The organism is Nocardia sp. XZ_19_369 (assembly GCF_015355715.1).
Lineage (GTDB): Bacteria > Actinomycetota > Actinomycetes > Mycobacteriales > Mycobacteriaceae > Nocardia.
On sequence record NZ_JACVED010000010.1, the window covers coordinates 343,819 to 401,489 of the forward strand.

Here is a 57,671-nt window from a genome sequence, read left to right on the forward strand (position 1 = left end):
TTCGACTTGCAGGAGCCGCGACGTTGCGTTCCAATTTCAGTGCACGTCTGTACACTCAACTAGTGTGACTGATGACCGGGGTCTGGTGTCAACCGGCAAAACATGTGACGCGAACAACATCTGGAGATAAGACGAATGGTGAACGGATGTATGCTCACCGTGATGACTGAGCAGGCAGAAACCCGAGGCGAGCGCAAGGAGCGCACGCGACAGGCCCTACTGGACGGCACCCTCGCACTGGCTGCCGACCGTGGCTTCGCGGCGCTGAGCCTGCGTGAGATCGCCCGCTCGGCAGGCATCGTGCCGACCGCTTTCTACCGGCACTTCGCGTCGCTGGACGACCTCGGCGCGCAGCTGGTGGACGACGGCATCACCGCGTTGCGCCTCGCGCTGCGCGAAGTACGGCGCAAACCGGATGCGAGCCTGTCCGACACGGTGCGGTTCGTGTTCGCTCAGGTGGAGCCGAAACGCGAACTGTTCGGCTTCCTCACCCGCGAACGCCACGGCGGTTCCGCGGCACTGCGCAAATCCATTGCGCTGGAACTGCAACTGATCGTCCGCGAACTCGTCGCGGACCTCTCCCGCATCCCGGCGCTGGATTCCTGGAGTCACGCGGATCTGGAGATCGCCGCCGACCTCCTGGTCTCGACGGTCACCGACGGCATCGTCGCCTACATCTCAGCGCTGCCGCGGGAACGGGACGCCATCATCGATCGCACCGTGCAGCAGATGCGGTTGATCTCGCTCGGGATCGGCGCGTGGTGGCCGCCGAAGGAGCGGTAGTTCCACGCACAACGCCATAGTCCGTGGCTAGCCGAAGACCATGGTCTTGGCGCGGGCGGTGTCCATGTATTCGCGGACGCGGTGGATGCGGCCTTCGTGGAGTTCGAAGATGAAGCAGTAGTCGTTTTCGTAGGCGTTGCCGTTGGCGAGGGTGGCGGTCATGGTTTCCTCCACGATGACGCGGTCGCCTTCGGCGTAGAAGCCGTGGAAGGTGAGGGTGACGTCCTTGGCGAACATCTTGGCGAAGCCGTAGGCGAGGAAGTCGGCGATGGCGTCGCGGCCGATGATGTGGCTGGGGCCTTGCATGAAGACCGCGGTGGCGTTCTGCGGGGGTGCGAGCCACTCCGCGTCCTCGGTGAAGAACGCGGATATTTGGTCGAAATCGTGTGTGGCGAAGGCTTTCCAGGCGTTGTGGACGATGGTTTTGCTGTCCTGAGTCACCTGGCCAGCGTTGCGAAGATTCTGCCGCGACGCTGGCGGAAATCAGACGAGGTCACCCGGTGTCGCCCACCGGCGACACCGGGTGATCACTCAGAGTCGAGCGGCGAGGCGGGTGCCCTGATCGATGGCGCGCTTGGCGTCCAGCTCGGCGGCCAGTTCGGCGCCGCCGATGAGGTAGAGGTTCATGCCTGCGGCGCGCAGTTCGTCCTCCAGATCACGGACCGATTCCTGGCCCGCGCAGATGATCACGTTGTCGACCGGGATCAGTTGGGGGCGTTGGCGTTTCTCGCCGAAGCTGATGTGCAGGCCGTTGTCGTCGATGCGTTCGTAGTTGACGCCGCCGATGTGGTCGACCCCTTTGGCTTTGAGCGCGGCGCGGTGCACCCAGCCGGTGGTCTTGCCGAGGTCCTTGCCGAACGGCGTCGTCTTGCGTTGCAGCAGAACGACTTCGCGGGCGGCCGGAGAAGGCTTCGGCTTGGTGAGCTGACCGCGAACCTGCTCGTCGTCGGCGGTGACGCCCCACTCTTCCTTCCACTCGTCGAGCTTGAGCGTGGGATGTCCCTCGACGGTGAGGAATTCGCTCACGTCGTAGCCGATGCCGCCGGCACCGATGACCGCGACGCGCTTGCCGACCGGACGCTCCTCGCGGACCAGTTCGGCGTAGGACAGCACCATCGGATGGTCGATGCCGGGGATGTTCGGGATGCGCGGCTTCACGCCGGTGGCGAGCACCACCTCGTCATAACGGGCCTCGATGAGTTCGGCGGCGGTTACCCGCTTGTTCAAATGCACTGTCACGCCGGTGACTTCGAGCATCCGGCGGTAATACCGGATCGACTCGTTGAACTCTTCCTTGCCCGGAATGCGGCGGGCGATGTCGAACTGGCCGCCGATCTTGTCGTCGGCCTCGAACAGATCGACGTGGTGGCCGCGTTGGGCGAGGCTCACCGCCGCGGACAGCCCGGCCGGGCCCGCACCGACCACGGCGACCCGCTTGGTGCGCCGGGTAGGCAGCAGCTTCAGCTCGGTCTCGTGCCCGGCGCGCGGGTTCAGCAGGCAGGACACCGTCTTGTGCTGGAAAGCGTGGTCCAGGCAGGCCTGGTTGCAGGCGATGCAGGTATTGATCTCGTCAACCCGGTCCTGCTTGGCCTTGTTGACCCACTCGGGATCGGTGAGGAACGGGCGCGCCAGCGAAACCAGCTGCGCGTCACCGCGAGTCAGGATCTCCTCGGCGATCTCCGGCATGTTGATCCGGTTGGACGCACACACCGGAATGTTCACCTGCTTGGTGATTTTCGCGGTGAACTCGACGAAAGCCGCACGCGGCACCGAGGTCACGATGGTCGGAACACGCGCCTCGTGCCAGCCGATGTCGGTGTTCAGGATGTCCGCGCCCGCGGCTTCGAGTTCCTTTGCCAGCGCGACGATCTCGTCGAACGTCTGCCCCTTCTCGACCAGCTCGGCCATGGAGAGCCGGAACACGATGATGAAGTTCGGCCCGACCGCGGCGCGGGTGCGGCGCACGATCTCCACCGCGAGGCGGCGCCGGTTCTCCGGCGAGCCGCCCCACTTGTCGGTGCGCTTGTTGGTGCGCGGCGCGAGGAACTGGTTGATGAAATAGCCTTCACCGCCCATGATTTCGCAGCCGTCGTACCCGGCGAACTGGGCCAGTTTCGCACAGCGCGCGAAGTCGTCGATGGTCTGCTCGACGCCCTTGGCGGAGAGCTTGCGCGGCCGGAACGGGTTGATCGGCGCCTTGATCGACGAGGCGGAGACGCTGCCGGGCAGGTAGGAGTAGCGGCCTGCGTGCAGGATCTGGATGGCGATCTTGCCGCCCTCCTTGTGCACCGCCTTGGTGATCACCCGGTGCCGGTACGCCTCGGTCTTGTTGGTCAGCTTGTTGCCGAACGGCAGCAGCCAGCCGGTGCGGTTGGGTGCGTAACCGCCGGTGATGATCAGGCCGACACCGCCGCGGGCCCGCTCGGCGAAGTAGGCCGCCAGCTTGTTGGTGTCCCAGGCGCGGTCCTCCAGGCCGGTGTGCATCGACCCCATCACCACGCGATTGCGCAGGGTGGTGAAGCCGAGGTCGAGCGGCTCGAACAAATGGGGGAAGGCACTCATGCCTGTCTCACCTTTCTCCGGTCAATCGCCGCGCGGGGCTGTCGCGGGCGGGTGCAGGGCGTGCAGAACTTCGTCGCACCATTCGATGAACCCCGACTCCACGCGGACGCCCGCGCGTAAGACGAGGTACTGGTGCAGAGCCGTACCGGAGAGCTGATCCGGTGCCGGAAAGTCGCGTTTCTCGATGAGGCGATAGACGTCGAGGCGTTGGGCGTGCTCGTCGCGGTGCCGCGCGACCTCGGTGCGCAGCGCGCCGATATCGCCGTAGGCGGCGGCGCGGATCTTGACCGCGAGCTCGTTGCGCGGGGTGCCGGTGTCGGAAGGTTCGGCGATCCAGCGGGCCAGTTCGGCGCGGCCCGCCGCACTCACCGCGTAGACCTTCTTGTCCGGTCGGCCGTCCTGGGCCACCGACTCACTGCTCAGCCAGCCGGATTCCTCCATGCGCTTGAGCACCCGATAGATCTGCTGGTGCGTCGCGCTCCAGAAGTACCCGATGGACTTGTCGAAGCGGCGCGCCAGCTCATACCCCGAGCCGGCCCGCTCGGTCAGCGATACCAGCAATGCGTGCTCGAGGGCCATGTGGTCAGAGTAACCGTGACACCCAGTACTATGCAACTGAGTGCATATCCTGGGATTCGTGTCGGGCGTTGACCCCGTTGTGCGGGTCGAATCGCATTAGGCTGCGCCGCATGGGCGAGCGAATCGTGTCGGAGCGCGCGTCGCGCATGCCGGAGCCGAGCGCCAGCGAGGTGCAGGCATGAGTGAGGTGGACGCGCGGGCGACTGTTGGGCAGGCCGCCGGGCGCGGGCAGGTGGCCGCATGGGGGCTGTGGGACTGGGGGTCGTCGGCGTTCAACGCGGTGATTCTCACGTTCGTGTTCTCCGTGTACCTGACCGACAAGGTCGGTGATGATCTTCCGGGCGGGATTTCGCCAAGTGCGTGGCTGGGGTGGGCGCTGGGACTGGCCGGGCTGGTGGTGGCGGTGACCGCGCCGGTCAGCGGGCAGCGTTTCGACGCGACCGCGAAACGTAAACGCTCCCTTGCTGTTCTGACGGCGCTCTGCATCGCGTCGATGACGCTGATGTTCTTCGTGCACGACGACCACCACTACCTGTGGCTCGGGCTGGTACTGCTCGGGCTGGGCTCCGCGTTCTTCGAACTGGCCAGCGTGCCGTACAACGCGATGCTGCGTCAGGTGTCGACGCCCGCGACGGTCGGCCGGGTGTCCGGATTCGGTTGGGCGATGGGCTATTTCGGCGGCATCTTCCTGCTGCTGATCTGCTACTTCGGTTTCATCGCCGGCGAGGGTGACACGCGCGGGCTGCTCGGTATACCGACCGATGACGGGCTCAACATCCGGCTGGTCGCCATCGTGGCGGCGGTCTGGTTCGCCGCGTTCGCGCTGCCGGTGCTGTTCACCGTGCCCGAATTGCCGCGCACCGACGCCGATCCCGGCGCGGCCAACGCGGGATTCTTCGCGTCGTACCGGATTCTGGCGCGCGACCTGCGCGAACTGTGGGTGACCGATCGGCGCACCGCCACGTTCCTGATCGCCAGCGCGATATTCCGCGACGGCCTCGTGGGTGTGTTCACCTTCGGTGCGGTGCTTGCGGTTCGGGTGTACGACATCGCGGACTCCGACGTGCTGCTGTTCGGCATCGCCGCCAATGTGGTTGCGGCGCTGGGCGCGATCGTCGCGGGCCGCTTCGACGACCGCGGCGGACCGAAGCTCGTCATCGTCGTCTCGCTGGTCTCGATGATCATCTGCGGTCTCGCCCTGCTCGTCGTCTCCGGCCCGCTGATGTTCTGGATCTTCGGCCTGCTGCTCACCGTCTTCGTCGGCCCGGCCCAGTCGGCCGCCCGGTCCTTCCTCGCCCGGCTGGCACCGCCCGGCCGCGAAGGTCAGTTCTTCGGCCTCTACACCACCACCGGCCGCGCCGTCTCCTTCTTGGCCCCCACCTTGTTCGGCCTCTTCGTCTGGCTCTTCCACTCCGACAGAGCAGGCATCATCGGCATCGTCCTCGTCCTAGCCATCGGCCTGATCGCCCTGCTCCCCGTGCGCTCCCCGGACCCAATGGAGATCGCCGCATCCCCCTCCGACAACGAACCCCGCTGACCCTGCCAGTTCGCCGGGCCGACCAGGACCTGATGGCGGTCGGTTGTCGCGCGGTTGTCGCGACCTCGTCGTGCACCACGCTGCGACACGTGGTGCCGCACTGTCACGTCGCCCCAATTCCGCCGGCACCCGAGGTAGCTCGGCTCGGACAAGGCGGCACCGCGCTGATCCAGAGCCGACAGCAAAACAATCAGCGACTGGACCAAACCGCCGACGCTGGCAACGCGAATCACTTGCAATGCCGTCCAGGACGCGTCCGCTACCGCGGTGTCCTGGTGCGCCATTGGCGAAAGTAGCCGACAGCATGCAAGCGAGAGGGTCTGCGAATTGAGAACACGGCGATTGACACGGACGAGAACGCTGCACTGGGCGCTAGCCGGTGCGCTGGCCGCTGCTGGCCTCGTCGGCACGGTGGGCACCGCGACTGCGGCACCCAGCGTCGTTTCGGTCGAGGACGTGAACGACCGGCAGCAGCACGTCATGGTCTTTTCGGCCGCGATGAACAGGCCGATCCCCGTGCAGGTCATCCGCGCCGCGGACAGGGCGACGCCACGGCCGACGATGTATTTGCTCAACGGCTCAGGGGGCGGCCCGAATCAGAGTGGGTGGGACGTCCAGACCGATGCCGTGAGTTTCTTGCGCGGCAAGGATGTCAACGTCGTGACCCCATTCGGTGGTGCCAACTCCTACTACACCGACTGGGTACGCGAGGACGCCGTCCTCGGCTACAACAAGTGGCAGACGTTTCTCAATGAGGAGCTGCCGCCGGTCATCGAAGAGTTCCTGGGGGCCAACGAAGATCGCACGCTGGTGGGAGTGTCGATGAGTGGCACCTCGGTACTGAACCTGGCGATCGCCAAGCCCGGTTTCTGGAACAGCGTGGCGTCCTACAGTGGCTGCGCACAGACCTCGGACCCCATCGGCCAGGAATTCGTCCGGCTCACAGTAGAGAACTGGGGCGGCGGGCAGAGTGTCGAAAATATGTGGGGCCCGCGCAACGGACCCCTGTGGCGGGCAAACGACCCGCTGATCAACGCGGAACGGTTGCGCGGAACCGCTGTCTATTTGAGTTCGGGCAGCGGCATTGCGGCGGCCCCACACGACACTCCATTCGATCGGCGGGTACAGGAGGGCCGGATTCCGCTGCCGGTACAGATCGCATTCGGCGGCCCGATCGAAGCGGCCATCCACTTCTGCACGGTGAATCTGGCGAACCGGCTGCGTGCGTTGAATATTCCGGTGACCTTCGACGATCGGCCGGTCGGCACGCATTCGTGGGGCTATTGGGAGGATGACCTGCGGACCTCCTGGCCGTTCCTCGCTCAATCGATCGGCAGCCGGTGAACTGGTTCGACTCCGCGACGGCCTGATCCTCCGCGTAAACATGGGCACCGCACGGACAAGGCGCCGAACGCTACTAGCCGAATGGGCCCTCGGCGCCGGTCCGTAGGACAGGTGATGGTGGTCGCCAGGAGAAGGGGTGGATCGCATAGGCTCCTGGCGTGAGCTTGCCCTCCCCTACTTCTGAGAATCGCGCGGTGGTTACCGGCGCCTCCTCCGGCATCGGCATGGCGCTGGCCGCCGAACTCGCCGCGCGCGGGTATTCGTTGATTGTGGTTGCGCGGCGCGGCGAGGTGCTGACCGAGCTGGCGCAGCGGCTGACGTTGGCGCACGGGATCACCGCCGAGGTGCGCGCGGTGGACCTCGCCGATCGGACGCAGCGCGCGGCGCTGGTCGAGGAGCTCTCGGCGCGCAATATCTCGATCCTGTGCAACAACGCGGGCATCGCGACGTTCGGGGCCGTTGCCGAGCTCGATCCGAGTTACGAGCGCGCGCAGATGGAGCTGAATGCTGTTGCGGTGCACGATCTCACGCTGGCCGTGCTGCCCGGCATGATCGAACGCGGCAGTGGCGGGATCCTGATCAGCGGGTCGGCGGCGGGGAACATGCCGATTCCCAATAACGCCACCTACGCCGCGAGCAAGGCGTTCGCCAACACGTTCTCCGAGTCGTTGCGCGGCGAACTCAAGGGTTCCGGCGTCCATGTCACGCTGCTCGCACCGGGCCCGGTACGCACCGATGCGCCCGACCCCGCCGACGCGTCGATCGTCGACCGGCTGGTGCCCGACTTCATGTGGGTGTCCTCGGAGTACACGGCGAAGGTGTCCATCGACGCGCTGGCCCGCAACAAGATGCGCGTGGTGCCCGGGCTGATCAGCAAGGGGATGAGCGTGGCGGGGCAGTACGGTCCGCGCGCAGTCACCGCGCCGATCGCGGGTGCCTTCTACAAGAAGCTCGGCGGCTAGCGAGACGCACCTCACGGCCGAGGTCAGGGATCCGTCAAGATCGGGCTCTCGGTCGTCAAGCAGCCGTAAGCTGGACGTTTGCCCCAGCGGAATCGGCGTAGTCCTGACAGCGGCCCCGCATACGGAATAGCGGGGACGCACACAGGAGACACCGTGACGCTGCTGGAAATCTTCCCGTCGCTGAAGTCGGGAATGCCCTCTCGTCTCGACTCGGCCGTATGGCCGCGCGACACGCATTACGACGACGCGGGTCGCATCACCATCGGCGGGGTGGCGCTGGCCGACATCGCCGACCAGTACGGCACTCCGACCTACGTCCTCGACGAGCGCGAGGTCAGGGAGCGCTGCCGCGCCTACCGCAAGGCCTTCCCGGAGGCCGAGATCATCTACGCGGGTAAGGCCTTGATGATCCGCGCGGTCGCCAACTGGGTTTCCCAGGAAGGGCTGTCGGTGGACGTGTGCTCGTCCGGCGAGCTGGCCATCGCCTTGGCCGCCGGGGTGGCCCCGCGCCGAATCATCATGCACGGCAACGGAAAATCGTTCGACGAACTGACCGCCGCGATCAAGGCCGGGGTCGGCCGGATCGTGGTCGACTCGCTGGCCGAGATCACGCTGCTCTCGGCGTTGGTCACCGACTCGCAGAATGTGCTGCTGCGCCTGTCCCCCGGCATCGACGTGCACGGACATCCCGCGGTGAAGACCGGCGTCACCGATCAGAAGTTCGGCTTCCCGCTCGGCGGCGACACGGCCGCGGAGGCGGTAGCGCGGATCCTTCGGCAGCCGAAACTGAACCTGGTCGGCTTCCACTGCCACCTCGGCTCGCAGATCTGCGACCCGGACTACTACGGCGAGGCCGTGCGCCGGGTGGTCGCCGAGATGGCCCGGGTCCGGCAGGACCACGGACACCTGCTGACCGAGCTCGACCTCGGCGGCGGGCACGCCGTCGCCTACCGCACCGGTGACCCCGAGATGAACCTCGGCGAACTCGCCGCGATCATCGAGGACGCGTTGGACGCGGCCTGCGCACGGCAGCACTTCCCGCGCCCGCACATCTCGCTGGAGCCCGGCCGGGCCATCGTCGCGCACGCGGGCGTGACGCTGTACCGGGTGCTCTCGGTCAAGCACATCGAGGGTGGACACACCTATGTGACCGTCGACGGCGGGATGAGCGACAACCCGCGCGTCGCGTTGTACGGCGCGCGCTACAGCGTTGTCGTCGCGAACCGGCACCCGACCTGCGCGAGCATGACCGCCACGGTGGCCGGTCGCTTCTGCGAGGCGGGCGACATCCTGGCGACCGACGTCCAGCTGCCGGTCGATCTGCGGCCCGGCGAGGTGCTCGCGGTGCCGTCCACCGGCGCGTACCACCACAGTCTGGCCTCGTCCTACAACAGCGTGGGCCGGCCGCCGATCGTCGCGGTGCGGCACGGGCAGTGCCGGGAGCTGGTGCGCCGGGAAACCATCGCCGACCTGATGTGCCGCGACGTCGGCTGCTGAATGTCCCCCGGACCGCGCGGCGTTTCGCGCGCCGCGCGTTCGGGCGCGTCAGCGATCCGTCAAGATCGGGTCGCGGGCGGTCAACGTTGCGCTAAGCGACCGCTCCCGGGCGGTTCGGCGGCGTAAGTCTTGGTAGGCCCCGCAGATGGAGAAAGCGGGGAGCGGATCAGGAGAGCACCCGTGACGCTAGTGGACTTCTTCTCGCCGATGCGGTCGGGAACTGCCGCGCACCTGGATTCCGCGGTATGGCCCAGCGATGCGAGGTATGACGCCGAGGGCCGGATTGTGGTCGGTGGGGTCGCGCTCGCCGACATCGCCGAGACGTACGGCACCGCCGCTCGGGTGCTCGACGAGCGGGAAGTGCGACAGCGCTGCCGCGCGTATCGCAATACCTTTCCCGAGGCCGAGATCGCTTACGCCGCAACAGCATTACTGCTGGGTGCGGTGGCCGACTGGGTCACCGGCGAGGGGCTATCGGTGGCCGTGTGCTCGTTCGGTGAGCTGACCGCCGCGCTCACCGCAGGAATCGATCCGAAGCGAATCATCTTGCACGCCAACGGTGTATCGCGTGAAACGCTGGAAACCGCGGTGGCGCGGCAGGTCGGCCGGATCGTGGTGAGCTCGCTCGCCGAGATCGATCTGCTCACCGCGGTTGTCGCGGCCCGCCCGCAGCGGGTGCTGTTGCGCTTAGCTCCTGGCATCGAAGGAGATGCTGTCCATGAGGCGGACCTACCGGGCTTTCCGCTCGGTGAACCCACCGCCGAGGCTATTGCGCGGGTCCTGGCTGCACCGATGCTCGATCTGATCGGCTTCCACTGCCACCTCGGGTCGCAGATCTACAACCCCGATCACTATGGCGAGGCGATTCGCCGGCTGGTCGCCGAGATGGCGGTGGTCCGGCACGACCACGACCGCATTCTCACCGATCTCGATCTCGGCGGCGGGCACGCGATCGCCTACCGCAACGGTGACGCGGAGATGAACCTCGCCGAACTGTCCGCGATCATCGAGGATGCCCTCGACGCGGCATGTGCCCGGCAGCACTTTCCGCGGCCGAAGGTCGTTCTGGAACCAGGACGCGGGATCGTGGCGCGGGCCGGGGTGACGCTGTACCGGGTGTTGTCGGTCAAGCACAGCGACGGCGGGCATGTCTCCGTCGTCATCGACAGCGAGACACGCACGCGGATAGGCACTTTCGCGGGGACAGTGGTGGCGAATCGCCAGGCGACCGGTCCGCTGGTGAGCGCGACCGTCGCAGGGCGAGCGGGCGATGTCATCCTCGCCACCGACGTGCGGCTCCCCGCCGACCTGCGGCCCGGCGAGTTGCTAGCCGTACCGTGCACCGGCGCGTATCAGCACGGTGCACCACGTACCCGCGTCATCGCGGTGCGCGAAGGTCACTACGCGCAACTCGTCCACCGCGAGCCGAGCCTGCTCGACCGCGACGCGAGCTGACCACAGCCGCACGACTTTTGATTTCCCGCACCTGGAATCGCATGCGATTTCGTGTGCGGGAAATCAAGGAGTGTGCGGCTTCAGCGCTTTCGGGTACCGAAGATGCTGCGGCTGATCTCGCGGCCCGCGGCGGTGGCCGCCGAGCGCAGGAAGCTCTTGACCGCAGGGTTTTTCATGATGCGCTCGGCGGTGGAATCCTCGTCGGTCTTCGACGCACGGCCGGGTGCCGGGGCGGATTCCGGGCTCTGGTCCGCCGCAGCGACTTTCGCGGCGAGCAGCTCGTAGGCCGATTCGCGGTCGATGGTCTGGCCGTACTTGCTGTGCAGCGAGCTGGACAGTGCGCGCGACTTGATCGCGTCGTCGCCGATGGTGTCCATGAGCGAGCGGGGCGGCTGAATCCTGGTCCACGCCACCGGGGTCGGTGCGCCCTTCTCCGAAAGCACCGTCACCACAGCCTCACCGGTCCCCAGCGAGGTGAGCGCCTTCTCCAAGTCGTAGGTGCTGGTCTTGGGGTAGGTGCGCACCGTCTTGGAGAGTGCCTTCTGATCGTCCGGGGTGAAGGCGCGCAGTGCGTGCTGGATGCGCGCACCCAGTTGGGAGAGCACCTGATTCGGGATGTCGGTGGGCAGCTGGGTGCAGAAGAACACGCCGACGCCCTTGGAGCGGATCAGCTTGACGGTCTGCTCCACCTGGTCCAGGAACGCCTTCGACGCGTCCGCGAACAACAGGTGTGCCTCGTCGAAGATGAAGACCAGCTTGGGCTTGTCCACGTCGCCCACCTCGGGCAGCGTCTGGAACAGATCCGCGAGCACCCACATCAGGAAGGTGGAGAACATCACCGGCCGCGCCGCCTGCGCGCCGAGCTCGAACAGCGTGATGACGCCGTGCCCGCCCGCGGTGCGCACCAGATCGCTCGGATCCAGTTCCGGCTCACCGAAGAACGTGTCGCCGCCGTCGGCTTCCAGATTGACCAGCGATCGCAGGATGACGCCCGCGGTGGCCGCCGAGACCCCGCCGATGCCCTTGAGGTCCTCCTTGCCCTCCGCGCTGGTGAGATGCGTGATCACCGCGCGCAGGTCCTTGAGGTCCAGCAACGCGAGGCCGTTCTTGTCCGCCCAGTGGAAGATCAAGCCGAGCGTGGATTCCTGAGTCTCGTTGAGCGCCAGCACTTTACTGAGCAGCACCGGGCCGAACGAGGTGATGGTGGCGCGAATGGGGACACCGATGCCGTTGGTGCCGAGCGAGACGAACTCGGTCGGGAAACCCGTCGGCTTCCAGTCCTCGGCGCCGGTCTCGGCCGCGCGAGCGCTCAACTTGTCGTTGGCCGCGCCCGGCTGCGACAGGCCCGACAGGTCACCCTTGATATCGGCGAGCACCACGGGGACCCCTGCTGCCGACAGCTGTTCGGCGATGCCCTGCAAGGTCTTCGTCTTACCGGTACCGGTCGCGCCTGCCACGAGGCCGTGCCGGTTCATGGTGCGCATCGGAATGCGCACCCGCGCCGCCGGATCCACCTCCCCGTCGACCACCACGGTGCCGAGCTCCAGTGCCACCCCATCGAAGGCGTACCCGGCCGCGATCTCCTGCGCGGCCGCCGACCCCTTGCTCGCTGCTGCGTCCGTCTTGCCAGCCCCTGCAGCGTCCGCCTTCTGGTCTGCTTTGCTCGCTGCTTCGGCGGCGGCAGCGGCAGTCTCGTTGGCCTTGGCCGCCGCGCTCTCCGCTTTCGCCTTCGTCTTGGCCTGCACCCCCTTCTCACCCGCCTCCTGCTCGGCAAGCTCGCGTTCGGCCGCCTCCGCAGCCGCTGCCGCCTCAGCAGCGACCCGAGCCGCCTCCTCCGCAGCCTTACGCGCCGCAGCAGCTTTCTCCTGGGGGCTGGTCATCGCACGTCCTCCGTCTGGTCTGACTCGAACTGCTTAACGCAGTGTTTGCTGTCGTACCGAAAACGCCTGTGCCGATCAGAAGAAACTGTATCCCCGAGTGAGCCACTAGTGGTCTCGCCTCCCTGCACGGCAGCCGACTTCGTCCGTTCGAGGCAGGGGCTTCTTCTACAAGGCCTGTGCACCTCCAACGCGTGACGCACCTACTTACGCGAACAGCACCAGCACAACCCCCGTTTTCGAGCGAAGCGAGACCGAGCATGTCCGTTCGCGGCCCGTCTCGCATCCGAGTGGCCGAAGCGCACGCGCCGCAGGCGCAAGTCTCGGCCGCTCGGATGCGAGACACCCGGGGGCCGCGAACACGCCGCGCCGAAGGCGCGGCCAATTAGACACAGCTAATGTTGCTGCCGTGTCAGATAAATACGTGGTGTGGATGGATTGCGAGATGACGGGCCTGCGCCTGGACAGCGACAAGCTGATCGAGGTGGCCGCACTCGTGACCGATAGCGACCTCAACATCCTCGGCGAGGGTGTGGACGTGGTGATCCACGCCGATGACGCGGCGCTGGCCGCCATGCCCGCAGTGGTCGTCGACATGCACGCGCGCTCCGGGCTGACCGAGGAGGTGCGCCGCTCCACGGTCACCATGGCTGAGGCCGAGCAGCAGGTGCTGGACTACATCCGCCAGTACGTGCCCACCCCGCGCACCGTGCCGCTGGCCGGTAACTCGATCGCGACCGACCGCGGCTTCATCGCCCGGGACATGCCCACGCTGGACGCCCACCTGCACTACCGGATGATCGACGTGAGCTCGATCAAGGAGTTGTGCCGCCGCTGGTACCCGCGCATCTACTTCGGTCAGCCGGAGAAGGGCCTGGCCCACCGCGCGCTGGCCGACATCAAGGAATCCATCCGCGAGCTGGAGTACTACCGCCGGACCGCGTTCGTCGCACCCCCCGGGCCGTCCACCACCGAGATCGCCGCGATCGCCGGCGAGATCGGCAACGCCGCGGGACCCGCCGAATCGGCCCAGGTCAACGCCTCGTCGGAAACCGATTAGGGAGACGAAGGGGTGACACGCTAATATCGACGGCGCCGGTGTTCATCCGGTGATGGTGACCGTAGTTCAGTTGGTAGAGCACCAGGTTGTGATCCTGGCTGTCGCGGGTTCGAGTCCCGTCGGTCACCCTGAGAGGCCCGGGCTGGAGAGAAATCTCCAGCCCGGGCCTTTTCTTTTGCCCGGTACCCGTCCGGCTGCCGCACACGCTCTGATGAGTTGCACACCGACTTGCCGCACCGACACGCGTGCGGATGTCACAACGTGTGCGGCTGCGGTCCGCAAACGACGAACGGGCCACCAGCTACTGCTGATGGCCCGTTGACGTTGCCGCTCAACGCGGGTCGGCGTTACCCGCCTTCCACACCGGCCACGGGATGTTCCAATCCCCCAAACCGTCCACGCCGGACAACGTTCCGCCGACGGTGTTCTTGATGATGGTGATGTCACCACGCTTCGCGTTCTGATACACCCACTGCGCGTTCGCCGGGCTCAGGTTCAGGCAACCGTGGCTGGTGTTGCTGTAACCCTGCTGCCCGACCGACCACGGCGCCGAGTGGAAGAAGATGCCGCTGTAGGAGATTCGCGTCGCGAAGTCGACCGGCGTCTTGTACCCGTCCGGTGAGTTCACCGCCACACCGTAGGTCGAGGAATCCATGATGATCTTCTCGTGCCGGTCACTGACGATGTAGATGCCGTTGTCGGTGGGCGTGCTGTTCTTACCCATCGAGGTCGGCATGGTCCGGACGACCTCGCCGTTCTTCTCGACCACCACCTGCTTGGTGTTGTCGTCCGCAGTGAAGATCACCGCATCGCCGACGGTGAAGAACGAGTGGATGTTGTCCTGGCCGTACAGCCCGTCACCGAGATCACGGCCATACACGTTCACGTCGATGGTGACCTTCGTCCCCGGCGCCCAGAAATTCTCCGGACGCCACCGGACCTCGCGATTGTTCACCCAGTAGAACGCGCCCTCCACCGGCGGCTCGGTAGTGATTTTGATCGCATCCTGGGCGGCCTTGCGGTCCGGAATCGTCTCGTCGAACTGGATCGCCACCGGCTGACCGACGCCGACCACCTCGCCCTCGCCGGGCAGCAGGTACGGCTTGGTCTGGCTGTCCGGGGAGCTGGTGGTGAAGCTCAGCATGGTGGAGCTCGCGCCGCCGAGGCCGATCGCGTCCGCCTTCAAGCGGTAGACCTTGCCGTAACCGAGCACCTCGGTGGTCTCCCAGGACCGGCCGTCGGCGGCCAGCCTGCCGTTCACCGGCTTACCCTGCGCGTTCACCAGCGTCACGTTGGTGAGCTTCCCGTCCTCGACCTGGAACGCCAGCGGCACACCCGGCGAGACCCCCATCTCGCCGTCCTTGATCGGGGACAACAGCTTCGGCTTGATCAGCTCGACCAGCGGGTTCCGGTCGATGGCGATCGACGACGAATCCGCCGAGTCCGACGAAGAGCACCCCGATAACACCAACGCGGCCACCGCGAATACGACGACAGGTGCGGTGATATGTCGTATCCACCGACGCTGACCATGACCAACGCTCATTCCAACCCCGTTTCAAGTCCCGGTGCATCAGAAGCACACCGATGGCTTCGGATCCCAACCGCCTACAGCTCAACCCGCCGTGCCTGCGGAACGGTCGAGACCACGTTCGGTCATTCTGCCAGTCCGCGACGCTCGCACCAACGCGAATCCCGCGCCGACACAGACGTGTTACACCGGATAGATCCGAACTGTCCGGTTCGGTGTTAACACCCGCGACCGAACCGTCATCACCCCCGCTCAGGAGGCGATTTCACATCTGCCGCCTCCGCCTGTTAAGGTTTGTCCCGCACCGGAACACGGAGCAAGCGCCATTAGCTCAATTGGCAGAGCAGCTGACTCTTAATCAGCGGGTTCGGGGTTCGAGTCCCTGATGGCGCACCTTTTCCCTACCTACACACAGGATTCCTGTATCCCGTGCTCTAACACACTAGAGCACGCTTCGGACATCTCTTCTACCAGCGGTTTTGCCGCATCGCCCCAGGTCGGTGCTGTTCCATCGATCGCACCCGCCACCGGACCGAATTCGGATGCGCCTCTCGGGCTCCGCGATGGCCGACTGGAGCCGATGCCATCGACTACCGCTGGCCGAGTGCCGGTCGTCTATGGGTCGGTCCTGCTCAATCCTGCCGGACGCTTCGCCGAGCGCGCGGTGCTCTCGTCACTGGGTTGGGCACCCGGTACACCGATCGACATCCGGCTCGTTTTACCGGGCGTGCTCGTCGTGGTGGAGGCAGGCGGTGGCGAGTATGCGATCGCACGTAACGGTCAACTGCCCATCCCTTCTCCTGTCCGGCGCCGGGCCGCGCTTCGCATCGGTCACCGTGTGCTGCTGGCCGCCTACCCGCACGAGAACCGGCTGATCGTCGTCGGCCAGATCGCCCTGGACACGCTGCTCACCGATGTCCGGTCCCTGATCGACGGAGGTGAGCAACAGTGACAGCACCTGTGCCTGCGGTCACCGATGCCGAACTCGATGCCGCCCGCACTCTGCTGGCCCGGATGGGCATCACCGCCGCCGATCTGCTCGATATCCGCCCCACCGCACCAACTTTCGCCGAGTACATTCCGCTGGTGCGAGCCAGGGTGGCGGCACCAGGAACGCTGAAGACCTACAACACCCATTGGAAATGTCTCGAACGGGTGTGGGGCACTCGTCGCATCGACGAACCCACCGTCGGTGAGATCACCGACATGCGCGATGCCGCACGACACAACGCCAAACGCGACCGCAACAGCCGCGACGGACGCGGAGCCGCCGAGGCGATGATCAGCGCACTGCGCTTCCTGTACCGCCACGCCGAGAACGACGGACTGATCCGGCCAGGCGACAATCCGGCACGCCGGGTTGCCAAACCTCGCCGTGTACCCTCCACCAGGCGAGGACTGCCACTGACCCAGCTCGCCGAGATCACCCAAGTCGCCGCCACCACCGGCAACGATCCGGAACTGGACTCGCTACTGCTGCGGCTGCATTCGGAGACCGCGTGCCGTCGCGGCGGCGCACTCGGGCTACGGCCAGAGGATCTCGACCCGCAGCAGTGCCTGATCTTCCTGCAGGAGAAGGGCAAAATACCGCGCTGGCAACCAGTCTCGCCGACGCTCATGGCCAATTTGATCCACCACGCCCAAACCCGCGGCGCCCTCCACGGCGAGCAGTTGCTCCGATATCGCAGCGGCAAGCCGATCACCCGCCGCCGCTACGACGGAGTGTGGACCCGGATCGGTTATGAACTGCCATGGGTGGAAAAACAGCAGATCACCACCCACTGGCTCCGGCACACGACACTGACCTGGGTGGAACGAAACTTCGGATACGCCGTCGCCCGCGCCTACGCCGGGCATGCCGAGGGCAAGTCCGACGGTTCCACCGCCACCTACGTACGGGCCCGGCTCGAGGAAGTCGCGCTCGCGCTCGCGACCCTGACCGGAGAGCCACACCCACTCGCAGCCGCAGCCTGAACTCCGAGCTGCTCTGTCGCGCTCCGGCACTCGTCCCCTTCGACAGTGCCGGAGCGCGCCCAGCATTGCCCCGAAGCGGGTCTCGTTATGGGATATTCCGAACTCGGTTATGGGATATTCCAGACTGGGGTCAGTTGGTGTTGTAACCGCGGGAACTGTGGGATTACCGTGGTTCTATCCCCGCGTGGGAGTTTCCCGGTAACTGCGACTGCGGAGCCGGATGAATATTTGTTTATCGTTCTGATTCCTGCGAATCGGGAGGTACGCAATGCATCCTCCGGTCTCACTCCCTCAGCCCTCGGCCCCCGCTCCACCCGAGGTGAATCCCCTCCCTGTTCCCGCAATGAGGCTCCTCGCCCCCACCACCGAGAAGTATCTGTACAGCGTCACCACGATCTGCTGCCACGGCCAACTCAGTGACCGTGCCCCCACCAAACTCCTGCAGTGGCAGCCCAGCCGGCGAATTCACCTGGCAGTCAACGCGAACGCCGTCGTAGCCGTCGACGATCCCAACGGTGATTCGCATATCGGTCGGGAAGGCCACCTCCGCCTCCCAGCAGCTATCCGCCATCAATGTGGCATCACCCCAGGAGACCGGCTGCTCATCGCCGTATCTCTCGAACGGCGAGCGATGTTCGTCTACCCATTTTCGGTTGTCGACGACAATCTCGCCTCTCTTCACCAACAGACGTCGCGCATCGCGTCATGACAGCGGCAGCCGAACTCGAAGCGGCGCGACTACTGCTCGAACGTCTAGGGTTCACCCCCGAACAGCTTCTCCAAGCCGCAGCAGCGACCGTGCCCACCGTCGGTGAGTACATCGCCACCATCACGTCCTCGATGCAACACAGCACCCTTCGCGTCTACGGCACCTACTTGCGATGCATCGAAGACGCCTGGGGTAAACGCGTCCTCACCGAACCCACGGCACCCGAACTCAGGCAGCTCGCTGAACAGACCAAACACAACGCCATAGTCCGCCGCAACTCCCGCGGCGGCCGCAGCGCGGCCGAAAGCCTCATCGCGGCCGCACGCTACCTCTACCGCCGTGCCGAAGAGGACCGCTACATCCGCCCCGACAACAACCCAGCGCGCCAAGTAGCCAAACCGCGCCGCCTGGCCAGCACCAGACGAGCGATCTCCCACAACAAACTCGCCGAGATCGTCCATGTCGCGGCTACGACCGGAAACGATCCCCACCTCGACGCCCTGTTGCTGCGACTGCACATCGAAACAGCCTGTCGCCGTTGCGGAGCCCTCGCTCTGCGTCCGAAGGACCTCGACCCGGAGCAATGCCTCATCTTCCTTCGGGAGAAGGGCGAATCAGTGCGGTGGCAGCCCATCTCCCCCACCCTGATGCAAGCATTCCTCGACCACATCGCCGAACGACATCCAACCCCGGCCGTCAAATCCGGTCCCTTGTTCCGTTACCGCAACGGCCGACCCGTCACCCGCCGCCGCTACGACTCACTATGGACCCGAATCGGTCAACACTTGGACTGGGTTGCCCGCCAACAGATCAGCACGCATTGGCTACGCCACACGACCTTGACATGGGTGGAACGCCACTATGGCTACGCGGTCGCCCGCGCCTACGCCGGACATGCCGAACCAGACGGCCGCATCGGACAGACCGCTACATACATCCGAGCCGACATCCAGGAAGTAGCCGAGGCGCTCGCCGCACTATCCGGCGAGCCGCACCCACTCGCGGCTTGACAAAATCGCCGTGCAAAACCGATGCCGGCTACCCACACCCGCCCTAGATTGACCGACACCTACTTCCGATGAACAGCGCGGACTGGCGGTTGCCTCCTGACGTTGAGCTAACTGACCGGCAGGCCGAGGTGGTCGAAAAAAGCGCGGTTTCTCTCAGTGGCCAGACGTAGGAGGCGGTCGAAGGAGAAGACCTCGATGTAAGCCTTGTAGGACTCGTTATAGCCGAAGTAACCGGTGCCGTCTTGGGTGATCCGGAGGTTTGCCTGCTTGCAGCGCCTCTTCATTGTTGGCGTCAGGTCCGCGAGAATGTAGCAGAAGCCAGGAATCTGTTCCGACTGGGGGATCGGGCGGCCATTTACGGTCGTAACCTTGCCTTCGCGGACCTTCTCAAGGTAATTCAGTGCTTGCTCGATGGGGTCCTTATCGGCTCCGGCTGCGGCGTCGTTGCGCATCGGCCGCTTTACCTCGATTACCGTGATGGTGGCGAGCGGCATCTTCTCCCCCTCGGCAACCAAAATTGGCACGTCCGTGAGATGCAGGGCCAGCAGATCGGGTTCGAGGTCGGAATTCGATCCTGTGATCGGCATCGACTTGATGGGCCTGTCCGACGCGAGGAAGGTATGAAATGCCAGCCTCTCATCAATGAGCCACAGGTTGCTCGCGTCTGTTCGCACCTCGTCGCTGGTCGCGCGCATCTGCATGATCAGCCGGTGTACGACCTCTTCCTTCGAGTACTTGCCATTTCGGTCAGCGCAAACTGCTTTAGCTAGCAGCTCCAAGATCACGCGCCGGTGGGATACATATGCGGCAAGGTCAGACTTCTTGATGTCGTTGACTTTGTCCAGGTATCCCTGGAGCTTCTCGCTATAGGCTTCGTCTTCGGTGATCTCGGCATCGAGGACCTGCTGCCCTTCGGTCAGCACCTCGGCCTCCAGGTCGGCTAACTGCCGGTGTAGATGAAGCTCCAGTTCCCGGTCGCTTATCCCGGGATCAATGCCCAGCTTCTCCTCGCCGATACGATGCAGGATCGGGCGGTACCGCGGAGCCTTCTTGTCCACGAAGTTCCTGACGCGCGCCAGGCCTGCCTCGCGTGCCTCGGCGAGGTTCGCGTGCAGGTAGTTCGCCACTGCATCCAGCACGGCGGTTCTGATGTCTGATAGGGAGGGCTCGGCCTCGCACAGGGTCCCGTCCGTCACATCCGGGATGTCAAAGCCTGTCCGCTCGGAACGGACAGACTTGTCGAGATAGTTGGACGTGAGGTAACAGGCGTACATGAATTCCGTATCGCCGTCCTTCACCCGGCCGTGCAGGCCCGGTATCTTGCCAGACAGGTTCTCCACGGTGACGACCCTGGTCGCGGCGCACCAGTTCAACTGCGGAGTCGGCCTGCTCGTGGCCTTCAGCCGCAAGTGGATGAGGGAAAAGAGCTGACCCTTTACGGTGATATCTTGCCTGCTGGATGCGTCGAACATGTAGTCCGCGAAGACTTCTTCCAAATCGATCCGCTCGTCAGAATCGATCACGGTGATATGCGGGGCACCACCCGGCCGGACGAAATACCAGAAACAGTGCTCAAGGATGTCCTTGGCGATAGGAAAAGCACTCTTGGGGGTCTGCTCTCGGTATATCTCAGCGAAGGACTGCAGTTGGATCTCAGTTCCTGTGTCCGATGCGCCGGAGTTCCGGACGATTTCACCGGAAACTCCGTCCTGGGTGGTGAAAGTAAACACCCGCTCCAGCACTTCCTCATCAGGGCCCATGTAGCGGCTGCGCACTTCGACCTTGGCGAACGCCTTCAGCCAGAGCAGCCGGCCGACACCCCGGCAGCCTTGCGCTGATTTGTACTCGGTGTCGAGGGTGTTGAAGGAGTCCATGTTCCTGTCATGGAAGCCCTCACCGTTATCGACGATGACGAAGCCACTGATGTCCCCTGCGTCCGCAGGCGTTGCGGGCTTGTCATCAAATTTCAAGGCAGCCTGTTGATCACGTACTATCCGCACTTCGATCCGAGCAGATTCAGGATGGGCCACATCGACCGCCTGGATAGCGTTCACCACGGCCTCGAAGAGGGGCAGCAGGGCGCGGGTCTTCGGGAGCGATGTATTACGCAATCGACCCCTAAGCGAAGCTTTAACAACCATGCCGGTGCCCGCCCTCGCTGTCCATGCTTGCATGCTAGATGGTATGGGGGCCTGGATGTGAGGCCGAAGGCCCCGTCTGCGGAGAGTCTTTGGGGTTGCCGCGCGGCGAAGTAGTCCACGTGCTATGGAGCTAGTAGCTCCAGCCTGGTGCCCACCCGCAGCGATTCGCCTTTCGCTACAGCTGGCGATTCTCCCTCGCGTTCAGTTCCGCTTCCTGTTGATCGGCCCACTCGCGAGCTGCCGCGATGGCGTCTCGCAGCTCAGCAATCTCCAGTCGCTCTTCAGTATCTGGCGAGCCCAAGGTGAACTGCACATCTGGCTGACGGTTGGCACCGAGTGTGACGGTATCGATAAGCAGCCACTGCTGAATTTCGGAAGGGGTGCCGTCGCTAAAGACCGCTGACTCGAGCAGTCGGTAGGCTGATCCGTCCGTTCGAAGGACCTCAACGGCTTCGAGCGTCTCCTCACATTGCCGCTTGATGGTGCCTAGGTCGTCATCATCGGCGGCAAGTCCAGCTCCATCGATGACCGCTATCGTAGCCAGCAGCCGTGCACGGTGCTGGTCCAGCAGCTCCGGATCAGGATTGAGGCTTTCGTCCCCGAGCCACCTCATTCGACTCGGTGCAAACGGGCCGGCACCGCTGAACTTCGGGCGGCGGAGGGTTTCGAGGAACCGTTGGACGGAGTGCTCGATCTTGTGATGGACCGAGGAGGGGCCGTCGTGCTTCTCTGTTCGGAAAAAGTGCCGCTCTTCTCCCGCTTCTCCTGGGCAGAACCACATTTCGTCGTCTCGGGAACGGTATATCTGGACAGGCTCGCCGCAGGTTTCGCAGATCGGGACAGGGCGCAGCGGTGGAACATCCGCGTATTGCATCTCAATTGCGTCCAGCGCTTCCCGGGCAGCTTTCTGCTCAGACTGCCAGGTAAACCACAGGTCGAAATCGCGTGCACCCCGGTAGTGATGCCCCTGCGCCACAAGAGCCTTTGCTTGCTCGTGAAGGCGAGGTTCGTGGTTGCTGTCAGCCTGGCAGTGGTACGTGAGCGTGCCCCCTTCTGCGTCGTAGGCGACGCCCGCATCCGCTTCGCAGAAACCGACAGGCATTGCTTCACGCAGGAGTTCATCACATGTACCGGTGGCTGTCGCCGCCGTTGTTGGCGGTGGCCAGGACCCTGCTGGCAGTCGTTCCCGGCTCCACGGCCAGGTCCGCTTCTTGAGGTCAGCCCGTTGCTTCCGCAGCTGCTCCACCTCGCCGCTGGCGGCGGAAGCGGTTCGCCATTCGCCCGTTACTGTGAGTGCGTAGGTGGATTGTTCTTCGGTCAGCGGCAACCGGTCGTCGATCAGGCAGGTTTTGCAACCTCGCTGCACGTTGGTGACGATGAGTTCTGCGAACGTGTACTTGCGCGGCTTGGCTTTCCCTGAGCTTGTGCAATCGGGCATATGGATTGTGCCGGCACCCGTGATCGCAACCGTGGCGGCGATCCCGACCAACGGTCCAAGGTCAGCTCCACTCCCGCCACGGTCGACCGATTTGAAAGCGCGAATTGCTTCGGAGAGGGTGAATCCGGACATCGGGTGCTTACTCACCACGGCAGCTGCCGACTTGACCGAACTACTCACCGCGCGAACTGCAACACCGTTGGATTGACCGGTGGTGTCATCGGCGATCCCGACGCTGCGCTCCTTGAAACCAGGCCGTGGCGACCGACGCGATCGGCACGGCCCGGGCGAACCCCCTCGAACTGCGCAGAATCTCCACGGAGAGGGCACAGATTCATGCGCCGAGGGTGGGGGCAAAGACCAAATCATCGCGTTTGACGCTGCGACGGCGGATGAGCAGTTGCTCGTTGGCCCGAATCAGCTCGTCGTCGCAGGTGCACAAGAATTCGACGGCGGTCGGTCCCCCGGGTGGGGTGCGCACGATGATCGCATAGCTGCTGGCGTGTATCACGTCGTCAAGGCCATGCCGGATGTCCAGTGTCGTCAGGCAGTGGCGGCGAAGGACTTTGTCGTCCAACAATTTTTGCGCCGCACCACCAGCGCCGTTGGCGATGGCTGCCCGCCCGATCTGCGGGTCGGGCCGAACGTTGGTCTCGAACACGCCGTCGTCGGTGAAGTCGGCAGTCCAGTCCAGCACGCGCCCCTCGTCCATTGCGCGCATGTGCCTGGCGTAAAACAGCGTGACCTCGGTGTGTAGTTCCGCGGATACCATTGAGGTCGTGGTCATGGCAGGGGCTTCCGCGCGGTGAACAAGGCGACGCTGCCGCGGATTTCGAGGACGTGGTTGGCGAAGTGCTGTTGCAGAGCCCCGTGCAGCATGTCGACGGTGTCGTTCTGGTTATGGAAGGCCCCCATCCGCTGATATAGCGCGTTGAACGCGTTGGAGAACGGAGTCTGCGGAGCGCCGCCGGTGACCACGGTGCTACCGAACAGGACGCCGTCCGCGGTGAGCAGCGATTTCAGGCGCGCGAACACTTCCTGCTTGCCGGTTGGCGGATCGGGCAGGCAGTGCAGGACGTAGTTGATCGCGATGGAGTCGAAAGGGGCGTTCGGAATCGCCGGGAGGTCGCCGAGCAAATCGGCTCGCACCGTGGCCGGAGCGTAGCGGGCGATACGGCCCGCCACGAACGTGAGCGGGTCGGGGTTGAGATCGAGCAACGTAATGGCCGGATCGGGAACTGGGAACCGGCAGCGGTCGAGGTAGTACCCGGTGCCTGGTCCGACGTCGAGGTGACGGCCGGAGACGTTTTGATCGTAGTGCTCCACGAAACGCTCTGGCGGACAACGCCAGAGCAGTCGGTTGGCGGCATTGACAGTGATGAGGTCATAGCCGTTGAGTCGATTGGCCCGGTAGAAGCTCTGGCCGGAGTCGGTTGTCGCCGGTGTGGTCATGGCTCGCTTTCGGTGTCGAGGAGTCAGTAGATGCCGAGTCCGCCACAGACGTTGAGTGCCTGTGCGGTGACCGATGCCGCGGAGGGGCCGGCCAGATAGCCGACCATCGCCGCGACTTCTTCCGGCGTGCTGTACCGGCCGAGGGGGATTTTGGCCTCGAAGTTCGCCAAGACTTCTTCCTCGGAGATGCCCTGCAGTGCCGAATAGGACTCGCGAATCGAAACCGCCATCGGTGTCTCGACGTACCCCGGGCACACAGCGTTGACGGTGGCACCGGTCGGTGCGAGCTCTTTGGCCAAAGCCTTGGTGAATCCGATAACCCCCGCCTTGGCTGCCGAATACGGGGTACCGAACGGAACACCTTGCTTACCGCTGGTGGAGGAGATGTTGATGATGCGTCCGGAAGTGCTGCGAATACTCGGACATTCGCTCAGCACGGCGCGGGTCATCCAGAAAACGCTGTTCAGATCGGTCTCGATGACATCGAGCCACAACTCGTCGCTGATGGTGGTGATCGGGCCGCCACCACCGCGACCCGCATTGTTGACGAGCACCTCGATGGGTCCGTGCTCCCTCGCGACGGCGGCCACCAGCTCCCGGACGCCCTCGCGGTCACATACATCGTTGACGTAACCCGCCAAACCCGGCTGTTCGGTCAGCGTCTTGTCGAGTTTGGTTTGCTCCCGACCCGTGACGACGACCTGAAAACCATTGTCGTGCAACTGTTTCGCACACGCATAACCAATACCACTGGTGCCTCCGGTGACCAGTGCCACGCCACCCATGAATCCTCCGAACATGTCGACTACGGTGTGCCGGTCACGCTGCCCGCGTCAGTTCGAAGACTGTTCGAGATCGAGTCGCGCACTATTGCGATACGAGTTCGACGTTGTTTCGAACACACCGTCGCAGGCTGTGCGATGTGCGTCGACGAGTGGTAGTTACAGGACTGTCAGTGCTGGCACCGGGATCGGTGGACACCGAGGGCTTTTGGGCCATGATCACCGAGGGGCGGACTGCGATCCGCCGGATCACCGCCTTCGATCCCAGCCAGTTCCGTTCGCAGGTCGCCGGTGAGATCGATTTCGATCCATTGGCTATGGGGTTGAGCCACCGGGAAGCGCGGCGGCTCGACCGCGCATCGATGCTTGCCGTGGTATGTGCGCGTCGGGCAATCGAGCAATCGGGACTGAACGGATCCATCGACTCCGGCCGCATCGGAGTGACGGTCGGCAACGCGGTCGGCTCCGCCACCAGTGTCGAGCAGGAGTACGTGGTGCTCTCCGACGAAGGCGCCGAGTGGTTCGTCGATCAGAAGTACCGATCACCTCATCTGTTCGACTATTTCACCCCTGGATCGATCGCCCGGGAGGTGGCACAGATCGTGGCGGCCGAGGGGCCGGTGAACGTTGTCTCCGCCGGCTGCACCTCCGGTATCGACTCGATCGGTCATGCCGCGACGTTGATCGAAGAGGGTGCAGCCGACGTCATGCTCGCGGGCGCGACCGACGCCCCGGTCACCCCGATCGCGGTGGCGTGCTTCGACGCGATTCGCGCCACTACCCCCGATAATGACGATCCCGCAACGGCGGCAAAACCTTTCGATCGTCGGCGCAACGGCTTCGCCATCGCCGAGGGTGCCGCGATGCTGGTCCTCGAGGAGTTCGAGCACGCCCGCCGCCGCGGCGCACCGATTCTGGGAGAGGTCGCCGGGTACGCATCGACGTGCAACGCCCACCACATGACCGGACTGACGGCCGATGGCGAGGAGATGACCCGTGCCATCGATCGGGCGCTGGCCGAAGCCCGCGTCCCGGTAGATGCGGTCGGATACGTGAACGCGCACGGTTCCGGAACGAAGCAGAACGACATGCACGAGACCGCGGCCATTAAGCGCAGCCTCGGCGAGCACGCGTTCCAGGTCCCAGTGAGTTCGATCAAATCGATGGTCGGCCATTCGCTGGGCGCGATCGGTTCTATCGAGGTCGCGGCCTGTCTTCTGGCGATGCGGGACTCGCTGATCCCACCGACCGCCAATCTGCATGAACCCGATCCCCGTTGCGATCTGGACTACGTACCGCTGACCGCGCGCGAGGCGGCTCTGGACACCGTCCTCACGGTCGGGAGCGGGTTCGGCGGATTTCAGAGCGCGATGATTTTGCGAAAGGTGACCGCATGAGTCCCACCGATTGCGTTGTGACGGGTATCGATGTCATAGCGCCGACCGGATTCACGATCGACGAATACTGGCGTCGAACCTGCCTCGGCGAATCAGGCATCCGCGTGATCGATGATTTCGACCGACGCTACGACGCAGCTCTTGCCGGTGTGATTCCGGATTTCGTTGCCAAGGAACACCTTCCGGGGCGACTGATAACCCAGACCGACCGGGTGACCCAGTTCGCGCTGGTGGCGGCCGAACGAGCGCTGGCCGATGCCAAGGTCGACCTCGACCACCGCGACCCGTTCGACTGCTCGGTAGTCACTTCCAACGCGACCGGTGGCTTCGAGTTCTCACATCGGGAGATGCAGCGGCTGTGGACCCAAGGACGTGAAAGTGTCAGCGTCTACCAGTGTTTCGCCTGGTTCTACGCGGTCAACACGGGCCAGATATCGATCCGGCATGGTCTGCGGGGTCCCGGAGCGGTCCTGGTCGGCGAGCAGGCCGGGGGGCTGGACGCTCTCGGTCACGCCCGTCGCAATATCCGACGCGGCCGGTGCTCGATGGTGGTCGCGGGCGGGATGGAATCCTCTTTCGATCCTTGGGGCTGGGTTTCCCACCAGGCGTCCGGAGGCCTGACGACACAACGAGATCCGGCCGAGGGCTATCGGCCTTTCGCTGCCACCGCGGACGGCTACGCGCCGGGTGAAGGTGGGGCGATGCTCGTCCTGGAATCCGATGACACCGTCGAACTGGGACACGTTTACGGCCGGATCATCGGCTACGCGTCCGGATTCAACCCGCGCAACGATCCCGCCCACATCCGGCCGATGCGGCAGGTCATCACCTCGGCGCTCGCCGAGGCGCAACTGCGCCCGACAGACATCGACGTGGTGTTCGCCGACGCAGCCGGCACTCGCGCCGATGATGTCGCCGAGGCCACCGTCCTGGCCGAGATCTTCGGGCCGCACGCCGTGCCGGTGGCGGCACCGAAGAGCGGCACCGGCCGTCTGATGGCCGGCGCCGGACCCCTCGATGCGGTATGTGCGCTCTTGGCCCTGCGGGACAACGTGATTCCACCTGCAGTACACGTGCAGGACACCGACCTACCTATCGACCTAGTGCGCGGGCAAGCTCGCGATCTCCCGTTGACCACAGCGCTGGTGCTGGCCCGCGGCGCGGGCGGCTTCATCTCGGCGCTGGTGATCCGGAAATGACCTCGAACGTCACGAGAAAGGCAATCCCCATGCTGACTCCCGAACAACTTCGTGAAGCCATGATCGCCAGCGCAGGCGAGGATGAATCCATCACGCTGGACGGCGATTTCACGTCGAAGGACTTCGCCGAACTCGGATTCGACTCGCTGGCTCTGATGGAGACCTGCGCCCAGCTCAAACGCGACCACGGCATCGTGGTCCCCGATGAGACGCTATGGGATCTGACCACTCCCGAGCAGCTGATCCAGTGGGTCAACGGTGCGCGAGCATGACCGCTCGACCGCAGACAGTGTTTCTGTTCCCCGGACAAGGAGCACAGCATCCCAGGATGGCCGCCGACCTGTACGGCGAGAACGAGACGTTCACCGCCACCATGGACAAGGCGTTCACCGTCTTGGACGACCCTGCGCTGCGCAAGGTGTGGCTCCAAACGGACCCAGGGCCGTTGTTCCATGACATCACCCGCGCCCAACCGCTATTGCTCTCGGTGAATTACGCGCTGGCACGCACCCTGATGGCCGCAGGCCAGTATCCCGACGCCGTACTGGGACACAGCGTGGGCGAAATTGCCGCCGCTGTGGTCGCCGAAATCTTCGACTTCGCCGACGCATTGGCTCTGCTGGCCGATTTCGTCCGCCACTACCGGCACGCGCCGGCGGGCGGAATGCTCGCCGTGGCAGCCGATCCCGACTCGGTACGCGCACGCTTGACCGGGCTCGACAACGTGGTCATCGGGGCAGTCAACGGCCCGCGCCAGGTGTTGGTGTGCGGCGGCCGTGCCGAGCTGCGAGCGGTACAGCAGCGGTTCGTTGCCGAGGCTGTGACCTGTGCGGAAGTCAATGCCCTGCAACCGTTCCACAGTCCGCTTATGAATCAGGCCTCGAGCGCAGTGCAGCCAGATGGGCATCGTCCACGTCTGTCCGCACGACTGCGCGGCCCACAGATGCCGATGTATTCGGGCTATCTCGGTGGCCCGCTGGATCTCGAGCACGCCATCGACCCCGACTTCTGGCTGACCCAGCCGGCCAAGCCCGTCCTGTTCGGTCCCGCGCTGCGCGCGGTCCTGGCCACCGGGCCATGCACACTCGTCGAAACGGGGCCCGGCCAGTCGTTGTCGGCGCTGGCGCGCCGCACATCCGCCGTCGCATCCGGTGAAAGCCGTTGCGTGGCAGTGCTTCCCCCGAGGCGCCTGGCGCCGGGGGCTGATATCGCATCGCTGACGGCCGCGCTCGACCGCCTCAGCACCTCGCCCATCGACGCATCGAGCCGGAAGGACTGACCGATGAACCCCACCGCCGACCTGCAAACACTGGTGGACCGAATGGCCGGACCGGTCATCCGGCCCGGCGATACCGGCTACGACCGTGCCCGACGTATCTGGAACGGCATGATCGATCGCTACCCGCTCGCCATCGCCAATGCCACCACGGTCGCCGACGTGCAGGTCGCGGTGACCTGGGCCCGCTCGGCGGAGGTACCGGTGGCGGTCCGCTGCGGCGGCCACTCCATGGCCGGTCATTCCACCTGCGACGATGGCCTCGTCATCGACCTACGCCTGATGTCCGCGGTTACCGTCGACCCCGATGCGCAGATCGCTCGCGCGCAAGGTGGCTGCCTGCTGGGAGCGTTCGACACCGCGACCCAGGCCTACATGCTCGCCGCCCCCGCCGGCGTTGTCTCCCATACCGGGCTGGGCGGCCTCGTGCTCGGCGGCGGGTTCGGCTGGTTGAGCCGCAAGTACGGCTTGTCGATCGACAACCTGAATTCGGCACAAGTCGTTTTGGCCACCGGGGAGCACGTCACCGCAAGTCCGGTCCACAACGCCGATTTGTTCTGGGGTCTGCGCGGTGGCGGCGGCAATTTCGGAATCGTCACCGAATTCGAGTTCGGACTCCACCGCGTGGGACCGATCCGCTTCTTCTGCGGATACTTCACCTTGGACGATGCCCGGCACGTACTGACAACCTGGCGAGAGCGGATGCCCTCCGCGCCTGACGAACTCACCTGGGTCTTCTACCTGCGACTGGCGCCGCCGCTGCCGGAAATCCCGAAAGAGCTGTGGGGCAAACCAGTGCTCTGCTCGATGGCCTGCTGGGTGGGCGCACCCGTGGACGGCGAGGCGGTGATCGACGAGATCATCGCTGTGGCGCCGTGCCACGGCGTCACCAAGGCGACCCTGCCGTACCGCGGCGTGCAGGCCTATGCCTTTCCGGGAGCCGTTGTGCCCGAACGTATCTGCACGAAGAGCGGGTACGCTGCGGCACTGCCCGATGAACTGCTCGACAAGGTCCTGCACTACGGCGCGCAGATCGCGTCGCCGTTCTCGCAACTGGAGCTGCTGTACCTCGGCGGAGCCGTCGCACGGGTGCCGTCGGAAGCTACGGCCTACCACAACCGTGACCTTCCCTACGTCCTCAGCTTCGCGGCAGCCTGGAACGACCCCACCCAGGATGCGCTGCACACTGCTTGGGCTCGCGATGGCTACGCCGACATCTCCGGCTTCCTGTCCGGCGGCTATGTCAACTTCATGAATCCGGAGGAAGACGATCGCACCGCGGACTCCTACGGACAAACGAAATATCAACGGCTACGGGAGATCAAGGCGACCTACGACCCCGACAACTTCTTCCGGCTCAATCCGAACATCCTGCCCGCCACTCCCACCGGCGCGGCAGCCCGGCGATGACCCCGGCCGAAAGCCGATCGATCCCGCTGTGCGACTTCCCCGGCACACAGCCGGATCGGCTGGCCGTGGAACCCGCGTTCGCCCAATGGCGAACACGCACACCGATCGTCCGCGTTCGAATGCCGTTCCAGGGTAATGCTTGGCTGCTCACCCGATATCGCGACATCCGCGCCGTATTCACCTCTGCGGATTGCCGCCGCGCGGCGACCTCGGACCCGGACACACCGCGTATCCTGCCGCGCGCGGGTGCCGAAGGGCTGCTGATGTCGCTGGATGATCCCGAGCACAGTCGGCTACGGGGTCTCTTGGCGGCCTGGTTCACCGCGCGGCGGGTCGAGGCCATGCGCCCGGCGACCGAGCAGGCGGCTCGTGAACTGATCGCGGACTTACTCTCGGCCGAATCCGCAGATCTGGTCGCACAATTCGCACAGCGTCTCTCGGCGATCGTCATCGGGGATCTGCTGGGCGTTCCGCGAGCCGATCGCGACGAGTTCCGACGCTGGAGCGAAGCCATGCTCTCGTCGACCTCCTATACCACTACGCAAGTGGAGCAGGCCGCCCGCGAACTCGATGAATACTTCGATCACCTCGTCGCGCACCGTGTCGAGCAACCGAGCGACGACCTGATCGGGGTTCTCGTCGAAAACGCACAAGCCGGACAGCTTTCGCGTCGCGAGGTGGTCGCCCTGGCTACCGACCTGCTGGTGGCAGGCTTCGAGACCACGGCCGGTCAGCTCACCAATTCGGTGTACACCCTGTCGATGATCCCTGGGGCCTGGCAGTGGTTGGCGGCCGGTCGGCATCGCATCGGGCCTGCGGTCGAGGAATTGCTCCGCGTCATCCCGTTGGGCGCGGGCGGGTTCCGTGCCCGTGTCACGGCCGCGCCGATCACCTTCGGCACGGACATCGGGAACCCGGTGACGGTCGCCGCAGGAGAGGTCATCATCGCTCCCACGATCGCGGCCAACACCGACCCGGCCGAGTTCGCCGACCCACTTTCCATACGACTGGATCGCCCGCAGGCAAAACATCACCTCACCTTCGGGCACGGCGTACACCGATGCCTCGGCGCGCAACTGGCGCGCATGGAACTCAATGTCGCTCTGGCAGAACTGCTCTCAGCCTTCCCCACATTGGCACTGGCAGTGCCCGAGACCGAATTGGAATGGAACTCGGGCCTGCAGGTGCGCGGGCCCCGTGCCCTCCCCGTCACCTGGTGACCCAGCCCGAATATCAGTCGAAGAAAGGCTCGAACCATGGGATTGACCATCCGACTGGATGAACGCGTCACCTTAGGTCAGGTGGCCGAGGCCGCCTGCGATAGACGACCGATAGACATCGACGAAAACTCCTGGCGCCGGGTGGCCGAGTCCCGCGCACTGCTCGACAAGTTCGTCTCCGATGGCCGCATCATCTATGGCGTGACCACTAGCGTCGGCGGGTTCGCCGACCGCTTCGTGCCTGCCGAGGACGCACAGCAACTGCAGGAGAACCTCATCAGGGCTGTCGCCACCAACGTCGGCGCCTACCTCGACGAGGACACCACTCGCGCCATCATGATCGCCCGAGTGGTGTCGCTGTCGCTGGGCAATTCAGCGATTCAGCCCGAGAATCTGCAGATCTACCTCGACCTGATCAACGCCGACGTGCTGCCCTGCATCCCCGAGAAGGGATCGCTGGGCACCAGCGGCGACCTCGGCCCGCTGGCTTATATCGCGATGGTCAGCATCGGGCAGTGGAAGGCCCGGTACCGGGGTGAGATCCTCGACGGCGGCGAAGCTCTGCGCCGGGCCGGGATCAGCCCGGCGCAGCTCAGTTACAAAGAGGGCCTGGCGATGATCAACGGCACCGCCGGCATGGTAGGAATCGCGCTGCTGACCTACCAGTCGGCCAGGCGATTGATCGAGCTCTACCATGTGGTTTCCGCGCTGTCGATCGAGGGCTTGGCAGGCATCGTAGATCCTTTCCACCCGCAAGTGCATGCGGTCAAACCGCACCGGGGGCAAGCGCGCGCCGCCGATCTCATCTACCGCGGTCTGCATGACTCGGGCCTGGCCCGCGCCGAACGCAATATCGAAGCCATCCTCGCCGCCCGGCGCGACGGCCGTTCGACCGACAGCGCAGGCGCGGACAAGATGGCGATCGAAGACGCCTACTCCATTCGGTGCACGCCGCAGATCCTCGGGCCCGTAATAGACAGTCTGGATTGGATCGCAACAACCATCGAAAATGAGCTCAACTCGACCAGCGACAACCCGATCGTGCTGCCCGATGTCGGCGAGGCCTTCCACAACGGGCATTTCCACGGCCAGTACATCGCCATGGCGATGGACCATCTGAGCATCGCCCTGACCACGGTCACGAATCTGGCGAACCGTCGCGTGGACCGGTTCCTCGACCAGTCCAACAGCAACGGCCTGCCGCCGTTTCTCTGCCGGGAGAACCCCGGCCTCCGGCTCGGCCTCATGGGTGGGCAGTTCATGACCGCATCGGTGACCGCCGAGACGCGCGCCCTCACCGTTCCCATCTCGATCCAATCGCTGACCACGACCGCCGACTTCCAGGACATCGTGTCCTTCGGCTTCGTGGGTGCTCGCCGCGCCCGAGAAATTCTGCGCAACACCGCCTATGTCATCGCGTTCGAGCTGCTGTGCGCCTGTCAGGCCGCCGACATCCGGGGCGCCGACGGGTTGAGCTCGTGGACCAGGCCGCTCTACGACCGCGTGCGCCGGATCGTCCCCTACCTCGACCGCGACATCACCCTCACCGACCACCTCGAGACCATCACAGATTTCCTGCTCAGCAGCGAGGCAGGCGATTTCGCCGCTCCGTCCGACGACGAAAGGGAGTATCCGAATGACCTCGTCGACCAACATCGCTGACCATCAGCTGGTGCTCGAACTGATCGAGCGGTGGCGCAGCGCCGAGCTGGCCGGCGACACGGCCAAACTCGGCCACCTGCTGGCCGAGGACTTCGTCGGTATCGGCCCGATGGGATGGCTGCGGACCAAGGACCAATGGCTCGACAAGTATCGCAGTGGCACCGTACGCAACGATGCTTTCGACCTGTCCGACATCGTGATTCACCCGATCGGGTCGGCCACGCTGGTGGTTGCCCATCAGTCCCAGCGCGGCGTCAACGGCGCTGCGGACACCACCGGCGAATTCCGGTTCTCCCTGACAATGGTCGAGGACCGGATCCGGTCCATCCACGTAACTCGGATCACCGCGCCGTCGTAGTGGTTTCGCGATCACGAAGCGCGAATCGCTGGATCTTCCCGCCGGGAGTCTTCGGCAACGACTCGACCAACTCGAACAAATGCGGAACTTGCTCCGCCCGCAGCCGTTCGGCACACCACCGGCGCAGCTCTGCGATCAGTCCGGCTCGTTCGCTGCCGGTCAGCGGGCGGGCCGGGACCGCGAATGCCTTGATCCTGTTCATCGCGCCCGCACTCGACGCCACAACCGCTACCTCACTGACGTCGGGATGGCTCATCAGCCCGGACTCGATCACGTGCGCCGAGACCCACAGCCCACCGATCTTCATCAGGTCATCGAGCCGACCCAGATACCAGTAGCGGCCGTCCTCGAGCCGTACACAGTCGCCGGTGCGAAACCAATTCCCGCAGAACGACTCCCGGGTAGCCTCCGGGTTCTTCCAGTAGCGGTCGAAGGTGCTGGGGCCGCGCACCCACAATTCGCCCGACCGCTCCGGAGCGCCCGGGTGTGGCCGCAGTTCGACTTGGTAACCAGGCACAGGGCGACCTGCTGAACCGGCGACGACGTCGCCCGGCCGATTGCTGCAGTAGATATGCAGCATCTCCGTCGATCCGATGCCGTCGAGAATCTCCAGGCCGAACTCGTCACGCCACTGTTCCCAGACCGAGGCGGTCAACGGTTCCGCGGCCGAGACGCACAGCCGCAGGGAGCCGAAGTCGCAGTCACCGTTCGTGTGTCGTAGCACGGCGTGATACAGCGCGGGAACCGAGAACAAGACCGTCGGACGGAATCTGTCGATGGTGCGGGCGATACCTTCAGGGCCTGGCTTGCCCCGTAGATAGACCATTGATGCGCCGTGCCACAGCGGGAACAGCAGCCCCCCACCAAGGCCATACGCGTGGAACAGCTTCGCGGTGGAGAAGAACACATCGTCGGCCCGCACGCCGAGCACCTCGCCCGCATAGCCCTCGCAGCTACCGGCTACGTCACGATGCAGGTGAACCACGGCCTTGGGTCGGCCGGTAGAACCCGAGCTGTAGAGCCAGAAGGCAACATCTTCGCCATCCATCTCGATCGGGTCGACCGGCGTCCCGAGATCCTCGGGCGGTGACGCCACCAGCTCTTCGCCGGTGAGGACTTCGCAATCTGCCGACGCGTCGCAGCGATCGGTCACCCAGGCACGTGCGCGGCTGTGTTCGAGGGCGTACTCGGCAAGGTCGGCCCACGGATTCAGTAGCACCGGAACCGCGCCGATCCGAATGGCACCCAGGAACGCCGCCACCAACTCCACCGAATCGTCCAGCTCCACCAGAACACGGTCCTCGCGCCGCAGCCCCAGCGCCTGCAGTCGCCATGCCGCCGTCCCTATCATTCGCAACAGTTGCCGATAGCTGACGGGCCCGTCATCGGTCCAGACAGCGGGACGGTCGCCCGCTCCCTGGGCCACGGCCCGATCGACGATGGTGACCAACGGTGCTGCGTTGCCTGAGATCGCATTCACTCCACCAGTACCCGACACCGGGTTCGAGAGGTCGTCGAAACTCGATCGAGGTCAGACCAGATGTAGCAAACGAGCTGTGGCGATGAGGTGCATCCGGGTCGGCGCAGCCAACAGTTCCCGCACTCGGGTGACGTCTCGGCGAATCGTCTTGACGCTCACGTTCAGTCGCGCGGCGAGCTCCTCGTCCGTGCTTCCGTCGGTCATACCTCGCAGCACCCGTAGGCGGCGAGATGCCGGGCGTGTCCACGCGGTCTCCGAGACGGCGCTCTCGCAATCGGTGCGCACCATCACGCCATCGAGATCACGGTGCAGGACGCCGAGGCGGCCGTCATCGATCACGATGCCGCGCATGTCCGAGGTCGGATGCACCACCATCGGCACCTGGTGTTCCCGCAGCCACCGTTGAAGTTCCTCGTTCTCCCGCGCGGCGACATACGAGCGGGACCACACGCTGGCGACTGGAAACCCTTTCAGCTGAGCGTATTCGACGATCGTTCGCACCGCCTGACTGGAACCCAGCAAGGGCCGGGCGTGGAATATCGTCACGTTGCGCTCGGCCATCGTCACTGCCGCTTCCGTCAAAAGGGTGAAGCTGTCCACGCTGACCGCGACGTGCTGAGTGACCGACTGCAGCACCGCATGTTGGATCACGTGCGTGATCGGCTCCGAACCAAGCAGACTGGGCAACCGGACATCGGAAACCTCATCCATCAAGCCCAGCAGCACCAGCCGTCCGAGCGCCAACAGCGGGCTGGTCGGCCTGACAGTGCCGGCCGTATCGCGGGAGTCGTCTATCAAACGATGAAAACGCAAGAACGCCAACGCCTTTTCGACATCCTCCGCTCGGTGCTCGACCGACATCGGAATCGTGGTCGTCGGCACCCTGCGCTCGTCACGGATGTACCGATAGACGTCCCCGACCACCGGGCTGCCGAAGGTCGTTTGGGTCTCCATACCGAAGGGAGCATAAACGGCAGGTAAAGGTCTTGTCCACAAGTGGTCATAAAGTTGCCACAAAGTTGCACCTATGTCGCACTGTTTCCGCCCGGAAGCGATTCAGGTGTCTCCAAGTGGCCGTCACTGTTGGCTCGGGTTGCGGGAGCGGCATCAATCCGGCCAGTCTGAATGTCATTGGAGGGGATTCCGAATCAGCGCCGATTACAGGGGTTCCAGGTCATTCTGGAGGTTATGGTGAAGCTGCTCGAGGGAGGATTGACGGTCGAGCCGGTCGGACTCGCCGTTAGACTGTTGGGCCCGGTCCGGCTGGGGGTGGGAAAAGTGGACGCGGCACTATCCCCCAAAGTACGCCAAGTATTAGCTGTGCTGGCCCTCCGGCCAGGGTCCGTGGTCACCCACGAAACCCTGATCGCGGAACTGTGGGCCGATCACCCGCCCCGTAGTGCCACGACCACCATGCAGACCTACGTCTACCAACTGAGGCAGGCTATCGACAGCCTCGAAGGTGATCAGCGTGGCGGGGAGATATTGAGGACCGAATCGCAGGGCTACGTACTATGTGCGCAGGTCATCGATATCGACCTCGACCACTTTCGCGCCCTGGCCAACAAAGCCAGGGCGCACCTCTATGAGTCACCGGACATCACCGTCTCACTCACTCGGCGTGCGCTGAGCCTGGTACACGGTGACCCGTTGATGGACGTCAATCCGGGGCAGGTACTGCACGGCGGCGCGGTCCGGATCGGGGAGGAGATCATGGCCGCGCAGCAACTTGCCATCGAAGCGCAGATGCGGCTGTCCCGGTACGGCGAGGCCATTGTCGAACTCCATGAGCTGTGTACGAGATACCCACTGCGCGAATGGTTTTCCTATCGGCTCATGGATGCTCTCGCTCGAGCCGGCCGACGTGTCGAAGCGCTGGAAGTGTACGCCGACCTGAACCGGCGTTTGCGCGATGAGCTCGGCATCGACCCGTCACAGTCGTTTCAGCGCCTGCACATGCAGATCCTCAGCGGCACAGACGATCCCGACTACCCATCGCCTGGCACAACCGCTCAGGGGGCATGAACGATCTGCGGATCTTCACCCCGCAGCACCAACTCCACCAGATCCGGGCGTCGAGCGCGGACACCGGCGCCATTGATGTAACCCTTGTCGGTGATCTCGCCCGCGCCCAAATCCGGTGGCGTAGTTGCTACCACAACCCGTGCGACCCGCTGGGAGCTTCCCGCGCCGACCGCAACCGCTGCCAGAATTTCGGAGAGCTCGGACCGGACGGCATCGCTTGGCGGACAATCAGTTTCGAGCCACACGATCGCCGACACCAACTCCGTATCATGGCCGCACAAAACGACGTGGCGGATTACTCCGGCGCCGGCTTCGAGCAGACGCGAGCGAACCAGCGCTGTATTGACAAACGTTCCTGAGGACAATTTGAAGTCCTCGGCAAGCCGGCCGTCGAAACTCAATCCCCCGTTGGGGTTTTCGGATTCGACCAGGGTCGCGGCGTCCCCGGTGCGCAGCCAGCCCTCGTCATCCACCGCTGACCGCTCCCCGTCGACGGTCAGGTAGCGCGTGGCGACATTAGGACCACGTACATAGAGCTCGGTCTTGCCGACGCCGCCAGACTTACGGAGGGCAACTTCGACGCCGGGGAGCGGGACGCCGATATTTCTGGGATTGCCGGACTCGAAGTGAGCCGAGGTGCATGCGGGGCTGGTCTCGGTCAGTCCCCAGGACGACGTGAGAACGGTCGGCGAATCGAAGCTTTCGGCCAATGTCCGGAGCCGGTTCCACACGCTCTGCTCCATCGCCGCAGCGGCACAACACACCATCCTGACGGAGCCGAAGAATCGATGCGCTGCTGAGGAGTCCCGCTCCAAACAGCCGACCAAACGTGAATACCCCAGGGGCACATTGAAATACATGTTCGGCCGAGCCACGTTCAGGTTGGCAACAGTCCGATCGATACGGTCCGGCGTACCATCATCGAGCCAATAGGTGCCACCGTTGGTCAAGACGAGGTTCAGATTGTGGTTCCCGCCGAAGGTGTGACTCCAGGGGAGCCAGTCGAGCAGAACGGGCGGCTCGTCGGCGATGAAAGGCCAGATCTGGCGCAGCTGCTGCTGATTGGCCGCCAACATCGAATGTGTGTTGACAACTCCTTTGGGCATGCCGGTGGAACCGGATGTGAACATGATCTTCGCCACCGTCTGACCGGATACCCGTTGCCTCGCGTCATCTACCGCGGTCGTCGCTTTTGCCGTGAACCCCGAGAGCACCGTCATCCCCTCGACCGGTTCGGCGCTCAAGACAATTCGGGCTGCGACGGCGCGCACTGCGGGTAGATATCCCGCGGATTCGGCGAAAACCACTTCGGGCTGCACCATGGACGTCATCGCCAGGAGACGTTGCGGCGAAGAAGCTTTCAGCGAGTAGGCCGGGCTGATCGGCACCACGGGCAGGCCGACCGACTGGGCCGCCAAACTGAGAACGAGATGGCCGAGGCTGGGCCCGGACAAGATGACCACCGAACCGGTAATGCCCTCGTCCAAGAGTCGCTGTGCGACCTGGTCGACCATCCGGCCGATCTCCGACCATGTGAAGCAACGCCACGACGACCCCACCGGTACCTGCAGAAGCGGCCTGTCCGGGTGCGCGCGACAACCGGCGGCGAACCTATGGACGACGGTGTCCGAATAGTCGTCCAGCGGCTCCATCGACCGGAGGATCTGGGTGTGGCCGCCGTCGACCGTGGTGCGACGGATGGATGGTGCTGTAAACAGCGCTCGAGGTTCCACCTGACGACCATCGCCCGAGGCTTTCGAAGACGATTCGAAGAGCGGTCTAGGCCGAGGAGAATGCTTTACCCGGTGGGCCACGCGGGCGATCAATCCCGGTCGCGCCCGGCAGGCAAAGCGATCGCACTGACCGCGACCACAACCATGATCGCGGCGATGGCATAGAAGGCTCGGTTGTATGCCTCGACCAGAACCGTCGGCACCGTGCCGTGCGGAGTCGCGAAGGTGACCAGCGCGGCCAAGCCGAGCGCACCCCCGACCTGTTTTGTCGTGTTCATCAGGCCCGACGCCGCACCAGCGTCCTCGGTAGCCACGCCAGAGGTGACCGCAGTGGTGATCGGAGTATTGAGCAGACCACTGCCGATACTGAAAATGACTGCCGGACCGAGAATTCCGGTGACGTAATCACTGGCTGGGCTGAGCTGGGCTTGCCACCAGAATCCGGCCGCGGCCAGCAGCGAGCCCACAGCGATCAAGACGCGGCCGTCCACCCGGCGCATCAGCCATGGTGTCGCGCGGACGCCGATCAGGATCGCCACGACGGTGTGCGGGAGGAACGCCAGGCCGGTCTGCAACGGGCTGTACCCGAGCACGTTCTGCATCGACAACGTGAGGAAGAACCACATCGGGTTCAGACACGCTCCGGCCAGCAGCATCGTCACATTGCCCATCGACACCGAACGAATCGCGAACAGTCGCAGCGGAATAAGCGGCAATGCCGCCCACCGCGCCTCGACCACCACGAAGGCAACCAGCAGGGCCAGGCCCAGTACGACACCCGTGACCGTCGTCGGTGCCGACCACCCGGAGGTGGCGGCCTCGGCGACGCCGAACGCCAGGACCCCCAGTCCGCCGGTGGCCAGCACCGCTCCCATGACGTCCAGCGGCGGCCGTTCCACCGCCGGGCGATCGACAGCGATGTAGCGGATGGTCAGCACCACTGCGGCGATCCCGATCGGAACGTTGATCAGCAGCGTCGACCGCCACGACAGATATTCCGTCAGCACTCCCCCGACGAGGTTGCCCGCCGTCCCGCCCGCGATGCCGACCGCCGTCCAGGTCGCCAACGCCCGGGTGCGGGCGGGCCCCTGGGGGAACGTGGCGGTGAGGATGGTCAAGGTCGCGGGTGCCAGCACCGCCGCCCCCAGGCCTTGCACCGCTCGCGCTGCCACCAGCAGAATCGGGGAATTGGCCAGTCCGCCTGCCAGACTCGCACCCGCGAACAACACCAGCCCCCAGACGAACACTCGCCGGCGCCCATAGAGGTCGGCCAGCCGACCGCCGAGCAGTAGAAATCCTGCAAAAGTGAGGGCGTATGCGTTGACCACCCACTGCTGGCCGGTCTCATCGAATCCCAGTGCATCTCGAATCGAGGGCAGTGCCACGTTTACCACCGAGATATCGAGCACCACCATGAACTGCGCGGCACACGCCACGGCCAGCACGATTCTCGCCGCAGCGCTGCGCTTTTCGATCGCGATGCCATCTCGGACGCCGCGCTGTGCCATAACTACCTCCGATTGTGATACATCTGTATAGTATACGTTTGTATCATAGATCGGCGCGCAAGACGAGTGGAAGGAACGGCCGTGCCCAGAACCCCCGACCACACAGCCAGACGCGCCCAGATCGCCGACGCCCTGGTCCAGGTAGCGAGCCGCGAGGGGCTGCACGCGGTCACCATGAGGTCGGTCGCTGCAGCAGCGAACGTCTCACTCCGCTTGGTGCAGTACTACTTTCAGAACAAGGAGGAGCTGCTGATCGGCGCCTTGCAACACCTCGAACAGCAGAGCCACCAACGCTGGGCACAACGTCTGGCGGAATTACCCGCTCCATCCCCCCGCGCGATCGTGGAAGCGTTCCTGTTCGAAGCACTCCCCACTGACGAGCCCAGCCGCGTCTTTCATCTGCTCGGCACCTCCTACGCGATTCTCGCCATGACCGATCCGCGACTCGCCGAACAACCCTTCATCAGCGGTGTCGACCGACTCGAACAGCGGCTCGCCACTACCCTGGCGCGCGCCGACTCCGCAGGCGAACTGGCATCCGGCGTCGACGCCTCCGTCGAAGCAACCCGCCTGGTCACCATGACCAACGGCCTCGGCACCAGCATCATGGTCGGCCAGCGCACCGAAGAGGAAGCCATTGCGGTATTGCGATACCACCTGGACCACGTATTCGACACCCTGCGCGTAACAGCAAAGCCCATCCGAGCCGCAGCCCGGCCGACAAGCAGCACGTAGATAAGTCCACCGGCGCCAGATACCTACTACATACGCACGGGTGAAACCGATACATGCCAACCGTCCGCACCGGCATGGGTCAGGCTCGACAGAACGGCCTTCTCGCACAGCAATCCTCGTCCCAGCGGAGCAGCCGACGACAAAGTCCGGTATGCCCTTTCCCGACCCAACACTGCACCCACACCTTTGGCCTCAAAGCCGTTCTGCGACAAACCCTTTCGGTACTTCATCACCCCAAAGCGTGAACCGCCGGACACTCGGCGTGCAGGTGAGATCTGAGACACATACTCGCTTGCCGGGGTTGCAACTTCCCCTACGTGCGAGAAGAGTTTCTATCGCTGAGCGTTAGCTGAAGTCCGTCACCTGGCAACGTAGCCGGTGATATCCAGCCTCGATCTCGCCGCGTCGCCGGTCGCTCGCATCCCCTGATTGAAATCCTTCACACGCTGTCGCAGCCCGACAGCGTGCGAAGGACCGATGATTGGAGAGACCGATGGGGACACCAGTACCTATCGCGAAAAATGCCGAAGGGTCGGTACTCCGTGCACTGAGAACGCCGAAGCTGCTCCGGACCGAGATCCTGGCGGGTCTAGTGGTGGCGTTGGCGTTGATCCCGGAGGCAATCTCGTTCTCGATCATCGCCGGTGTAGACCCGCGAGTCGGCCTGTTCGCCTCGTTCACCATGGCGGTCACCATCGCGTTCACCGGCGGCCGTCGCGCGATGATCTCTGCGGCGACGGGGTCGGTCGCGTTGGTCGTCGCGCCGGTGGCGCGCGAGTACGGGCTCGACTACTTGATCGCGACGGTGATTCTGGCCGGAGTCATTCAGGTCGCGTTGAGCGTGCTCGGGGTGGCCAGGCTGATGCGATTCATCCCGCGCAGTGTGATGGTCGGCTTTGTCAACGCCCTGGCCATCCTGATCTTCACCGCACAGCTGCCGCACCTGCTCGGCGTGCCGTGGCTGGTCTACCCGATGGTCGTGGTCGGCTTGCTGGTCATAGTGCTCCTACCCAAGCTCACCACCGTGGTCCCCGCACCGTTGGTCGCGATCGTCCTGCTAACCGCTGCGACTGTCGCGTTTGCCCTGAATGTGCCCAACGTCGGAGACGAAGGTGCGCTGCCGTCGAGTCTGCCGACTCTGCTGATCCCCCACGTTCCGTTCAGTCTGCACACTCTGGCGACCATCGCCCCGTATGCGTTGGCGGTGGCGTCGGTCGGACTGCTGGAATCGCTGATGACCGCCAAGTTGGTCGATGACATCACCGACAGTCACTCCGACAAGACCCGGGAAGGGTGGGGACAAGGCGTGGCGAACATCGTCACCGGATTCTTCGGCGGCATGGGTGGCTGCGCGATGATCGGCCAAACCATGATCAACGTGAAGGCCTCCGGCGCCCGCACCCGGATCTCCACGTTCCTGGCGGGAGTATTCCTACTGGTCCTTGTCGTGGGGCTCGGCGATGTTGTCGCTTTGATTCCGATGGCCGCGTTGGTCGCGGTGATGATCATGGTGTCGGTAGGCACCATGGACTGGCATTCGATTTCCCCGAAGACGTTGCGGCGCATGCCGATCGCTGAGACGACTGTCATGGTGGTTACGGTCGCGGTCACCGTCGCCACGAACGATCTCGCCTACGGAGTGATCGCAGGCGTGCTGACTGCGATGGTGCTGTTCGCCCACCGCGTCGCGCACTTCACCGAGGTGATCCCGGCAGGTCAAGCCGACACCGACCGCGACGGCGCTATCGACACCCGCGTCTACCGGGTACGCGGGGAACTGTTCTTCGCCTCCAGCAACGACTTGGTCTACCAGTTCGACTACACCAACGATCCCGAGCACGTGATCATCGATATGTCCGAGGCCCACATCTGGGACGCCTCCACCGTGGCCACCTTGGACGCGATCACCAGCAAGTACGAGTCCAAGGGCAAGACCGTTCAGATCATCGGCCTCAATGATGCATCCGAGGAACGGCGCGAGCGACTCAGCGGACACCTCGCCGCAGCGCACTGATCGACGGTCGCGCGGCGAGCAGGCGATACGCGGTGGTGCGCCACCACCGCGATCGCCTTCTCTCCTTCGATCGAGCCGGCCGATCGCGACGTGCCTACAGCCCTGTTCGGCGCGCCGCGATTGGTCCGGACAACCGATTCGGCAATGAGACGTGGGACACGTCCAGCCCCCTGGACTTGCAACTCTACCCGTACCAGAGGGTAGAGTTCTCATCGCTGAGCGTTAGCTGAAGGTCCTCACCAGGCAGCGTGGCCGGTGATGACCAGCATCATCGTCGCCGCGTCGTCGGCCGCTCACATCCACGATCTTTTACCCACCGCCCGCTCCGCCGCAGCCCGGCGCAGTGCGGGCGCGTCCGATGATTGGAGTGCCGATGGGGACCCCTGTGTCCGTAAAACGAAGTACCGAAGGGTCGGTACTCGCCGCATTGCGTAGCCCGAAGCTGCTGCGGACCGAGGTGCTTGCCGGTCTGGTGGTGGCGCTGGCGTTGATTCCGGAGGCGATTTCGTTCTCCATCATCGCCGGTGTGGACCCGCGGGTGGGGTTGTTCGCGTCGTTCACCATGGCGGTGACGATCGCGTTCACCGGCGGGCGGCGCGCCATGATCAGCGCCGCGACCGGCGCGATCGCGTTGGTGATCGCCCCGTTGGCGAAAGAGCACGGGCTCGATTACCTGATCGCCGCAGTGATTCTGGCCGGAGTGATCCAGATAGTCCTGAGTGTGGTCGGGGTGGCGAAGCTGATGCGGTTCATTCCGCGCAGCGTGATGGTCGGGTTCGTCAACGCGTTGGCGATTCTGATCTTCCTGGCGCAGGTGCCGCATCTGCTGGGGGTGTCGTGGCTGGTGTATCCGATGGTCGCGATCGGCCTGGCGCTCATGGTGTTCCTGCCGAAACTCAGCAATGTCGTCCCGGCCCCGCTGGTCGCGATCGTCTTGTTGACCGTTGCGACGGTGGTGTTTGCTCTGCATGTGCCCAACGTGGGCGATGAGGGCGAGTTGCCGTCGAGTCTGCCGTCCCTGCTCATCCCGCATGTGCCGTTCGATCTGGAAACACTGAAAATCATCGCGCCCTATGCGCTGGCGATGGCCCTGGTCGGGCTGCTCGAATCGCTGATGACGGCGAAGCTTGTCGACGACATCACCGACAGCCACTCCGACAAGACCCGCGAAGGCTGGGGACAAGGCGTCGCCAACGTCGTCACCGGATTCTTCGGCGGCATGGGCGGTTGCGCGATGATCGGCCAGACCATGATCAACGTGAAAGCCTCCGGCGCACGGACCCGGATATCCACCTTCCTGGCCGGGGTATTCCTGCTGATCCTGGTGGTCGGACTCGGCGATGTCGTGGCGCTGATCCCGATGGCAGCACTGGTCGCGGTGATGATCATGGTGTCGGTCGGCACCATGGACTGGCACTCCATCGCCCCGAAGACGTTGCGCCGCATGCCCAAGAGCGAAACCACCGTCATGCTGGTCACCGTGGTGATCACGGTGGCCACGCACAACCTCGCCTACGGCGTGATCGCCGGTGTGCTCACCGCAATGGTGCTGTTCGCACAACGGGTCGCGCACTTCACCGAGGTGGTCAAGGTGGCCGAGGCCGACACCGACGCCGACGGCGCGATCGACACCCGCGTCTACCGGGTCCGTGGTGAGCTGTTCTTCGCCTCCAGCAACGACCTGGTCTACCAGTTCGATTACGTCGACGATCCGGAGAACGTCATCATCGACATGTCCGAGGCCCACATCTGGGACGCTTCTACCGTGGCTACCCTGGATGCGATCACCACCAAGTACGAGTCCAAGGGCAAGAACGTGGAAATTGTCGGGCTCAACGAAGCCTCCGAGGAGCGCCACGTCCGGCTCAGCGGATACCTCGCCGGAGCACACTGAGATGACCACCGAAACCACCCGCGCCCATCTGCAAATCGGCCAGGTCGCCGACCGCACCGAGTTGTCGATCAAGACGATCCGGCACTACGACGAGGTCGGCTTGGTGCAACCCTCGGAACGCAGCGCGGGTGGTTTCCGCCTCTACACCGACGCCGATGTCGCACGACTGCTGGTGATCCGGCGAATGAAGCCCCTGGGGTTCACCCTCGAGGAGATGAAGGCCCTGCTCGACTCCCTCGAAGTCCTCGATGACGACACCGCCGCGGTGCAGCGCCGCGCGGAAGCCGTCGAGGTGGTCATCGAGTGCCGGGACAACGCACAGCAGCGCTGCGAGCGGCTGCGTCGCCAGCTCGCCTACGCCGAGGAGTTCACCGAGCTGCTCACCGTGCGCGATGCCCGCACCTAGATGATTTGACCCCAGCTCGTTCACCTACATCGCCAATTGTGCTGGGATGCGCTGTGATTCAGTCGATGTCCAGCATCGTCCCTCGAAAATCGTCACCTCGATCAGCGCGGCCGCGGCGCGACCACCGGGAATCCACGGATCCAGGCCGCTGTGCCAGTAGCGGGCGATCCGATGCGGATCCTTGGTGAAGTTCGCCAGTCCCGCCACCGACACCGACGCCGAGGCGGACGCGTAGGACACGTTGACCGATGCTCGGGCGATGATGTTCGCGATCACCCGCGAGTCCGTCGGTGCGAAAAACCGGAGCAGACCGTCGAGTTGGTCGACCCGGACCGCCATGGGACGGCTCACCAACTGATACCTACTGTCGATCGTGGTCAGCATGACCGTGTCCAGCTCGCGCAGTACTGCGTGCAATTTGCGCACATTCTCCTTGGCCATCAGCACTCTCTTCCTAGTTGTGGCGGGTGGTCCGGCCGTGCGTGATCGGACCGGTTCGATACAACTCTACTGTCACGTAAGGGTAGTGTAGGGTCAGGTCGGCGGCCCGCTCTGCGGACCCCTCGTCCCCTGCGGCGCGGGCCGCCACCCCTCACTTGCCGCGCATCCAGAGGAGTGCCGATGGCCTCGACGGCCGATCACGAAACAGCCGAGTCGACCACGACACCGATCCTCGCCGAGGCGCGGCGGCGGCGGACCTTCGCCGTGATCAGCCATCCCGACGCGGGCAAATCCACGCTGACCGAGGCGCTGGTGCTGCACGCGAAGGTGATTGCCGAGGCGGGGGCGATCCACGGCAAGTCCGGGCGCCGGTCCACGGTGTCGGACTGGATGGAGATGGAGAAGGCCCGCGGCATCTCGATCACCTCAACCGCGTTGCAGTTCGCCTACCGCTCGCCCGACGGCACCGACTGCGTGATCAATCTGCTCGACACCCCGGGTCACGCGGATTTTTCCGAGGACACCTACCGGGTGCTGACAGCGGTCGACTGCGCGGTCATGCTCATCGACGCGGCCAAGGGCCTGGAACCGCAGACGCTCAAGCTGTTTCAGGTCTGCCGACACCGCCGGATCCCGATCATCACCGTGATCAACAAGTGGGACCGTCCCGGTCGCGACGCGCTCGAACTGATGGATGAGATCGAACTCCGCATCGGCGTGCAGCCCACCCCGTTGACCTGGCCCGTCGGCTACGCCGGCGCCTTCAAAGGCGTACTGGACCGTGCCACCGGCGGATTCATCCGCTTCACCCGCACCGCGGGCGGTGCGACGATCGCACCCGAGGAGTACCTCTCCGCCGACCGCGCATCCCTTCTCGAAGGCGACCACTGGACGACGGCGGTCGAAGAGTGCGCACTGCTGTCCGCCGACGGCGCCGACTACGATCGCGATTCATTCCTCGCGTGCGCGACCACGCCGGTCCTGTTCACCTCGGCCGTACTCAATTTCGGTGTCAGCCAATTGCTCGACGTGCTGGTGCATCGCGCCCCGGCACCGAGCGCGCAAATCGACCTGGCCGGCAACCGCCGCCCCGTGGACGGACCCTTCAGCGCGTTCGTGTTCAGGGTGCAGGCAGGGATGGACGCCGCCCACCGCGACCGCCTCGCCTTCGCCCGCGTGTGCTCGGGCTCGTTCCACCGTGGAGACGTTGTCACCCATGCAGCTACCGGCAAACCGTTCACCACCAAATACGCGCAATCGGTGTTCGGCCAGCAACGCACCACCATGGACACCGCCTACCCCGGCGATGTGATCGGCCTGGTCAACGCCACCGCGCTGCGCGTCGGCGACACCCTCTATTGCGAAGAGCCGGTGCAGTATCCGCCGATCCCCAACTTCGCCCCCGAACACTTCGCCGTCGCCCGCGCCGCCGATGCCGGCAAACACAAGCAGTTCCGCCGCGGCATCACCCAACTGGAACAAGAGGGGGTCATCCAAGTACTGCGCTCGGACCTGCGCGGCGATCAGGCGCCGGTACTGGCCGCGGTCGGCCCCATGCAGTTCGAAGTCACCAGCCACCGCATGGCCGCCGAACTCCACGCCCCGATCGAACTCGAACACCTCAAATACACCCTCGCCCGCCGCACCCGACCAGCCGACGCCGAGTTCCTGCAGGCCCAACGTTCGGTCGAGGTACTCACCCGCACCGACGGCGCCCTACTGGCACTGTTCACCGACAAATGGCGCCTCGACGCCATCGAACGCGACAATCCGAACCTGCACCTCGAGCCGCTCGTCGCAGCCACGGAGTGAGGTTTCCGGGCGGCTCGGCGGCGGAATGGGCACTCCGACCCCACACCAAACACTACCCTTACGGGAGGGTAGAGTCGTCTTCGTGACCGACACCTCGCACTCCATCACCAGAATGGCCGTCATCGACGCACTCGGACATACCTTCACCGGCGCGATGACCAAACAGATGATCATCAGCGCCGCGACCCAGGAGCAGATTCCGGGAGAGATGCTCGAGCTGTTGCAGAGCCTGCCCGATAAAACCTATTGGCACATCCGCGACCTGTGGACTTTCCTGCCCGACATCCCGATCGGCGACTGACAAGTCCGGCGAGTCCGCATTTTTCCCGGACGGGGCCTGACACAGCAGACAAGGTGCCACGCCTGGCGTGTATTTACTCCGGCGTGCCCGGCCCCGCCTGAGCGGCAAGCTCTCCGGTCGGCATCTCCGGGGAATCCGGGGCGGGTGGCACGGCTGCGACCGGCGGCGGTTCCCGGACCAGCGCAGCGGCGATCGCAACCGCAACCGGAAGCGCGGTGAAGGCGAGCAGAATCGGGCGGTAGCTGGAGGCGTGTTCGCGGCCGACGGCCAGTAGCAGCGGCCCGAACGCGGAGGCGCCGACGGACACCGAATGCACTACTCCCCGAATCGTCCCCAGATGCCGGACGCCGAAGCTGCGCGAGAACGCTACCGCCTCGAGAGTACGGATCCCGTTGCCTGCCGCGCCGATCGCCAGACCGTAGAGCACCGCCGACGGTCCCGGCGCGACCCAACCGGCTCCGGCGGTGGCCGCGGCGAGCACGCCCATGGTGACGGCGACCAGCAGCCGGTCCGACACCCGGTCGGCCAACCACCCCAACCCGAACGTAGCGATCAGACCTGCGACGGTCTGCGGGAGAAAGATCGCCGCGGCTTGAGTGGTCGTCAAACCGCGCTCGCCCAGCAGTGATTGCTGGTGGAACATCAGCCCGGTGGTGACCATGGCACAGACACTCACCCCTCCGGTGATCACCCAGAACAACCCGGTACGGGCCGCCTGGCCCAGCGTGCGATCGGCGGTGCTGGGCTCCACCTCGACCTGGCGTCCGGCCGCGCCCTCGACGCGAGCCGTCCCGGCGCGCCAGCGCGGGAGCAGCATCAGGGCAGCCGGAATGACCAGGATCCAGACGGCGATGCCTTCAGCGATCCAGACCTGACGCCAACCCCAGTCCGAGACCAGGCGTTCGAGCAGAACGGGGGCGAGCGAGATCCCCGCGGTGCCCAATGCCGAAGCCGCACCGACTGCGAGCCCGCGTCGCTGGTGGACGTAGACGGCGACCGCGGTGGTCGCGACCAAGGTGAGCGCACCTTGCCCACCGACTCGGATTCCGACGAAAGCCGCCGTCAGGCCGATGATTTCGGTCGCCAACGTCGCGGCCAGCAGCATCGCGCCGAAGGATGCCGCCACAGCCACCATGACCGCGCGCGGACCGTATCGGTCTATCACCCGTCCGACAAACGGCATCGCCACGGCACCTGCCAGCGACCCGATGAGGTACGCGGTGGAGACCGCCGACCGGGAAACGCCGAGGTCGGCAATGATCGGATCGACGAAGACCGACACCGCGGCGGTTTGACCCGGCGCGGTCGCGGCCAGTGCTAGTGCGGCCGCCGCAACAACCCCGGCCGTACCATGCTGTCGCCGACCGCCGGATGTCGGCCGATGTGTCCCCCAAGCCCGAGATATCCGGGCCGGGGACCACCGAGAACGCGAAAAGATCGATTGCGCAGCGGAATTCGACAATTGTCCCAGTCCTTTTCGTAGGCGCCGAGTTGGCGCGCGATCTGTCCCCATCGCCGCGGCGGCGATGGGTCTCAGGGAGACCGGACGAGATGTCCACGTGATCCTCGGCTGGAAACCGCCCGCCGGGAGGGCGTCGCCCCTTGCACCATCCGTCCGCGTGACCGGGACCGGGGCTTACTGGGCCGCCTGCGGACAAAAGCTCGAACCTGGAGCGATGTCCGATCCGATAGCTTCCACCCGCGACAACCTTCGACGGTACGCGCGCCACCGCAACGCCTTACAGGGCCGACCGCTCATATGAGACAGGGATCACCACCTAGTGAACTGTTCCGCGACGATACGGACCCAGCATCAATCTACCCTTACGTTAGAGTAGACACATGAGCGCCACCTACGTCCGGTCGGATCACCACAGGGGAGATTCCGTGTCCCGCTTCGATGAGCCAGCGAAGTCACCGGTTCCAGCTTTCGAATCGTTGGGCACCTACAACTCCACACACCCACGGGCCACGCTCCCGCCGACGTGGGAGAACGCGAACGGATGCGCGGCTACGACGCCGCAGGGACCGGCCTAGTAGACGACCTCATCGAGCCGGGGGCGTCACTCACAATAGATTTCCTGCCGGGCGGCGCACCGGAGCCCGACGAGCTCGACCGGCTCGGCACGGTCGTTGCCACGCATCGGAGGCAGGCCCCGATCTACGTGCTGGCCGACGAGGTATCGCTGCGCGCGGCGTGGACGGCGATCACCCACGAACGGCCTACCCGCTTGTCCGACGCCGTCGGCGCACTCGCGCCCCTTCGCCGCTACACCGAGACAACCCGTTGAACCGCCGGCCCATCGATGCCGTGCCGGGTGTCGGCAGGTCAGCTCAGCGTGATTCGGAGGCTAAGGTGGATTCTTCTCGAACAATACGTCGATATATCACGCTGCTGCCGTGGTCACTGATGTCCAGCAGCCCGCGTTGTGGAGGTTGACCCAGTGGATGACGAGCAGAGCGGACATCTGCAGATCGGCGAGGTCGCATTGCGCACCGAACTGTCGGTGCGCACAGTCCGCCACTACCACGATGTCGGCTTGGTAACCCCGTCGGAGCGCTCGGCGGGCGGATTCCGGCTCTACACCGAGGCCGATATACAACGGCTGCTGGTGATCCGGCGAATGAAGCCCCTCGGGTTCACTCTCGCCGAAATGAAGGACCTGCTCGAATCCCTCGACACCATCGAGAACAGCTCCGCCACCGCGCAGCAGCGTCGACATGCACTCGACATCTTGGACCAATGCCGGGTGAAAGCCGAAGAGAGTTCCGCGACGCTGCGCCGCAACCTCGCCTACGCCGAGGAACTCACCGAACTGCTGACGACTCGCAGCGCTCAGACCGCGTCGACCACGACGCGGTAGCGGCGCACGTCGATACTCCAGCGACGAGCAGCCTGGCGGACTGTGGGTGAGCAACTACGCCATCGACGGTGAACTGGCATGTCCCATGGGACTCTTGGCGAATTCCAAAAACCACGATGCCGTCCCCTCATGGGTGAGGTAAAGCTCGTGCATAGCCCGAGTACAGGCGATGTAGAGCATGCACCTGTCCATCTCGGTGGCGTAGCTCGTGTCGTCCGAGTGCGGAACGATCACGACGTCGAACTCCAGCCCTTTGGCGATGTGCGCTGAGGTGATGACGATGCCGCCGGCGAACGCGGTGCTGTCGTAGTCCAGGAAAGTCAGCTCGACCCCCACCTGAGCCAGAGCACTGAACAGCGTTTTCGCCTGTGCGACGGTCTTACAGACGATGCCGAGCGAGCGGTATTCGCTGTCTCGGTGCCGTGCGATCAGGGTCAGGATCCGCGCCTGCTGGTCCCACGGATCCGCGCAGGCGATGAGCCGAGGCGGCAGTCCATGGCGCGCAATGGGGATGAGCTTGTCATTGCGGGAAATGCGCTGAGCGAACTCGGTGATCTCGGTCGTGGAGCGGTAGCTCTTGCACAACTCCAGACAGTCGGCCTCGGGGAAGATGCGGTGGATCGCCGACACCGACGAGGAGCTGAACGGATTGACCGACTGGTTGGAATCCCCCAGAATCGTCATCTTGCACGAAAAGAGTTCCCGCAGAACGGCGTATTGGACGGGCGTGTAGTCCTGCATCTCATCGACCAGGAGATGACGAATGTGGCTGTAGCTCTCCGGCCGACCCGTTTTGATCATGATGTAGACGAGCGGGAACACGTCGGCGTACTCGATCTTCTTGCGGCTGAGCGGCTTGAACAAACCGCGACGGGCAGGATCGGCATAGAACGCCTTGTACAGAGTGAATGCGTCCTTGTAAGGGAACATGGCACGGACCTGCTTGCGCACGCCGACGGTGTCGGCAGCCCCCCACTTCCCGCCACGATCTACGACACCGTGTTTGAGCCGGTTGACCGCGAGGCCGACCACCCGGTCGATACGGGTGAAGATCGGAAGATTCGGCGACTCGGCGAACGCGTCGGCCACCCAGTCGGCGGAGAGTCGTTTGTGCTTCTGCTCGATCTCGGCAGGCACCCATTCCCGCGCGCACGAGGCGATCCACGCATCGAGTTCGGTGACGAACTCAGGGGCGGACTTGTAGCGCATGCGCTCGGTGGCCGCGTCATCGACGTTGTCGAGCAGCTTGATGACCTGCTCGGCGAAGGTCTCGTATTCAGTGACCTTCGCCAGGAACTTGCCGGCGATCTTGTCGAAGTCGATCTCGGCGACCTGCTCCTCACCCAGCTCGGGCAGCACGCTGGCGATGTAGTCACCGAAAACCTTGTTCGGGGAAAGGATCATGACATTGTCGGAGGACAGCGTGTCCTTGAACCGGTAGAGCAGGAACGCGACTCGGTGCAGGGCGATCGACGTCTTTCCCGAGCCCGCCACCCCCTGCAGGATCAGCACCTGCGCGGTCTCGTTGCGAATCACCGCATTCTGTTCACGTTGGATCGTGGCGACGATGTTCGTCATCTTCTTGTCCGCGGACCGGCTCAACTCCCGCTGCAACACGTCGTCACCGATGTTCAGCGCGCTGTCGAACATGTACTCCAGACGCCCATCGGCGATCTTGTACTGGCGCTTGGCCGTGATCTCGCCGTAAGTGGTGCCCTGGGGAGCCTCGAAGAACGCCTCCCCCGACTCGAAGTCGTAGAACAGGCTCGACACCGGAGCTCGCCAGTCGTGCACCAGGATCCGCAGCGTGGCGGGGTCCATGAACGTGTGCACACCGATGTAGTAGGCACGGGCCCCCGCCTCACCTCTGGTGCGGAAGTCGACCCGCCCGAAGTAAGGAGTCTGCAGCAGCCGTTTGACGCGCTCCCGGGTCAATACCGCCCGCTCGCCCAGCGCCACCGCCAGATTCACATCGGTACGGGCGCCTGCCTTTTCGGCATGGTCCATGTCGCGCCACTGCTCCCAGATCTGCTCCTTCTGTTCCTGGATAGTCCTGGCGGACCGGTCGATGGAGCCGGTCAGATCCGCCAGTTCCTTGGTCAGCAGGCGCACCGTCTCGGCCAGATACCGGCGCTCGTGTTCTTCATCCGAGGTCAGCATGTTTGTCAAAGACTTCTCCGGTTCAGGGTTTCCGCACAGAAGCTACTGTCACGTCAGAGTGGATTCGCAGGTCCGATATGAGGACAGTCGGCGATCGGCACGCCTCGGCTCCCGATACTCGGCGACGCCATCGTCCGAACGAAACACTTTCTGGTTCAAGGTTTTCCGGTGTAAAGCCGGGCATCCGCCAACGCGGACCGGACACCCGACAACGTCGCGGGCCACTGCGCGCGGATCGTTTGCCACGACGCCCGCAAGGACACCCCCTCGGCAAGCACCACTACCGCGTCACCAGCCAATCGAGTCGCGACGACCGTGCCCGAAAGATCGATCTCACCCGGCGCCGGGGCGCCACCCGGCAGAAAGTCGATGCGCAGCACCGAGCCGGGCTCGACGAGGTCGTCCGCGACACCAGCACCGCCAACATCGTAGTGATGCAAGGCATTACGGTCATCCGCCGCAGCGGGCAGCGCGGCATCGGGATACGCGGCGTTGTACGCAGCGAGCGAGTCAAAATTCTGCAGCGTGCGCTCCCGGGTGGCCCGATCGGCGGATTGGGGCATGACAGTCATTCAGTCCGTTCGGATAGCGGTGGGCAGTGTGTGGGGCGGCGGCACTCGGCCATACCGACCAGGCAAACCTGCCGCCAAGTCTACCCTTACGTGATAGTAGATTTCTCAGCACCCCCTGACACCCGTCCCGGAAACCTCGATCTAACGGAGCTGCTGGATGGTCAAGGAAAACGTACGCAAGCTGCACGAAGTACTGCGAACTCTCCACACAGTGATGCTGACAACCATCGACGATCGGTATCAATTGGTCAGCCGCCCCATGGCCCTACGAGCCGACGACTTCGACGGCGTCCTGCACTTGTTCGCACCCATGCGCTCACGAGCCATCGCCAACATCACCACCCGCGCCGCGGTCAACATCTCCCACACCTCACCTACCACGTCGATCTCGATAGCCGGCCACGCACACCTCATCGACGACGTCTACGAGATCGCCCTGCGATGGCACCGCGGACTCGACCCCTGGTTCCAGAAAGGGCGCGTCGGCGCAGTGTTGATCGAAGTCACTGTCCTCGAAGGTCGCTGCTGGACGCTGTCGTAGCCGCGATCGGCGCACGCGCCCAGAGGCGAAACAGATCCGTCCGTTTGTGGACCGATTGTGGACCGCCCGTTCTGCGCACCACCCCCGCCACCAGCGGGTATGTGCTCGTTATACACGCAGGCATATCGAGCGTTCCGTGCACGAAAAGTCCCTATCGGGTACCAAGTCTGGACTGGGATCAAGTGGTCGCCTTCTCAGATATTGCCTGGTTACGGCCCTTGACCAGGCACCGAACCGAGGCCTAATCTATTGCGCATGAACACCTACAGTCAGGCTGTAGGTAGAGAAAAAGGGTCGAAGTCCCTGATGGCGCACAACAAAAAGCCTCTGACCAGGTAATACGGTCAGGGGCCTTCTTCGTTCCACCCGCCACAACGTGTCATTTCCAAAAAAACACCAAGAATTCAGCACCGAACCGTTCGTCAGCTGGTGGCCGCGCCGAAACCCAGCTCCAGCACCAACGATGAGTCGGGTGCCTGTTCGGGCGACGCGATGTAGCGCCGCTCGGTGATGTCTTCACGGGAGTGCCCCAGCTGCTTCGCCGCCGTCTTCGAATCCGACGCCTCGGCGATCAGCGTCGCGACTGCCTTCCGGAACGTGTACTGAGTCACATCCTTGTACAGCGTGCCCCGCGCGTCCCGCCATGTTCGGTTGAAGTTGTGCGGATCGCGAAGCACTCCGCCGCGCCCCGGAAAGACAAGCGGCACCTTGGCTTCCACCTCCACCACGCCGCCGTTCACCTCGCGCAGTGTCTTCACCTCGCACATCCGCCCGTGTGTCGGGTCGTCCCGCAACCGCTTCAACATCTGGATCGTGAACTCGGGGAGCGCGACAATACGGTGCCCGGCATCGGATTTGGGCCACTCCTGCCGGAACAACCCCTTCCCCTTGAGCCTGACGACGGTCGCCGACACGGTGAACACCGCCGGTTCCGCCTCCAGGTCGAACTGATCCCAGGATGCCGCAAGTGCTTCTCCCGGGCGCACACCGGAGCCGAGGACCAGATCGGCTACGTCGAGCACGAGCCGATCCCGTTTCGGGCCGTGGGTGTACGCGGGTGTTCCCGAAAGCTCGTTCCCCGCCAGCCACTCCCGAAGCTGAGCACGCAAGCCGTCCAAGCGGTCCCGTTCGATGGTCGGGGGCTTGGTCTTGCGTCTGCGCATACGGGAGGTGTCACGTACCGGGTTCTCGGTCAGGACCCCGTATCGGACGGCGACTCCCATGACGCCGGTCAGAATGACCTTGTGCAGCCGTGCCTTCGACTTCAGTCCAGCAGCAGCGATCGACTGGATGTGTTCATCGAGTCGGCCTGTATCCGCTTCCCACACACAAAGATTTCCTAGAGCCGGGCGCAGCTTGACCGCATCCTTCTTAGCCCGCTTGTCTTGGCTCGCGTCGATCTCCCCCTTGTATCGGTCATAGGATTGCTGACCGATACCTTCGTCTCGTTTCACCTCGTCGAGCCACATATCCATCAGGAGCGCGAGTCGCGTATTCCGGCTGATCTTGCCGCGCGCGCGGCCCTTGTACTGCTTCTGGCGTGCCGTGAGCTTCTTGCGTAACTCCGTCTTCGCCTTGCTCTGCGTCAGCCCGTACGCCTCGACTAGACGGCCCTTGCCGTCGTAGTCACGGAAGGTGGCCCACGCTCTCCACTTCCCGTTCTTCTGCTCTTTGGTACCAATGTCACCGTAACTGCCGAGTTCGGTTACTGGCCTTGGCATTTCCGGTCCCTTTCGTCGCGGGCTGGTCACGCTGCTTCTGGCTGCTCCCCGGTGTGCACCATGTGCGCCTCGAGGTAGGCGTCCAGATCCGCGAGCCGATACATGCACGACTTGCCGGATGGCTTCGAGTAGCGGGGGCCGTGGCCCTTTGCGGCCCAGTTCGCGAGGGTGCGAGGGTGAACACCGAGGTATTCCCCCGCTTCCTCCCGAGTGCGCCACCGCTTGCCGGCCAGGTCATCTGCCACGCCGCCCTCGTTGTCGGGCCCGGCCGTCACAACCGCATTCCCGTCTGATCGGCAGGTTCGGATCCGGACGCGGCACGATCAACCCTCCCTACGACCGGAATCGTCAAGTCGCCCCTGAGCAGTCGGTCTTCGCGCGGCCCGGTGCGTACCCAGTACATGCCGTGGGACCCGTTGGGTACGCAGCCCGGGATCTGCACAGGCGACGCACCGACTAGCGGCCTATCCGTCGCACACGACACCCACGCCGCGTGGCGGGGGGATTATTGCCCACCGCCGGGACCCGTGGGTAGTTGGCTGCGTGTAAGAGCTGGTGCCGTGTCCGGGACATAAGGGCCGCCCTTCGGTAGACCGTGATTGCGTGCACCCGAGTACTGGCGCCCTTGACCCCGAAAATCGCATTACACCTCCGAAAAATCCGGACGGCGTGCACTCCTTTAGGTTCCAACCCAAGATCGTTTTCGCTGGGTCATGAAGTGCTCAGAATGTCGATGCCTCTGGGCGACATCGAGATATAGATCGGGGGTCGCAACGGCAACCGACGTGGACTGAGCCTTGAGACGGTCCACTGGCACCTCGCACGAGAAGATGCCCAACGAGCTGCGGTCTCGACACGTGCCTGGGCAGTTTTGAGCTCAAACACGCTTGTTGTCGCTGGGACGGCGCTTGCCTTCTTACTGAAAGGCTCTAAGCCGCTGAGCATTTGGGTATTCGGGCCAGCGTTCTGTGCGCTCGTCCTTGTCGGGGGCTCCGTCGTCTACGCGACGCAGGCCCTGGTGTCGTTTGCCACCGCTGTGGGACCACCACGTTGCCAGTCGTGGGACCACCGACAGCAGGTCATCCACTGAGAGAACAGGTGCCAGATCCGCTATGCGGACCGATCATGGCGTCAGCAGCCCAACAACCGGTAATGCCGATGTGCGGTCACTTGCCGAAATGCTCCCACGAGAACCGTTGTGCCCCATAGCCTTAGCTTGACCAACCACGACAGCATCTAGCAGGGAGTTTGCCATGGCCGTCTCTTCGATCAGGACCGAAGCGGAGTACTACGCCTTCCAGGCAAGCAAACAGATCGTGGTCGTCCACTTCCACGCGGAGTGGAGTGCTCCCAGCAACGCCATCCGCCCAAAATACGAAGGCATCTCCCGCGAGAATGGGGATGTGGCGTGCGGTGAAGTCGATGTGGACCGCCTGGGCGATCTGGCCGCGCAGGAGCAGGCCACAGCCGTACCCACCTTTTTCGTGTACGTAGCGGGCGAGAGGTTCGCGACGGTTGCTGGAGGAAATGAGTCCGAGCTGAAGCAGCGGATCGCCGAGGCGCGGACGAAGGTCACCGCGTAGCGTCCGCTCATGCCGCATATCGTCCGTTCGGGAACGCGACATCCGCCAATCAGCAGCGCGATAACCCGTTCCACTTCTGCGCCGCTGCCGGTGGTCCCACGACTGGCAACGTGGTGGTCCCTCGGCGGTGGCCAACGACACCCTGGTGATGCTGAGGAGTTCCAAACGGCGGTTCAGTCAACCGCGCACCGCCGCCTCGACCCTCTTGCGGGAGGAGCTGCTGATAACGACCCTCCCACCGACAACCATTCCGATCGATGACGAACTGCGGATACTTGAGAGCGCCCGCACATAGTGGTCTTGCCCAGTTTGCGTTACCCGCAAGCTCCTACTGGCGAGCGAGGTCCTGGCCAAAGGGTGTTCCCCGATCCCGGTGGTTCAGTTAGCGTTCGGTGCTCCATCCCTGATTCATGCGCTGGAAGTATGCGTCATCGGCGGCCCGGATCTCGACTTCGGTCATCGGGTGTCGAGGTGCGGTCTCGGGCTTGCCCAATAGTTCTTGAAGCTGGCCGCGGAGGCGCGGGTCGGCTGTTCGGATGATCTCTTCGGTGCTTGCCGCGGCATCGGCTCTTGCACGGCGGTCGCAGTCGAGCAGTGCGCTGGTTAATTGTGCGCTAGACCAACGCATCACCGCTGGCGCGATCTGCAAGTTGGTGATGTCGCCGT

51 protein-coding genes and 2 tRNA genes (1 of these 53 running past the window's edge) are annotated in these 57,671 nt (G+C 64.4%); 31 read left to right on the forward strand and 22 right to left on the reverse strand.

Features of this window, described 5'->3' with window-relative positions; all coding sequences use genetic code 11:
- Positions 1-162: 162 nt before the first annotated feature.
- Positions 163-783, forward strand: a complete 621-nt coding sequence (locus IBX18_RS34475) for a TetR family transcriptional regulator (RefSeq protein WP_228542197.1) — start codon at positions 163-165, stop codon at positions 781-783.
- A 27-nt stretch (positions 784-810) separates the two neighbouring features.
- Here the strand turns inward: IBX18_RS34475 and IBX18_RS34480 are convergent, their stop codons facing one another.
- The 3 genes from IBX18_RS34480 to IBX18_RS34490 all read right to left on the reverse strand — a co-directional run bounded on the left by IBX18_RS34480 (position 811) and on the right by IBX18_RS34490 (position 3,924).
- A complete protein-coding gene (locus IBX18_RS34480; protein ID WP_194837636.1) occupies positions 811-1,224 on the reverse strand; it encodes a nuclear transport factor 2 family protein in 414 nt (137 codons plus the stop codon).
- A gap of 90 nt (positions 1,225-1,314) precedes the next feature.
- Positions 1,315-3,345: an NADPH-dependent 2,4-dienoyl-CoA reductase gene (locus IBX18_RS34485; protein ID WP_194837637.1), complete on the reverse strand. Its 2,031-nt coding sequence runs from the start codon at positions 3,343-3,345 to the stop codon at positions 1,315-1,317.
- A gap of 21 nt (positions 3,346-3,366) precedes the next feature.
- Positions 3,367-3,924: a PadR family transcriptional regulator gene (locus IBX18_RS34490; protein WP_147128931.1), complete on the reverse strand. Its 558-nt coding sequence runs from the start codon at positions 3,922-3,924 to the stop codon at positions 3,367-3,369.
- A gap of 178 nt (positions 3,925-4,102) precedes the next feature.
- On the opposite strand from IBX18_RS34490, the gene IBX18_RS34495 reads away from it, so the two are divergent.
- The 5 genes from IBX18_RS34495 to IBX18_RS34515 all read left to right on the forward strand — a co-directional run bounded on the left by IBX18_RS34495 (position 4,103) and on the right by IBX18_RS34515 (position 10,719).
- Entirely contained in the window at positions 4,103-5,461 is a 1,359-nt protein-coding gene (locus tag IBX18_RS34495; protein ID WP_194837638.1) for an MFS transporter, read from the forward strand.
- Positions 5,462-5,803: 342 nt separating this feature from the next.
- Positions 5,804-6,805 carry an alpha/beta hydrolase family protein gene (locus IBX18_RS34500; RefSeq protein ID WP_228542198.1) on the forward strand — a complete coding sequence of 334 codons (1,002 nt, stop codon included), beginning with the start codon at positions 5,804-5,806 and terminating at the stop codon, positions 6,803-6,805.
- A gap of 158 nt (positions 6,806-6,963) precedes the next feature.
- Positions 6,964-7,767: a mycolate reductase gene (gene cmrA, locus IBX18_RS34505; protein ID WP_194837639.1), complete on the forward strand. Its 804-nt coding sequence runs from the start codon at positions 6,964-6,966 to the stop codon at positions 7,765-7,767.
- A 153-nt stretch (positions 7,768-7,920) separates the two neighbouring features.
- The gene (gene lysA, locus IBX18_RS34510) at positions 7,921-9,264 is read left to right on the forward strand and encodes a diaminopimelate decarboxylase (protein ID WP_135235334.1); all 1,344 of its coding nucleotides are present in this window, start codon (positions 7,921-7,923) and stop codon (positions 9,262-9,264) included.
- Between the two features lie 180 nt (positions 9,265-9,444).
- Complete coding sequence (locus IBX18_RS34515; RefSeq protein WP_306796538.1) at positions 9,445-10,719, forward strand: diaminopimelate decarboxylase; 1,275 nt, start codon at positions 9,445-9,447, stop codon at positions 10,717-10,719.
- An 80-nt stretch (positions 10,720-10,799) separates the two neighbouring features.
- Here IBX18_RS34515 and IBX18_RS34520 read toward each other — a convergent pair whose 3' ends face one another.
- Complete coding sequence (locus tag IBX18_RS34520) at positions 10,800-12,599, reverse strand: helicase HerA-like domain-containing protein (protein ID WP_194837640.1); 1,800 nt, start codon at positions 12,597-12,599, stop codon at positions 10,800-10,802.
- Positions 12,600-13,005: 406 nt separating this feature from the next.
- Between IBX18_RS34520 and orn the strand changes: the two genes are divergently transcribed.
- Positions 13,006-13,656 (forward strand): oligoribonuclease, encoded by a 651-nt coding sequence (gene orn, locus IBX18_RS34525; RefSeq protein WP_194837641.1) that lies wholly within the window; start codon positions 13,006-13,008, stop codon positions 13,654-13,656.
- A 55-nt stretch (positions 13,657-13,711) separates the two neighbouring features.
- Positions 13,712-13,784, forward strand: a tRNA-His gene (locus IBX18_RS34530).
- Between the two features lie 203 nt (positions 13,785-13,987).
- Here IBX18_RS34530 and IBX18_RS34535 read toward each other — a convergent pair.
- Complete coding sequence (locus IBX18_RS34535) at positions 13,988-15,202, reverse strand: Ig-like domain-containing protein (RefSeq protein ID WP_194837642.1); 1,215 nt, start codon at positions 15,200-15,202, stop codon at positions 13,988-13,990.
- A 305-nt stretch (positions 15,203-15,507) separates the two neighbouring features.
- Here IBX18_RS34535 and IBX18_RS34540 point away from each other — a divergent pair.
- The 3 genes from IBX18_RS34540 (at position 15,508) to IBX18_RS34550 (ending at position 17,161) form a co-directional block, all read left to right on the forward strand.
- Positions 15,508-15,580: transfer RNA gene (locus tag IBX18_RS34540), tRNA-Lys, on the forward strand.
- A 187-nt stretch (positions 15,581-15,767) separates the two neighbouring features.
- A complete protein-coding gene (locus IBX18_RS34545; protein ID WP_194837643.1) occupies positions 15,768-16,139 on the forward strand; it encodes a hypothetical protein in 372 nt (123 codons plus the stop codon).
- On the forward strand, positions 16,136-17,161 hold the full coding sequence (locus IBX18_RS34550) for a site-specific integrase (protein ID WP_306796539.1): 1,026 nt from the start codon (positions 16,136-16,138) through the stop codon (positions 17,159-17,161). Before IBX18_RS34545 ends, IBX18_RS34550 begins: the two co-directional genes overlap by 4 nt.
- Positions 17,162-17,444: 283 nt before the next feature.
- Here IBX18_RS34550 and IBX18_RS34555 read toward each other — a convergent pair whose 3' ends face one another.
- On the reverse strand, positions 17,445-17,843 hold the full coding sequence (locus tag IBX18_RS34555; RefSeq protein ID WP_194837644.1) for a hypothetical protein: 399 nt from the start codon (positions 17,841-17,843) through the stop codon (positions 17,445-17,447).
- A gap of 23 nt (positions 17,844-17,866) precedes the next feature.
- Between IBX18_RS34555 and IBX18_RS34560 the strand changes: the two genes are divergently transcribed.
- Positions 17,867-18,880: a site-specific integrase gene (locus IBX18_RS34560; protein WP_194837645.1), complete on the forward strand. Its 1,014-nt coding sequence runs from the start codon at positions 17,867-17,869 to the stop codon at positions 18,878-18,880.
- 107 nt (positions 18,881-18,987) lie between these two features.
- Here IBX18_RS34560 and IBX18_RS34565 read toward each other — a convergent pair whose 3' ends face one another.
- The 5 genes from IBX18_RS34565 to IBX18_RS34585 form a co-directional block, all read right to left on the reverse strand.
- Positions 18,988-21,054, reverse strand: coding sequence for an ATP-binding protein (locus IBX18_RS34565; RefSeq protein WP_228542199.1), 2,067 nt, complete (start codon positions 21,052-21,054; stop codon positions 18,988-18,990).
- A 142-nt stretch (positions 21,055-21,196) separates the two neighbouring features.
- Positions 21,197-22,639 carry a hypothetical protein gene (locus IBX18_RS34570; RefSeq protein ID WP_194837646.1) on the reverse strand — a complete coding sequence of 481 codons (1,443 nt, stop codon included), beginning with the start codon at positions 22,637-22,639 and terminating at the stop codon, positions 21,197-21,199.
- A 154-nt stretch (positions 22,640-22,793) separates the two neighbouring features.
- A complete protein-coding gene (locus IBX18_RS34575) occupies positions 22,794-23,246 on the reverse strand; it encodes a nuclear transport factor 2 family protein (protein WP_194837647.1) in 453 nt (150 codons plus the stop codon).
- Positions 23,243-23,911, reverse strand: coding sequence for a class I SAM-dependent methyltransferase (locus IBX18_RS34580; protein WP_194837648.1), 669 nt, complete (start codon positions 23,909-23,911; stop codon positions 23,243-23,245). Before IBX18_RS34580 ends, IBX18_RS34575 begins: the two co-directional genes overlap by 4 nt.
- 23 nt (positions 23,912-23,934) lie before the next feature.
- On the reverse strand, positions 23,935-24,711 hold the full coding sequence (locus tag IBX18_RS34585) for an SDR family NAD(P)-dependent oxidoreductase (RefSeq protein ID WP_228542200.1): 777 nt from the start codon (positions 24,709-24,711) through the stop codon (positions 23,935-23,937).
- A 134-nt stretch (positions 24,712-24,845) separates the two neighbouring features.
- Between IBX18_RS34585 and IBX18_RS34590 the strand changes: the two genes are divergently transcribed.
- The 8 genes from IBX18_RS34590 to IBX18_RS34625 are packed head-to-tail and all read left to right on the forward strand — an operon-like array spanning position 24,846 to position 33,215.
- Entirely contained in the window at positions 24,846-26,090 is a 1,245-nt protein-coding gene (locus IBX18_RS34590; protein ID WP_306796540.1) for a beta-ketoacyl-[acyl-carrier-protein] synthase family protein, read from the forward strand.
- A complete protein-coding gene (locus IBX18_RS34595; protein WP_194837650.1) occupies positions 26,087-27,289 on the forward strand; it encodes a ketosynthase chain-length factor in 1,203 nt (400 codons plus the stop codon). The genes IBX18_RS34590 and IBX18_RS34595 overlap by 4 nt, the downstream gene beginning before the upstream one ends.
- Positions 27,290-27,318: 29 nt before the next feature.
- A complete protein-coding gene (locus IBX18_RS34600) occupies positions 27,319-27,561 on the forward strand; it encodes an acyl carrier protein (RefSeq protein ID WP_194837651.1) in 243 nt (80 codons plus the stop codon).
- Positions 27,558-28,568 carry an acyltransferase domain-containing protein gene (locus IBX18_RS34605; protein WP_194837652.1) on the forward strand — a complete coding sequence of 337 codons (1,011 nt, stop codon included), beginning with the start codon at positions 27,558-27,560 and terminating at the stop codon, positions 28,566-28,568. Before IBX18_RS34600 ends, IBX18_RS34605 begins: the two co-directional genes overlap by 4 nt.
- A gap of 3 nt (positions 28,569-28,571) precedes the next feature.
- Positions 28,572-29,975 carry an FAD-binding oxidoreductase gene (locus tag IBX18_RS34610; protein ID WP_194837653.1) on the forward strand — a complete coding sequence of 468 codons (1,404 nt, stop codon included), beginning with the start codon at positions 28,572-28,574 and terminating at the stop codon, positions 29,973-29,975.
- Positions 29,972-31,195, forward strand: a complete 1,224-nt coding sequence (locus tag IBX18_RS34615) for a cytochrome P450 (RefSeq protein WP_228542201.1) — start codon at positions 29,972-29,974, stop codon at positions 31,193-31,195. Before IBX18_RS34610 ends, IBX18_RS34615 begins: the two co-directional genes overlap by 4 nt.
- 36 nt (positions 31,196-31,231) lie before the next feature.
- Positions 31,232-32,857: a phenylalanine aminomutase (D-beta-phenylalanine forming) gene (locus tag IBX18_RS34620; RefSeq protein ID WP_194837654.1), complete on the forward strand. Its 1,626-nt coding sequence runs from the start codon at positions 31,232-31,234 to the stop codon at positions 32,855-32,857.
- Complete coding sequence (locus tag IBX18_RS34625; protein WP_228542202.1) at positions 32,832-33,215, forward strand: nuclear transport factor 2 family protein; 384 nt, start codon at positions 32,832-32,834, stop codon at positions 33,213-33,215. Before IBX18_RS34620 ends, IBX18_RS34625 begins: the two co-directional genes overlap by 26 nt.
- Here IBX18_RS34625 and IBX18_RS34630 read toward each other — a convergent pair.
- Entirely contained in the window at positions 33,199-34,695 is a 1,497-nt protein-coding gene (locus IBX18_RS34630; RefSeq protein ID WP_306796541.1) for a benzoate-CoA ligase family protein, read from the reverse strand. The two genes, IBX18_RS34625 and IBX18_RS34630, sit on opposite strands and share 17 nt — an antisense overlap.
- A 51-nt stretch (positions 34,696-34,746) precedes the next feature.
- On the reverse strand, positions 34,747-35,649 hold the full coding sequence (locus IBX18_RS34635; protein WP_194837655.1) for a LuxR C-terminal-related transcriptional regulator: 903 nt from the start codon (positions 35,647-35,649) through the stop codon (positions 34,747-34,749).
- A 234-nt stretch (positions 35,650-35,883) separates the two neighbouring features.
- Here IBX18_RS34635 and IBX18_RS34640 point away from each other — a divergent pair, with 234 nt between their 5' ends.
- The gene (locus IBX18_RS34640) at positions 35,884-36,720 is read left to right on the forward strand and encodes an AfsR/SARP family transcriptional regulator (protein ID WP_228542203.1); all 837 of its coding nucleotides are present in this window, start codon (positions 35,884-35,886) and stop codon (positions 36,718-36,720) included.
- On the opposite strand, the gene IBX18_RS34645 is transcribed toward IBX18_RS34640, so the two are convergent.
- Together IBX18_RS34645 and IBX18_RS34650 are read right to left on the reverse strand one after the other, a co-directional pair.
- Positions 36,708-38,453 carry an AMP-binding protein gene (locus IBX18_RS34645; protein WP_194837656.1) on the reverse strand — a complete coding sequence of 582 codons (1,746 nt, stop codon included), beginning with the start codon at positions 38,451-38,453 and terminating at the stop codon, positions 36,708-36,710. The two genes, IBX18_RS34640 and IBX18_RS34645, sit on opposite strands and share 13 nt — an antisense overlap.
- A gap of 89 nt (positions 38,454-38,542) precedes the next feature.
- Complete coding sequence (locus IBX18_RS34650; protein WP_194837657.1) at positions 38,543-39,961, reverse strand: MFS transporter; 1,419 nt, start codon at positions 39,959-39,961, stop codon at positions 38,543-38,545.
- Between the two features lie 81 nt (positions 39,962-40,042).
- Between IBX18_RS34650 and IBX18_RS34655 the strand changes: the two genes are divergently transcribed.
- The 4 genes from IBX18_RS34655 to IBX18_RS34670 all read left to right on the forward strand — a co-directional run bounded on the left by IBX18_RS34655 (position 40,043) and on the right by IBX18_RS34670 (position 45,010).
- Positions 40,043-40,696 carry a TetR/AcrR family transcriptional regulator gene (locus IBX18_RS34655; protein ID WP_194837658.1) on the forward strand — a complete coding sequence of 218 codons (654 nt, stop codon included), beginning with the start codon at positions 40,043-40,045 and terminating at the stop codon, positions 40,694-40,696.
- Between the two features lie 493 nt (positions 40,697-41,189).
- Entirely contained in the window at positions 41,190-42,710 is a 1,521-nt protein-coding gene (locus tag IBX18_RS34660) for a SulP family inorganic anion transporter (protein WP_194837659.1), read from the forward strand.
- 385 nt (positions 42,711-43,095) lie between these two features.
- Complete coding sequence (locus IBX18_RS34665; RefSeq protein WP_373889249.1) at positions 43,096-44,604, forward strand: SulP family inorganic anion transporter; 1,509 nt, start codon at positions 43,096-43,098, stop codon at positions 44,602-44,604.
- Between the two features lies 1 nt (position 44,605).
- Positions 44,606-45,010 (forward strand): MerR family transcriptional regulator, encoded by a 405-nt coding sequence (locus tag IBX18_RS34670; RefSeq protein WP_194837661.1) that lies wholly within the window; start codon positions 44,606-44,608, stop codon positions 45,008-45,010.
- Positions 45,011-45,034: 24 nt separating this feature from the next.
- Here IBX18_RS34670 and IBX18_RS34675 read toward each other — a convergent pair whose 3' ends face one another.
- Positions 45,035-45,451: a pyridoxamine 5'-phosphate oxidase family protein gene (locus tag IBX18_RS34675; RefSeq protein ID WP_194837662.1), complete on the reverse strand. Its 417-nt coding sequence runs from the start codon at positions 45,449-45,451 to the stop codon at positions 45,035-45,037.
- Positions 45,452-45,631: 180 nt separating this feature from the next.
- Between IBX18_RS34675 and IBX18_RS34680 the strand changes: the two genes are divergently transcribed.
- Both IBX18_RS34680 and IBX18_RS34685 read left to right on the forward strand, forming a co-directional pair.
- Positions 45,632-47,263 (forward strand): peptide chain release factor 3, encoded by a 1,632-nt coding sequence (locus IBX18_RS34680; protein ID WP_194837663.1) that lies wholly within the window; start codon positions 45,632-45,634, stop codon positions 47,261-47,263.
- 82 nt (positions 47,264-47,345) lie between these two features.
- On the forward strand, positions 47,346-47,564 hold the full coding sequence (locus IBX18_RS34685; RefSeq protein WP_194837664.1) for a DUF2795 domain-containing protein: 219 nt from the start codon (positions 47,346-47,348) through the stop codon (positions 47,562-47,564).
- A 73-nt stretch (positions 47,565-47,637) separates the two neighbouring features.
- Here IBX18_RS34685 and IBX18_RS34690 read toward each other — a convergent pair whose 3' ends face one another.
- Positions 47,638-48,969: an MFS transporter gene (locus IBX18_RS34690; protein WP_373889251.1), complete on the reverse strand. Its 1,332-nt coding sequence runs from the start codon at positions 48,967-48,969 to the stop codon at positions 47,638-47,640.
- Positions 48,970-49,549: 580 nt separating this feature from the next.
- Here IBX18_RS34690 and IBX18_RS34695 point away from each other — a divergent pair.
- Together IBX18_RS34695 and IBX18_RS34700 are read left to right on the forward strand one after the other, a co-directional pair.
- Positions 49,550-49,855: a hypothetical protein gene (locus tag IBX18_RS34695; RefSeq protein ID WP_228542205.1), complete on the forward strand. Its 306-nt coding sequence runs from the start codon at positions 49,550-49,552 to the stop codon at positions 49,853-49,855.
- A gap of 153 nt (positions 49,856-50,008) precedes the next feature.
- Entirely contained in the window at positions 50,009-50,428 is a 420-nt protein-coding gene (locus tag IBX18_RS34700; protein WP_194837666.1) for a MerR family transcriptional regulator, read from the forward strand.
- 54 nt (positions 50,429-50,482) lie between these two features.
- Here the strand turns inward: IBX18_RS34700 and IBX18_RS34705 are convergent, their stop codons facing one another.
- Both IBX18_RS34705 and IBX18_RS34710 read right to left on the reverse strand, forming a co-directional pair.
- A complete protein-coding gene (locus IBX18_RS34705) occupies positions 50,483-52,588 on the reverse strand; it encodes a UvrD-helicase domain-containing protein (protein ID WP_228542281.1) in 2,106 nt (701 codons plus the stop codon).
- A gap of 155 nt (positions 52,589-52,743) precedes the next feature.
- Positions 52,744-53,160, reverse strand: coding sequence for a hypothetical protein (locus IBX18_RS34710; protein ID WP_228542206.1), 417 nt, complete (start codon positions 53,158-53,160; stop codon positions 52,744-52,746).
- A gap of 157 nt (positions 53,161-53,317) precedes the next feature.
- Between IBX18_RS34710 and IBX18_RS34715 the strand changes: the two genes are divergently transcribed.
- Positions 53,318-53,701 carry a pyridoxamine 5'-phosphate oxidase family protein gene (locus tag IBX18_RS34715; RefSeq protein ID WP_194837669.1) on the forward strand — a complete coding sequence of 128 codons (384 nt, stop codon included), beginning with the start codon at positions 53,318-53,320 and terminating at the stop codon, positions 53,699-53,701.
- A 422-nt stretch (positions 53,702-54,123) separates the two neighbouring features.
- Here the strand turns inward: IBX18_RS34715 and IBX18_RS43265 are convergent, their stop codons facing one another.
- A complete protein-coding gene (locus IBX18_RS43265) occupies positions 54,124-55,452 on the reverse strand; it encodes a tyrosine-type recombinase/integrase (RefSeq protein ID WP_194837670.1) in 1,329 nt (442 codons plus the stop codon).
- Positions 55,449-55,667: a helix-turn-helix domain-containing protein gene (locus tag IBX18_RS34725; protein WP_306796542.1), complete on the reverse strand. Its 219-nt coding sequence runs from the start codon at positions 55,665-55,667 to the stop codon at positions 55,449-55,451. Before IBX18_RS34725 ends, IBX18_RS43265 begins: the two co-directional genes overlap by 4 nt.
- Before the next feature lie 1,008 nt (positions 55,668-56,675).
- Between IBX18_RS34725 and IBX18_RS34730 the strand changes: the two genes are divergently transcribed.
- Complete coding sequence (locus tag IBX18_RS34730) at positions 56,676-57,005, forward strand: thioredoxin family protein (RefSeq protein ID WP_194837671.1); 330 nt, start codon at positions 56,676-56,678, stop codon at positions 57,003-57,005.
- Between the two features lie 382 nt (positions 57,006-57,387).
- Here the strand turns inward: IBX18_RS34730 and IBX18_RS34735 are convergent, their stop codons facing one another.
- A protein-coding gene (locus IBX18_RS34735; RefSeq protein WP_194837672.1) for a hypothetical protein crosses the window boundary here: on the reverse strand, positions 57,388-57,671 show its 3' portion. The gene runs 142 nt beyond the window's last position; 284 of the gene's 426 nt are visible here — the last part of the coding sequence; the start codon falls outside the window, past its right edge — the gene reads right to left on this strand; its stop codon occupies positions 57,388-57,390.

Bases quoted from the DNA above. Each gene is read 5' to 3' on its own strand.
- IBX18_RS34600 (WP_194837651.1), top strand. From the start codon at position 27,319: ATGCTGACTCCCGAACAACTTCGTGAAGCCATGATCGCCAGCGCAGGC.
- IBX18_RS34680 (WP_194837663.1), top strand. From the start codon at position 45,632: ATGGCCTCGACGGCCGATCACGAAACAGCCGAGTCGACCACGACACCG.
- IBX18_RS34605 (WP_194837652.1), top strand. From the start codon at position 27,558: ATGACCGCTCGACCGCAGACAGTGTTTCTGTTCCCCGGACAAGGAGCA.
- IBX18_RS34620 (WP_194837654.1), top strand. From the start codon at position 31,232: ATGGGATTGACCATCCGACTGGATGAACGCGTCACCTTAGGTCAGGTG.
- IBX18_RS34615 (WP_228542201.1), top strand. From the start codon at position 29,972: ATGACCCCGGCCGAAAGCCGATCGATCCCGCTGTGCGACTTCCCCGGC.
- IBX18_RS34535 (WP_194837642.1), bottom strand. From the start codon at position 15,202: ATGAGCGTTGGTCATGGTCAGCGTCGGTGGATACGACATATCACCGCA.
- IBX18_RS34635 (WP_194837655.1), bottom strand. From the start codon at position 35,649: ATGGAGACCCAAACGACCTTCGGCAGCCCGGTGGTCGGGGACGTCTAT.
- IBX18_RS34650 (WP_194837657.1), bottom strand. From the start codon at position 39,961: ATGGCACAGCGCGGCGTCCGAGATGGCATCGCGATCGAAAAGCGCAGC.
- IBX18_RS34495 (WP_194837638.1), top strand. From the start codon at position 4,103: ATGAGTGAGGTGGACGCGCGGGCGACTGTTGGGCAGGCCGCCGGGCGC.
- IBX18_RS34580 (WP_194837648.1), bottom strand. From the start codon at position 23,911: ATGACCACACCGGCGACAACCGACTCCGGCCAGAGCTTCTACCGGGCC.
- IBX18_RS34730 (WP_194837671.1), top strand. From the start codon at position 56,676: ATGGCCGTCTCTTCGATCAGGACCGAAGCGGAGTACTACGCCTTCCAG.
- IBX18_RS34475 (WP_228542197.1), top strand. From the start codon at position 163: ATGACTGAGCAGGCAGAAACCCGAGGCGAGCGCAAGGAGCGCACGCGA.
- IBX18_RS34640 (WP_228542203.1), top strand. From the start codon at position 35,884: ATGGTGAAGCTGCTCGAGGGAGGATTGACGGTCGAGCCGGTCGGACTC.
- IBX18_RS34520 (WP_194837640.1), bottom strand. From the start codon at position 12,599: ATGACCAGCCCCCAGGAGAAAGCTGCTGCGGCGCGTAAGGCTGCGGAG.
- IBX18_RS34670 (WP_194837661.1), top strand. From the start codon at position 44,606: ATGACCACCGAAACCACCCGCGCCCATCTGCAAATCGGCCAGGTCGCC.
- IBX18_RS34675 (WP_194837662.1), bottom strand. From the start codon at position 45,451: ATGGCCAAGGAGAATGTGCGCAAATTGCACGCAGTACTGCGCGAGCTG.
- IBX18_RS34490 (WP_147128931.1), bottom strand. From the start codon at position 3,924: ATGGCCCTCGAGCACGCATTGCTGGTATCGCTGACCGAGCGGGCCGGC.
- IBX18_RS34710 (WP_228542206.1), bottom strand. From the start codon at position 53,160: ATGACTGTCATGCCCCAATCCGCCGATCGGGCCACCCGGGAGCGCACG.
- IBX18_RS34560 (WP_194837645.1), top strand. From the start codon at position 17,867: ATGACAGCGGCAGCCGAACTCGAAGCGGCGCGACTACTGCTCGAACGT.
- IBX18_RS34565 (WP_228542199.1), bottom strand. From the start codon at position 21,054: ATGCAAGCATGGACAGCGAGGGCGGGCACCGGCATGGTTGTTAAAGCT.
- IBX18_RS34545 (WP_194837643.1), top strand. From the start codon at position 15,768: ATGCCATCGACTACCGCTGGCCGAGTGCCGGTCGTCTATGGGTCGGTC.
- IBX18_RS34660 (WP_194837659.1), top strand. From the start codon at position 41,190: ATGGGGACACCAGTACCTATCGCGAAAAATGCCGAAGGGTCGGTACTC.
- IBX18_RS34625 (WP_228542202.1), top strand. From the start codon at position 32,832: ATGACCTCGTCGACCAACATCGCTGACCATCAGCTGGTGCTCGAACTG.
- IBX18_RS34585 (WP_228542200.1), bottom strand. From the start codon at position 24,711: ATGTTCGGAGGATTCATGGGTGGCGTGGCACTGGTCACCGGAGGCACC.
- IBX18_RS34715 (WP_194837669.1), top strand. From the start codon at position 53,318: ATGGTCAAGGAAAACGTACGCAAGCTGCACGAAGTACTGCGAACTCTC.
- IBX18_RS34595 (WP_194837650.1), top strand. From the start codon at position 26,087: ATGAGTCCCACCGATTGCGTTGTGACGGGTATCGATGTCATAGCGCCG.
- IBX18_RS34610 (WP_194837653.1), top strand. From the start codon at position 28,572: ATGAACCCCACCGCCGACCTGCAAACACTGGTGGACCGAATGGCCGGA.
- IBX18_RS34485 (WP_194837637.1), bottom strand. From the start codon at position 3,345: ATGAGTGCCTTCCCCCATTTGTTCGAGCCGCTCGACCTCGGCTTCACC.
- IBX18_RS34705 (WP_228542281.1), bottom strand. From the start codon at position 52,588: ATGCTGACCTCGGATGAAGAACACGAGCGCCGGTATCTGGCCGAGACG.
- IBX18_RS34575 (WP_194837647.1), bottom strand. From the start codon at position 23,246: ATGACCACGACCTCAATGGTATCCGCGGAACTACACACCGAGGTCACG.